The sequence below is a fragment of the Paenibacillus sp. VCA1 genome, assembly GCF_031583795.1.
In the GTDB taxonomy this organism is placed as follows: domain Bacteria; phylum Bacillota; class Bacilli; order Paenibacillales; family Paenibacillaceae; genus Paenibacillus_AQ; species Paenibacillus_AQ albilobatus.
In genome coordinates this window covers 1-56,105 of record NZ_JAVLSX010000018.1, presented here as the reverse complement: position 1 = coordinate 56,105, position 56,105 = coordinate 1, and the positions used below count along the sequence as shown (strand labels likewise).

61 protein-coding genes and 1 other RNA gene (1 of these 62 running past the window's edge) are annotated in these 56,105 nt (G+C 52.9%); 38 read left to right on the top strand and 24 right to left on the bottom strand.

What is annotated here, in order from left to right:
* Positions 1-298, bottom strand: the beginning of a protein-coding gene (locus RJP21_RS28025) for a LysR family transcriptional regulator (RefSeq protein ID WP_310862188.1). Its footprint begins 608 nt before the window's first position; the window shows 298 of its 906 coding nt (coding positions 1-298); the start codon lies at positions 296-298; its stop codon lies off the left edge, out of view.
* Between the two features lie 204 nt (positions 299-502).
* Between RJP21_RS28025 and RJP21_RS28020 the strand changes: the two genes are divergently transcribed.
* The 4 genes from RJP21_RS28020 (at position 503) to pstB (ending at position 4,114) form a co-directional block, all read left to right on the top strand.
* Positions 503-1,426, top strand: a complete 924-nt coding sequence (locus tag RJP21_RS28020; protein WP_310862204.1) for a phosphate ABC transporter substrate-binding protein — start codon at positions 503-505, stop codon at positions 1,424-1,426.
* Between the two features lie 84 nt (positions 1,427-1,510).
* Positions 1,511-2,449 (top strand): phosphate ABC transporter permease subunit PstC, encoded by a 939-nt coding sequence (gene pstC / locus RJP21_RS28015; RefSeq protein ID WP_310862187.1) that lies wholly within the window; start codon positions 1,511-1,513, stop codon positions 2,447-2,449.
* Positions 2,446-3,342 carry a phosphate ABC transporter permease PstA gene (pstA, locus tag RJP21_RS28010; protein WP_160040264.1) on the top strand — a complete coding sequence of 299 codons (897 nt, stop codon included), beginning with the start codon at positions 2,446-2,448 and terminating at the stop codon, positions 3,340-3,342. The genes pstC and pstA overlap by 4 nt, the downstream gene beginning before the upstream one ends.
* Positions 3,343-3,355: 13 nt before the next feature.
* Complete coding sequence (gene pstB, locus RJP21_RS28005; protein WP_310862186.1) at positions 3,356-4,114, top strand: phosphate ABC transporter ATP-binding protein PstB; 759 nt, start codon at positions 3,356-3,358, stop codon at positions 4,112-4,114.
* A gap of 109 nt (positions 4,115-4,223) precedes the next feature.
* On the opposite strand, the gene RJP21_RS28000 is transcribed toward pstB, so the two are convergent.
* From RJP21_RS28000 to RJP21_RS27985, 4 genes are all read right to left on the bottom strand, one after another.
* Positions 4,224-4,646, bottom strand: coding sequence for a universal stress protein (locus RJP21_RS28000; RefSeq protein ID WP_310862185.1), 423 nt, complete (start codon positions 4,644-4,646; stop codon positions 4,224-4,226).
* A gap of 12 nt (positions 4,647-4,658) precedes the next feature.
* Positions 4,659-5,876: an MFS transporter gene (locus RJP21_RS27995; protein ID WP_310862184.1), complete on the bottom strand. Its 1,218-nt coding sequence runs from the start codon at positions 5,874-5,876 to the stop codon at positions 4,659-4,661.
* A gap of 118 nt (positions 5,877-5,994) precedes the next feature.
* Positions 5,995-6,444: a MerR family transcriptional regulator gene (locus RJP21_RS27990; RefSeq protein WP_310862183.1), complete on the bottom strand. Its 450-nt coding sequence runs from the start codon at positions 6,442-6,444 to the stop codon at positions 5,995-5,997.
* A 254-nt stretch (positions 6,445-6,698) separates the two neighbouring features.
* Positions 6,699-7,286, bottom strand: coding sequence for a helix-turn-helix domain-containing protein (locus tag RJP21_RS27985; protein WP_310862182.1), 588 nt, complete (start codon positions 7,284-7,286; stop codon positions 6,699-6,701).
* Between the two features lie 347 nt (positions 7,287-7,633).
* Here RJP21_RS27985 and RJP21_RS27980 point away from each other — a divergent pair, with 347 nt between their 5' ends.
* The 12 genes from RJP21_RS27980 to RJP21_RS27925 all read left to right on the top strand — a co-directional run bounded on the left by RJP21_RS27980 (position 7,634) and on the right by RJP21_RS27925 (position 15,948).
* The gene (locus RJP21_RS27980) at positions 7,634-8,776 is read left to right on the top strand and encodes a polysaccharide deacetylase family protein (RefSeq protein ID WP_310862181.1); all 1,143 of its coding nucleotides are present in this window, start codon (positions 7,634-7,636) and stop codon (positions 8,774-8,776) included.
* Positions 8,777-8,925: 149 nt separating this feature from the next.
* Positions 8,926-9,345, top strand: a complete 420-nt coding sequence (locus RJP21_RS27975; protein WP_310862180.1) for a phage holin family protein — start codon at positions 8,926-8,928, stop codon at positions 9,343-9,345.
* Positions 9,346-9,431: 86 nt separating this feature from the next.
* Complete coding sequence (locus RJP21_RS27970; protein WP_310862179.1) at positions 9,432-9,719, top strand: Dabb family protein; 288 nt, start codon at positions 9,432-9,434, stop codon at positions 9,717-9,719.
* A 155-nt stretch (positions 9,720-9,874) separates the two neighbouring features.
* Positions 9,875-10,300 carry a DUF86 domain-containing protein gene (locus RJP21_RS27965; RefSeq protein WP_160040244.1) on the top strand — a complete coding sequence of 142 codons (426 nt, stop codon included), beginning with the start codon at positions 9,875-9,877 and terminating at the stop codon, positions 10,298-10,300.
* A gap of 187 nt (positions 10,301-10,487) precedes the next feature.
* A complete protein-coding gene (locus tag RJP21_RS27960; RefSeq protein WP_310862178.1) occupies positions 10,488-10,937 on the top strand; it encodes a DUF948 domain-containing protein in 450 nt (149 codons plus the stop codon).
* A gap of 22 nt (positions 10,938-10,959) precedes the next feature.
* Positions 10,960-11,319 carry a YtxH domain-containing protein gene (locus RJP21_RS27955; RefSeq protein WP_310862177.1) on the top strand — a complete coding sequence of 120 codons (360 nt, stop codon included), beginning with the start codon at positions 10,960-10,962 and terminating at the stop codon, positions 11,317-11,319.
* Between the two features lie 197 nt (positions 11,320-11,516).
* Positions 11,517-12,332 (top strand): glutamate racemase, encoded by an 816-nt coding sequence (gene racE / locus RJP21_RS27950; protein ID WP_160040238.1) that lies wholly within the window; start codon positions 11,517-11,519, stop codon positions 12,330-12,332.
* 194 nt (positions 12,333-12,526) lie between these two features.
* A complete protein-coding gene (locus RJP21_RS27945; protein WP_310862176.1) occupies positions 12,527-13,726 on the top strand; it encodes a M14 family zinc carboxypeptidase in 1,200 nt (399 codons plus the stop codon).
* Positions 13,727-13,864: 138 nt separating this feature from the next.
* Positions 13,865-14,131, top strand: coding sequence for a hypothetical protein (locus RJP21_RS27940; RefSeq protein ID WP_310862175.1), 267 nt, complete (start codon positions 13,865-13,867; stop codon positions 14,129-14,131).
* A gap of 137 nt (positions 14,132-14,268) precedes the next feature.
* Positions 14,269-14,571, top strand: coding sequence for an iron-sulfur cluster assembly accessory protein (locus tag RJP21_RS27935; RefSeq protein WP_310862174.1), 303 nt, complete (start codon positions 14,269-14,271; stop codon positions 14,569-14,571).
* Positions 14,572-14,680: 109 nt separating this feature from the next.
* Positions 14,681-14,965: a hypothetical protein gene (locus RJP21_RS27930; RefSeq protein ID WP_160040231.1), complete on the top strand. Its 285-nt coding sequence runs from the start codon at positions 14,681-14,683 to the stop codon at positions 14,963-14,965.
* 203 nt (positions 14,966-15,168) lie between these two features.
* Complete coding sequence (locus tag RJP21_RS27925; protein WP_397386300.1) at positions 15,169-15,948, top strand: aldo/keto reductase; 780 nt, start codon at positions 15,169-15,171, stop codon at positions 15,946-15,948.
* 112 nt (positions 15,949-16,060) lie between these two features.
* Here RJP21_RS27925 and RJP21_RS27920 read toward each other — a convergent pair whose 3' ends face one another.
* Entirely contained in the window at positions 16,061-17,200 is a 1,140-nt protein-coding gene (locus RJP21_RS27920; protein WP_160040229.1) for a THUMP domain-containing class I SAM-dependent RNA methyltransferase, read from the bottom strand.
* Between the two features lie 178 nt (positions 17,201-17,378).
* Here RJP21_RS27920 and RJP21_RS27915 point away from each other — a divergent pair, with 178 nt between their 5' ends.
* The gene (locus RJP21_RS27915; RefSeq protein ID WP_310862172.1) at positions 17,379-18,017 is read left to right on the top strand and encodes an O-methyltransferase; all 639 of its coding nucleotides are present in this window, start codon (positions 17,379-17,381) and stop codon (positions 18,015-18,017) included.
* Between the two features lie 150 nt (positions 18,018-18,167).
* Here RJP21_RS27915 and RJP21_RS27910 read toward each other — a convergent pair whose 3' ends face one another.
* Positions 18,168-19,379 (bottom strand): MFS transporter, encoded by a 1,212-nt coding sequence (locus RJP21_RS27910; protein WP_160040227.1) that lies wholly within the window; start codon positions 19,377-19,379, stop codon positions 18,168-18,170.
* A gap of 203 nt (positions 19,380-19,582) precedes the next feature.
* Here RJP21_RS27910 and hemE point away from each other — a divergent pair, with 203 nt between their 5' ends.
* The 7 genes from hemE to RJP21_RS27875 all read left to right on the top strand — a co-directional run bounded on the left by hemE (position 19,583) and on the right by RJP21_RS27875 (position 27,524).
* On the top strand, positions 19,583-20,632 hold the full coding sequence (gene hemE, locus RJP21_RS27905; protein ID WP_310862171.1) for a uroporphyrinogen decarboxylase: 1,050 nt from the start codon (positions 19,583-19,585) through the stop codon (positions 20,630-20,632).
* Between the two features lie 37 nt (positions 20,633-20,669).
* Positions 20,670-21,620, top strand: a complete 951-nt coding sequence (gene hemH, locus RJP21_RS27900; RefSeq protein ID WP_310862170.1) for a ferrochelatase — start codon at positions 20,670-20,672, stop codon at positions 21,618-21,620.
* Positions 21,621-21,765: 145 nt separating this feature from the next.
* Entirely contained in the window at positions 21,766-23,220 is a 1,455-nt protein-coding gene (locus RJP21_RS27895) for a CapA family protein (RefSeq protein ID WP_310862169.1), read from the top strand.
* A 39-nt stretch (positions 23,221-23,259) separates the two neighbouring features.
* On the top strand, positions 23,260-23,988 hold the full coding sequence (locus tag RJP21_RS27890) for a glycerophosphodiester phosphodiesterase (RefSeq protein ID WP_036706640.1): 729 nt from the start codon (positions 23,260-23,262) through the stop codon (positions 23,986-23,988).
* 43 nt (positions 23,989-24,031) lie between these two features.
* Positions 24,032-24,646: a fumarylacetoacetate hydrolase family protein gene (locus RJP21_RS27885; protein WP_310862168.1), complete on the top strand. Its 615-nt coding sequence runs from the start codon at positions 24,032-24,034 to the stop codon at positions 24,644-24,646.
* Between the two features lies 1 nt (position 24,647).
* Positions 24,648-25,448 carry a DUF92 domain-containing protein gene (locus RJP21_RS27880; protein ID WP_310862167.1) on the top strand — a complete coding sequence of 267 codons (801 nt, stop codon included), beginning with the start codon at positions 24,648-24,650 and terminating at the stop codon, positions 25,446-25,448.
* 153 nt (positions 25,449-25,601) lie between these two features.
* A complete protein-coding gene (locus RJP21_RS27875; RefSeq protein ID WP_310862166.1) occupies positions 25,602-27,524 on the top strand; it encodes an ABC-F family ATP-binding cassette domain-containing protein in 1,923 nt (640 codons plus the stop codon).
* A gap of 86 nt (positions 27,525-27,610) precedes the next feature.
* Here RJP21_RS27875 and RJP21_RS27870 read toward each other — a convergent pair whose 3' ends face one another.
* Both RJP21_RS27870 and RJP21_RS27865 read right to left on the bottom strand, forming a co-directional pair.
* Positions 27,611-27,994, bottom strand: coding sequence for a VOC family protein (locus tag RJP21_RS27870; protein ID WP_310862165.1), 384 nt, complete (start codon positions 27,992-27,994; stop codon positions 27,611-27,613).
* Between the two features lie 30 nt (positions 27,995-28,024).
* The gene (locus RJP21_RS27865; RefSeq protein ID WP_310862164.1) at positions 28,025-28,303 is read right to left on the bottom strand and encodes an ArsR/SmtB family transcription factor; all 279 of its coding nucleotides are present in this window, start codon (positions 28,301-28,303) and stop codon (positions 28,025-28,027) included.
* 190 nt (positions 28,304-28,493) lie between these two features.
* On the opposite strand from RJP21_RS27865, the gene RJP21_RS27860 reads away from it, so the two are divergent.
* Together RJP21_RS27860 and RJP21_RS27855 are read left to right on the top strand one after the other, a co-directional pair.
* Positions 28,494-28,883, top strand: a complete 390-nt coding sequence (locus tag RJP21_RS27860; RefSeq protein ID WP_310862163.1) for a BlaI/MecI/CopY family transcriptional regulator — start codon at positions 28,494-28,496, stop codon at positions 28,881-28,883.
* Between the two features lie 3 nt (positions 28,884-28,886).
* Complete coding sequence (locus RJP21_RS27855) at positions 28,887-30,677, top strand: M56 family metallopeptidase (protein ID WP_310862162.1); 1,791 nt, start codon at positions 28,887-28,889, stop codon at positions 30,675-30,677.
* 172 nt (positions 30,678-30,849) lie between these two features.
* Here RJP21_RS27855 and RJP21_RS27850 read toward each other — a convergent pair whose 3' ends face one another.
* The 5 genes from RJP21_RS27850 to RJP21_RS27830 form a co-directional block, all read right to left on the bottom strand.
* Complete coding sequence (locus tag RJP21_RS27850; RefSeq protein WP_160040214.1) at positions 30,850-31,887, bottom strand: M42 family metallopeptidase; 1,038 nt, start codon at positions 31,885-31,887, stop codon at positions 30,850-30,852.
* A gap of 20 nt (positions 31,888-31,907) precedes the next feature.
* Positions 31,908-32,237, bottom strand: a complete 330-nt coding sequence (locus RJP21_RS27845; RefSeq protein WP_160040212.1) for a LapA family protein — start codon at positions 32,235-32,237, stop codon at positions 31,908-31,910.
* 76 nt (positions 32,238-32,313) lie between these two features.
* Positions 32,314-34,104 carry an oligoendopeptidase F gene (pepF, locus tag RJP21_RS27840; protein WP_310862161.1) on the bottom strand — a complete coding sequence of 597 codons (1,791 nt, stop codon included), beginning with the start codon at positions 34,102-34,104 and terminating at the stop codon, positions 32,314-32,316.
* A 207-nt stretch (positions 34,105-34,311) separates the two neighbouring features.
* Positions 34,312-34,497 (bottom strand): hypothetical protein, encoded by a 186-nt coding sequence (locus tag RJP21_RS27835; RefSeq protein ID WP_160040208.1) that lies wholly within the window; start codon positions 34,495-34,497, stop codon positions 34,312-34,314.
* A 9-nt stretch (positions 34,498-34,506) separates the two neighbouring features.
* On the bottom strand, positions 34,507-34,740 hold the full coding sequence (locus RJP21_RS27830) for a hypothetical protein (protein ID WP_160040206.1): 234 nt from the start codon (positions 34,738-34,740) through the stop codon (positions 34,507-34,509).
* 163 nt (positions 34,741-34,903) lie between these two features.
* Between RJP21_RS27830 and RJP21_RS27825 the strand changes: the two genes are divergently transcribed.
* Complete coding sequence (locus tag RJP21_RS27825) at positions 34,904-35,101, top strand: cold shock domain-containing protein (protein ID WP_127599896.1); 198 nt, start codon at positions 34,904-34,906, stop codon at positions 35,099-35,101.
* A 178-nt stretch (positions 35,102-35,279) separates the two neighbouring features.
* On the opposite strand, the gene RJP21_RS27820 is transcribed toward RJP21_RS27825, so the two are convergent.
* Positions 35,280-35,945: a lysoplasmalogenase gene (locus tag RJP21_RS27820; protein ID WP_310862160.1), complete on the bottom strand. Its 666-nt coding sequence runs from the start codon at positions 35,943-35,945 to the stop codon at positions 35,280-35,282.
* Between the two features lie 221 nt (positions 35,946-36,166).
* On the opposite strand from RJP21_RS27820, the gene RJP21_RS27815 reads away from it, so the two are divergent.
* Together RJP21_RS27815 and pfkA are read left to right on the top strand one after the other, a co-directional pair.
* Positions 36,167-37,198 carry a tetraprenyl-beta-curcumene synthase family protein gene (locus RJP21_RS27815; protein WP_397386299.1) on the top strand — a complete coding sequence of 344 codons (1,032 nt, stop codon included), beginning with the start codon at positions 36,167-36,169 and terminating at the stop codon, positions 37,196-37,198.
* Between the two features lie 19 nt (positions 37,199-37,217).
* Complete coding sequence (pfkA, locus tag RJP21_RS27810; protein ID WP_160040200.1) at positions 37,218-38,186, top strand: 6-phosphofructokinase; 969 nt, start codon at positions 37,218-37,220, stop codon at positions 38,184-38,186.
* Between the two features lie 119 nt (positions 38,187-38,305).
* On the opposite strand, the gene RJP21_RS27805 is transcribed toward pfkA, so the two are convergent.
* Positions 38,306-39,670 (bottom strand): MATE family efflux transporter, encoded by a 1,365-nt coding sequence (locus RJP21_RS27805; RefSeq protein WP_310862158.1) that lies wholly within the window; start codon positions 39,668-39,670, stop codon positions 38,306-38,308.
* Between the two features lie 236 nt (positions 39,671-39,906).
* Entirely contained in the window at positions 39,907-41,082 is a 1,176-nt protein-coding gene (locus tag RJP21_RS27800; RefSeq protein WP_310862157.1) for a putative glycoside hydrolase, read from the bottom strand.
* A gap of 335 nt (positions 41,083-41,417) precedes the next feature.
* On the opposite strand from RJP21_RS27800, the gene RJP21_RS27795 reads away from it, so the two are divergent.
* Positions 41,418-42,527 carry a GntR family transcriptional regulator gene (locus tag RJP21_RS27795; RefSeq protein WP_310862203.1) on the top strand — a complete coding sequence of 370 codons (1,110 nt, stop codon included), beginning with the start codon at positions 41,418-41,420 and terminating at the stop codon, positions 42,525-42,527.
* On the opposite strand, the gene RJP21_RS27790 is transcribed toward RJP21_RS27795, so the two are convergent.
* The gene (locus tag RJP21_RS27790; protein WP_310862156.1) at positions 42,518-43,429 is read right to left on the bottom strand and encodes an SDR family oxidoreductase; all 912 of its coding nucleotides are present in this window, start codon (positions 43,427-43,429) and stop codon (positions 42,518-42,520) included. The genes RJP21_RS27795 and RJP21_RS27790 overlap by 10 nt on opposite strands.
* A 357-nt stretch (positions 43,430-43,786) precedes the next feature.
* Here RJP21_RS27790 and rhaB point away from each other — a divergent pair, with 357 nt between their 5' ends.
* Positions 43,787-45,238, top strand: coding sequence for a rhamnulokinase (rhaB, locus tag RJP21_RS27785; protein ID WP_310862155.1), 1,452 nt, complete (start codon positions 43,787-43,789; stop codon positions 45,236-45,238).
* 50 nt (positions 45,239-45,288) lie between these two features.
* On the top strand, positions 45,289-46,569 hold the full coding sequence (rhaA, locus tag RJP21_RS27780) for an L-rhamnose isomerase (protein ID WP_310862202.1): 1,281 nt from the start codon (positions 45,289-45,291) through the stop codon (positions 46,567-46,569).
* 194 nt (positions 46,570-46,763) lie between these two features.
* Here the strand turns inward: rhaA and RJP21_RS27775 are convergent, their stop codons facing one another.
* Both RJP21_RS27775 and RJP21_RS27770 read right to left on the bottom strand, forming a co-directional pair.
* Complete coding sequence (locus RJP21_RS27775; RefSeq protein ID WP_201452123.1) at positions 46,764-46,952, bottom strand: hypothetical protein; 189 nt, start codon at positions 46,950-46,952, stop codon at positions 46,764-46,766.
* Between the two features lie 185 nt (positions 46,953-47,137).
* On the bottom strand, positions 47,138-47,962 hold the full coding sequence (locus RJP21_RS27770) for a YitT family protein (RefSeq protein ID WP_310862154.1): 825 nt from the start codon (positions 47,960-47,962) through the stop codon (positions 47,138-47,140).
* A 437-nt stretch (positions 47,963-48,399) separates the two neighbouring features.
* Between RJP21_RS27770 and cshA the strand changes: the two genes are divergently transcribed.
* Positions 48,400-49,965, top strand: a complete 1,566-nt coding sequence (gene cshA, locus RJP21_RS27765) for a degradosome RNA helicase CshA (RefSeq protein WP_310862153.1) — start codon at positions 48,400-48,402, stop codon at positions 49,963-49,965.
* Positions 49,966-50,063: 98 nt separating this feature from the next.
* On the opposite strand, the gene RJP21_RS27760 is transcribed toward cshA, so the two are convergent.
* A complete protein-coding gene (locus RJP21_RS27760; protein WP_201452121.1) occupies positions 50,064-50,183 on the bottom strand; it encodes a sporulation protein YjcZ in 120 nt (39 codons plus the stop codon).
* Between the two features lie 181 nt (positions 50,184-50,364).
* On the opposite strand from RJP21_RS27760, the gene RJP21_RS27755 reads away from it, so the two are divergent.
* From RJP21_RS27755 to RJP21_RS27745, 3 genes are all read left to right on the top strand, one after another.
* Positions 50,365-51,189: a YesL family protein gene (locus tag RJP21_RS27755; RefSeq protein ID WP_310862152.1), complete on the top strand. Its 825-nt coding sequence runs from the start codon at positions 50,365-50,367 to the stop codon at positions 51,187-51,189.
* 72 nt (positions 51,190-51,261) lie between these two features.
* Positions 51,262-51,452: non-coding RNA, 6S RNA (gene ssrS / locus RJP21_RS27750), on the top strand.
* A gap of 241 nt (positions 51,453-51,693) precedes the next feature.
* A complete protein-coding gene (locus RJP21_RS27745) occupies positions 51,694-52,083 on the top strand; it encodes a DUF1499 domain-containing protein (protein WP_160040183.1) in 390 nt (129 codons plus the stop codon).
* Positions 52,084-52,276: 193 nt separating this feature from the next.
* Here RJP21_RS27745 and tpx read toward each other — a convergent pair whose 3' ends face one another.
* Positions 52,277-52,795 carry a thiol peroxidase gene (gene tpx, locus RJP21_RS27740; RefSeq protein ID WP_160040182.1) on the bottom strand — a complete coding sequence of 173 codons (519 nt, stop codon included), beginning with the start codon at positions 52,793-52,795 and terminating at the stop codon, positions 52,277-52,279.
* Positions 52,796-52,973: 178 nt separating this feature from the next.
* Here tpx and RJP21_RS27735 point away from each other — a divergent pair, with 178 nt between their 5' ends.
* Together RJP21_RS27735 and gltC are read left to right on the top strand one after the other, a co-directional pair.
* Positions 52,974-53,609: a rhomboid family intramembrane serine protease gene (locus RJP21_RS27735; RefSeq protein WP_310862151.1), complete on the top strand. Its 636-nt coding sequence runs from the start codon at positions 52,974-52,976 to the stop codon at positions 53,607-53,609.
* Between the two features lie 38 nt (positions 53,610-53,647).
* On the top strand, positions 53,648-54,607 hold the full coding sequence (gene gltC, locus RJP21_RS27730; protein WP_310862150.1) for a glutamate biosynthesis transcriptional regulator GltC: 960 nt from the start codon (positions 53,648-53,650) through the stop codon (positions 54,605-54,607).
* A 28-nt stretch (positions 54,608-54,635) separates the two neighbouring features.
* On the opposite strand, the gene RJP21_RS27725 is transcribed toward gltC, so the two are convergent.
* Both RJP21_RS27725 and RJP21_RS27720 read right to left on the bottom strand, forming a co-directional pair.
* Positions 54,636-55,310, bottom strand: a complete 675-nt coding sequence (locus tag RJP21_RS27725; protein WP_160040179.1) for a zinc metallopeptidase — start codon at positions 55,308-55,310, stop codon at positions 54,636-54,638.
* A 52-nt stretch (positions 55,311-55,362) separates the two neighbouring features.
* Entirely contained in the window at positions 55,363-55,794 is a 432-nt protein-coding gene (locus RJP21_RS27720) for a MerR family transcriptional regulator (protein WP_160040178.1), read from the bottom strand.
* Positions 55,795-56,105 lie beyond the last annotated feature (311 nt).

Sequence of the window (56,105 nt, the reverse complement as noted above, 5' to 3'; positions counted from 1 at the left end):
TGCTGTCCGCTCCGATCTTTAAACTCCCTTTATTAAGATCCGCATAATCCTGCACCGCTTTGCGGGCCTCCTGGGCCATCGCCGTCATTTTCACCGCATATGGATAAAGCGCCTTGCCGGCTTCCGTTAACAAAATCCGTCCCCTTTTCGCTTCGAACAAGGAAACGCCCAGATCCTCCTCCAGGCTTTTCATATGAAACGTCACGGTGGGCTGCTTCATGTCCATTTCCCTTGCCACATCCGTCACTTTTTTCAGCTTTTCGATCAGAACGAGGATTTGCAATTTTAACAGATTCATCGATATCCCCCTGATGTCATCAAATTCTTCACTATCATTATAGATTTATTCTATTTAATGATAAATAGATTATACATTTTTTTATCTTTCCGTTTACAAAACGCATCATTTTACAAAATGATAGAAAGCTACAATGAATTTGTCGGCAGCGAAGAATAACTGCCTGGATCATACAAATACAGGGGGAAACAAACGATGATCAAAATGAAAAAACCGTTACTCATGCTGTGCACGCTGGCGCTGGTGATTATGCTGGCCGCATGCGGAAGCAAAAATACCGAAGACACAAGCAGCGCTTCCGGTGCTGCAACTAACGATAAATCCCCGGCTGCTGAACTGAGCGGTTCCGTGCTTGCCGTCGGTTCCACGGCGCTTCAACCGCTTGTTGAACAAGCGGCGCAAAAATTCATGGCCGAATCCCAGTATTCCAAAATTCAAGTGCAAGTGCAAGGCGGCGGAAGCGGTACAGGCTTGACGCAAGTCGCAGGCGGGCAAGCCGATATCGGCAACTCCGACGTATTTGCGGAAGAAAAGCTGAAAGACGAAGCAAAAGACTTGAAAGACCATCAAGTGGCCGTCGTCGCCATGGCTGCGGTAACCAATCCGGATGTCGGCGTAGACAACTTGACGAAACAACAGCTGGTTGATATTTTCACGGGCAAAGTGACCAACTGGAAAGAGGTTGGCGGCAAAGACGAAAAAATCGTCATCGTAAACCGTCCGGCAAGCTCCGGTACCCGCAAAACGTTTGAAAAATATGCACTGGGCACAACGACCGAAGATTTGAAAGGTTCCATCCAGGAAGAATCCTCCGGTACGGTCAAGAAAATCGTGTCCGAAAGCCCTGGAGCCATCGGTTACCTCGCACTCTCTTACCTTGACGACAAAGTGAAAGTGCTCAAATACGAAGGTGTGGAAGCTACGGTCGATAACGTAACATCCGGCAAATATCCGGTGTGGGCTTACGAGCATATGTACACCAAAGGCGATCCTAAGCCAGAAGTCAAAGCATTCCTTGATTACATCGCTTCGGATGCCATTCAAAACGGCGACGTCGTAGAGCTTGGATACATTCCGGTCAGCAAGATGGAAGTGAAGCGCGACGCGGACGGCAACGTAACGAAGTAAGCCCTGAACGAAAGCAAAACCTCATGCAAGAAAGAGGCGAAAGGGAATTTCGCCTCTATTTTCACATTAGAAAGAAGGACAACGATGAAAGCTATCGATGAAAGGCCTGTTCAAATTCAACAGCCAGCACGCCGCGCCCGCTGGAAAAAGCATCACGCCGAAGATTTTGCGGGCCGGAGCTATACGTTTATTTGCGCAGCTTTGCTCATTGTCATCATATTATCCATCGTCTATTTCGTCGCGTCCAAAGGACTTGCGACGTTCTTTCGCGACGGCGTCAGCCTGAGCGATTTTCTGTTTGGCACCACATGGGACCCGGAAGGCAATAACGGCGAGCCCAAGTACGGCGTGCTGCCGTTTATATTCGGTTCATTCGCTACGTCGCTGTTGGCTGCGCTCATCGCCAGTCCCCTCAGCATCTGTGCGTCGCTCTTTATGACGGAAATCGTTCCCGGCTGGGGCAAAAAGCTGCTGCAGCCCGTCATCGAGCTGCTTGCCGGCATTCCTTCCGTCGTTTACGGCTTTATCGGACTGACCGTCGTCGTGCCGTTTTTGCGGAATGTGTTCCCGGGACAAGGGATCGGGATCGCGGCAGGGGCGATCGTCCTGTCCGTCATGATCCTGCCGACGATTACGAGCGTGGCGTCCGATGCGCTGGCGTCGCTGCCGCGCGGTTTGAAGGAATCTTCGTTTGCGCTTGGCGCTACCCGCTGGCAGACGATCTCCAGAGTTATTTTGCCAACCGTGTTGCCTTCTATTCTGACCGGCGTCGTGCTCGGGATGGCGCGCGCCTTCGGCGAGGCGCTGGCCGTGCAGATGGTCATCGGGAACGCGCCGCATATTCCGCGGTCTTTGTTCGAGTCCGCATCCACGCTTACGAGCGTCATCACGCTTGACATGGGCAATACCGTGATGGGATCGGCACACAGCAACGCATTGTGGAGCATGGCGCTTGCGCTTATGTTTATGACCTTCGTATTCGTCATGATCGTCCGGCTTTTGGAAAGGAGACATCGGATTTGAGAGCGAAACTGACCGACAAAATTGCAACCTTCTTTATCGTGGTGTTTTCCTTGTTGATCGTCGCGGTGCTCGTGGGACTGATCGGCTTTATTCTGGTACGGGGGCTCAGCCATATCGACTGGCATTTCCTGACCTCGGTTCCGCAAACGATCCGCGCCGGAGGGGGCATCGGGCCGCAGCTGTTCAACTCCTTGTTTTTGCTTGTTCTGACGTTGATCATTACGATTCCGCTCGGACTCGGGGCGGGGATTTACATGGCCGAATACGCCAAACCGGGCAAAATCACCGGCACGATCCGGCTTGTCGTCGAAGTGTTGTCTTCGTTTCCGTCGATCGTGGTCGGTTTGTTCGGCCTGTTGCTGATCGTCAATACGTTCGGATTCGGCTTCTCCCTGTTTTCTGGCGCCTTGGTGCTGACCATCTTTAACCTGCCCTTGATGGTGCGGATTACGGAGCAGGCGTTCCGGAGCGTGCCGAAAGAGCAGAAGGAAGCCGGGCTTGCGCTCGGGCTGTCCAAATGGAAGATCATTTCCTCCGTCCTGTTTCCGGTGGCTCTTCCCAGCATCGTGACCGGCACGGTTTTGGCCGCAGGCAGAGTATTCGGGGAAGCGGCGGCGCTGCTCTTTACGGCAGGGATGTCCACGCCGCGCCTGGATTTTACCAATTGGAACCCGCTCAGCCCGACGTCGCCGATCAACCCGTTCCGTCCGGCTGAAACGCTGGCGGTGCACATTTGGAAAATCAACAGCGAAGGTTTGGCGCCGGATGCCGCGCAAATCGCCGCGGGCGCATCGGCCGTGCTCGTCATTCTCGTGCTGCTGTTCAATCTGTTCGCCAGATGGCTTGGCGGCGCGCTGTACAAGGCGATGACCGCTTCCAAGCGCATGGGATAGGAGGAACTTATATATGAATACGACATCATTTCGAACAGAGCATCTCAGCGTCTTTTACGGACAATACGAAGCGGTTAAAAATATTAGCCTGGACTTTCCGGAAAAAACCGTCACCGCCTTGATCGGGCCGTCAGGCTGCGGCAAATCGACGTTTCTGCGCTCCCTGAACCGGATGAACGACGAAATTTCGCAGGCGAAAATCAAAGGCCGCATCTGGATCGACGGGGTGGATATCAATGACCCGGATACCGACGTCATTCAGCTCCGCCAAAAAATCGGCATGGTGTGGCAGAAGCCGAACCCGTTTTATAAATCGATCTATGAAAACATCGCCTTCGGACCGAAATACCACGGGATCAAGGATAAAAAACAGCTCGACGAAATCGTGGAGACAAGCTTGCGCAAAGCGGCGCTTTGGGACGAGGTTAAGGACCGCCTGAAGCAGTCCGGCTTATCCTTGTCCGGCGGCCAACAGCAGCGCCTCTGCATCGCCAGGGCATTGTCCGTCAAACCGCGCATCCTGCTGCTGGATGAGCCGGCTTCGGCGCTGGACCCGGTGTCGACCGCCAAGGTCGAAGAGCTCATCACCGAGCTGAAAAAGGAACTGAGCATCGTCATCGTAACGCATAACATGCAGCAGGCGGCGCGCATATCGGATTACACCGCGTATTTTTATTTGGGCAGCCTGATGGAGCATGACAAGACGGAAAAGATATTTACGAATCCCGAGCAGCCGATGACGCAGGAATACATTTCGGGCCGATTCGGTTAACATGCGGTTTCAAATTCCAAGTTCCAACACTGCTTTTGCGGTCAAAAAAAGGGTACCTCTAAGGTTGCAACAACCTTTAGGGGTACCCTGTTTGGCATGCCTTCAAACGTTATCTGACGATCATGACCGGACAGTGGGCATGCTGCACGACGCTGTGGCTGACGCTGCCGATGAGAAGCTCCGACATGAGGCCGATGCCTCGGCTGCCCATAATGATGAGATCGGCGTGCTGCTCTTCGGCCGTCTTGCAAATGACGGAAGCGGGATCGCCGGTTTTCGTGTACGTTTCGAAATCGATCCCCATTTTGGCGAGGGATGCCGTGGCCGGTACCAAAATTTTCTTGCCTTCCTCCCGGATGTGTTCCTCCAGATCGACGCCTACAGGCGGCTCGTTGATGGAGATGGAGGGATTCACGTGAAGCACCGCGAGATCCGGTACGTTTTTCAGGTTTCGGATCAGGTTCGCAGCCGCCTCAAGGGCGCGCCGGGAATGATCGGAGCCGTCTACCGGCACGAGAATTCGGTTATACATACGATGACCTCCTTAATGGCCTTCCGCCTTATCCACATGCTGCAGATGCCGGCGGCTGGCAAGTAATACGATGACACCAATAAATACCATCAAACCGCCGAAATAAAACGGGGTTTCCGCCCGGTACCATTCCGAAAGCTTGCCGGCGAGCCATGGCGACACGGCGCCGCCAAGGAAGCGGACGAAGCTGTACGCCGCAGATGCGACGGAACGCTCTACCGGCGCGGCCTGCATGACGGCCGTCGTGATCAGCGTATTGTTGATGCCGAGGAAAATGCCGGCAACGATCACGCAGACGATGACGGTTTTCGGCGAGTGGTTGTAGGTGCCGACCCCCATAATGATCAAAACGATCGTAAACAAGGTGAGCACGGTACAAATCGATTTGACGACGCTGAACCGCTTCTGCAGCTTCGGCGCGACGAAGACGGACGTGATGGCCAGCAAAATGCCCCAGCCGAAAAAGACGTAGCCGAGACCGTGCTCATCCAGCTCCATGACGTACGGGGAATACGCCATCAGCGTGAAAAAGCCGAAGTTGTAAAGGAACGCCGTAATCCCGAGCGTCAGCAGGGCCGGATAGGTCAGCGCCTTGAACGGGTCGGCCAGCGTGCTGGCTTTTTTCGGTTTCGGAATGGACGGAAGCATGAAGATGATAAAGATGAATCCGACAAGCATGAGTCCCGCCACGCCGAAGAAAGGTCCGCGCCAGCTGATGGAGCCGAGCTCGCCGCCGAGCAAAGGTCCGACCGATATGCCGAGCCCGAGTGCAGCTTCATACAGGATGATCGCTTTGGCCGTTCCGGATGTGGACAACCCGACGATGGCGGACAAGGCGGTGGCGATAAACAGGGCGTTGCCGAGTCCCCAGCCGCCGCGGAAACCGACGATTTGGGAAATCGTGTTCGAGAAACCTCCGAGCGCGGAGAAAACGACGATCAGCAAAATGCCGGTAAGCAACGTTTTTTTGATGCCGATCCGGCTGGAAATGACGCCTGTGATGAGCATCGCCACGCCGGTGACCAGGTTATAGCTGGTGAAGAGAAGGGATACCTGGCTTTTGCTGGCGTGCAGCTGCGCAGCAATGGCCGGCAGGATCGGGTCGACGAGTCCGAGACCCATAAAGGAGATGACGCAGGCAAAGGCGATCGCCCATACCGCTTTGGGTTGGGAAAGAAGTCCGTTTTTCCTCTGTTCAAGTTCCAGAGGTTCCGTTGCATTGGATTTCATGGAAATTCATTACCTCTCTTTGTATTGGTTTACTTATCGATTTGCTTTATGAGTACTTACCGCAAGAAAACGGCGGCTATTGAAGGCGTCGCCGCAGAAAAAAAGGACCCTTTGGCTCCTAGTTCCGCTGCTTGGGGGCGGCATCCCCGTCGAAGGTTTTGATGAAAACGTCCAGACGTTCCTTCGTCCGTTCCAGCTCGGTCAGCATCGCCTTCATTTTTTCGATTTTGGCGCCGATCATGCCGATCTGCTTGTCAAGCGTCTGCTGCATTCGCCCGAGCTTGCTCATTTTCTCCTCCCGGTCATCCGTGTCGAAATAGGATTTGTGGTGGTTTTTGTAAGCATCCGAGACGGACAGATACTGAACAAGCTCCTGCAGGCTGAAGCCGAGGATTTCCTTGACGTTGACGATTTTCTTCAAATAATCGACATGCTCGCGGGTATAGATCCGGATGCCGCCCTCGCTCCGATCAGGGGCAGGAAAGACGCCAAGCTCTTCATAGTAACGTATCGTTCTCTTGGTCAGCCCGCATTCCCGGGCGACATCATCGATTTTGTACTCATTCATGCCTTTCCTCCCTTGCATCATTTGCTTTTTGACATCCATCATTTTAATCCTATTTAACGTTAACGTCAACGTTAACTTTTGTGCACATTTTCATTTTTGCTTTATCAAACCCAAAGAACCAATCGTGCGTTCTCATCTAAAACTCAACCTATTTTGCCCAAAATAAAACAGCTCTATAAGCCGGAATCAATGCCGGATCATAGAGCTGTCTGCCAAGCGCTTGGCTGGATAAAGCGGCCATATTCGTTTTAGGTTTAAGATTCGTTCAGAATGCAATCCGCAAACAGGATGGATTTCGGGATGCGGAAAAACAGCTCGGCCCGATCCTGAAAGCTTGGGGACGGCAGCGTTCCCTGATGAAGCCATTTGCGGAACGTGCCCGGATGAATGTGCATCCATTCGCTTACGTCGCTGACGGAGAGGTCGTGAACCATGCACAGTCCGGTCAAAATTTTGTTGTCCACAGGCGAACGGGTTAGCGTTCTCCGCATAAATCTGGACGAAGAAGGCTGGCAAATAATCGGGCTGTTTGACGTCACGGTGCGATTAAACAAAATATGATGCGGATACCCGAGAAACTCGCACACTTTGTCCAGGTTTTTTTTGCCGGGGATCCGGCCCTCGTACACCCAAGCGCTGACGCTTCGCGAAGATACGCCAAGCTCCTCGGCAAGCTGGGACAGCTTGATATCGTTTGCCATCAAAACCGCAAGCAACACCCGGTTGCGGACTTGGCAGCGGGAAGGCTTGCGAAAGCGTTTGACGCGGATGCCTTTTCCCAAATATTTGCGGTTGATCAGAGACCACGCCTGAATTGAATGCTGTTCTTGTTGTGTAGGCATATTTCCTCCGAATATTTTTCTTCAAATTCTACATTTTTAAACGCTTCTTTTCAATAGTAACTATCGCCCATTTTTATGGCTTTCTTCCTAGTTCGATATGCTTTTTTCATAGTTTGCGGGAAAGTAGTCATAAATTCAATTGCACAAATCTCCTCCAATTCCTGATATTTCCGAAAAGATGACAGAAATGGTTACTGAAATGAAATTGAAACGTCCGGCATAGTCAGGTACAATGCAGAAGAACTAGATTGCTAGATTCGAAGTTTAGATGCGGGGAAATTCGTTTAATAGATTCCTTGAGACGACAAATCTATGCAAAATACGCGTAAAAAGGTTGGTAGAGAGAAGTGAAAAAGGTTTTGCAATGCTCCAAATGGATGTTGTCCCTGATCCTGATCTTCGGCTGTGTGTTTTCCGCCGGCAAAGGAAACGCGATCGCTGCGGGAAGTTCGGCGGGAAGCGCGGCATCTTCCGTATTCGTTGCGGTCAACGACACGCTGGTTACATATCCGATGTCCCCGGTCATACATAGTGGCACTTTATACGTTCCTGTGGTTCAAACCGCGTCAGCCATGAATCTGTCGGTGCAGTACGCGCAAGGAAAAATAACGCTGACCCATCGCGGCGGCGCTTCGGCGACCCTTCCGGCGGACGGCAAAAACACGTTCGTCAAAAACGGAAGAACGATGATCTCGTTTCGGATCCTGAGCGAAAAATTCGGGTTTTCGCTGTCGTATTTGCCGAAGCAAAACCTGTACCGCGCGTTCAACGGCGGAGCGACCTTGACGGATGCGCAGCTGGCGGACAAATATAACGGTTATATCCAGCAGCATAAAACCCAGGCGCAGACGCCGGGTTCGAAACCTGCGGCAAATGCCAGAATGATTTACATTACCTTTGACGACGGTCCATCCCCGTATACGCCGCAGCTGCTCAATGTATTGAGCCAGTACAAGGTAAAAGCGACGTTCTTCATGCTCGGCAACCAAATCGCCAATCATCCGCAATCCGTGGCACGCATCGTCAAGGAAGGCCATGGGGTCGGATTGCACGGCATGACGCATCAGAAAAACAAGTTCTACGCTTCGCCGTATTCGGCGCTGAACGAAATGAACATGGACAATGCCAAGCTGCATGAGGCGGCCAACGTATACACGAAGCTGATCCGTGTTCCTTACGGAAGCAAACCTTATTTTACGAAGGCATACCGCGACCAGACGGCCGCAAACGGCTATCATTTGTGGGATTGGAACATCGATTCGAATGACTGGAGATACCAGAGCAACCCGCAAAAGATTTACGACAACGTCATCCGGGACGTGAAAAACATGAAGAGCAAAGGGATCACCCCGGTTGTCCTGTTCCATGACCAGCATGCGACGGTGACGATTTTGCCGCAGCTGATCAAGGCCATTCAGGCCGAAGGCTATACGTTCAAGCCGCTGACCAGCGACATGAAGCCGCTCAATTTCTGGAACGACGAACGTTAACAATCGAATAGATCGTTTGTGATCAACCACAGCAGATCCGCACGACGACTCCAAATCTATCAAATGGGCCCGCCGACGGGCAATTCGTCTTCGCAGGCTGCGTCCTCCCTTCATAGGATATAGAAGATGATAGAAGGGAGGCGCAGTTTATGAATACATTTGCCGTCAACAGCATCAGCGCGCTCGCCGGCAGCTTGATCGCCTACGCATTCGGGAGTTGGGACACGCTGCTGTGGTTTTTTTTGTTTACCATCGCCGTCGACTACGTCACGGGAATACTCGCCTCGCTCAAGGAAGGAACCGGCCTGAAAAGCGATGTCGGGTTTTGGGGCCTGACCCGGAAGGCTCTCATGCTGGTCGTCATTATTATGGCCCATCAGATGGACATGCTTCTCAGCGGCGGATCCGATGTCATCAAAACGGGAGCCATCTATTTCTATTTGTCGAATGAGCTTATTTCGATCACGGAAAACTATGGACGGCTCGGATTGCCTATGCCGGGCAAACTGCGGAGAATGATTGCGGTGCTTAGAGATAAAGATAACGAAAACGACACGCCGAAACGGTAACCTTTGAAAGAGGCTTCTCTTTTCCAAAGCGGGAGGATATGGTATATTTTCTTTGTAACCTTACGACCCTTGCGAGGAGAATAGAGATGATCAAACATATCGTTTTCATTAAATTGCAAGATAGATCTCCGGAAAGCGTTGACAAGACGGCAGCCATCCTGCGCGACATGGAAGGGAAAATCCCGCAGCTGCGCGCGATCGAGGTCGGCGTGGACATCGTTCATTCGGAACGTTCATTTGATATCGCCCTTGTGACCGAATTTTCTTCCTTGGACGATTTGCAGGCTTATCAGGTGCATCCCGTCCATCAGGAAGTGCTTCGTCATTTGAACGAAACGAAAGAATTGTCCCTTTGCGTCGATTACGAAATCTAGCAGATAGGAAGTACGAATTATGAGCGATTTGGAATATCCGATGGAAACATTGTTTCTGCTATTCGTGTTTGTCGCAGCGATTTTCGTCATGTTTTTCTGGCTGAAGCGCCGCGGCAAAAAAGGCAAATAACATTCGCAGCTTGGAGGTACAAACCGTGTATTATGTAAATGAGGAGCAGATCCAGCTTCGTCTGGACGCGATTCCGGAAATTGCCGAAGCGCTGAACAAAGCGGCCGAATCCTGGGATGGCGGCGTGATGCTCGGCATGGTTCAGGAACGTGCGCTGCATTTGGCGATCGAGGTCGTGACCGATGTCGGAAGTTATCTGATCGACGGCTTTATTATGCGGGATGCCAGCAGCTATGAAGATATTATGGAAATCAACCATGAAGAAAAGGTTTTTGACGACGAAATTTACGGAGCGCTCCGCGAATTGGTCGGTCTCCGCAAGCCTTTGGTACAGGAGTATTACTCCTGGAAACGGGACGAGCTCCATCCGCTGACGCCGGTGCTGCCGGACATCTTGAACGGATTTGCCGTTCAGGTGCGGGAATACGTCCGCCGGGAGCTTGGCCATTGATTCGTTATCTGAAAAGACTGCATTGACTGGTAAGCCCATCCAGAAGACCGGATCGGGCTTGTTGTTTTTCATGGGCCGATTTTTTTTCGAAAACCCGCCTTGTCTTTTGTGTCAGGACAATCTCCCCGCGCTTATAATATCCTAACAAATGGGCATTAGCCCGTAAGGGTGAAGGGAGTGACACACCATGTCGGAATGGGGCGCCGTGTTTTTTGCCTTTGGGTTCGCGTTATTCGCCGTCGTCGCGCTGATCCTTTTGCATGCCATCCGCAGAGTGCTGCTTCGAACAGAGGACGTCCTTGGAAAAGCGGAGCAGGAAATTTCGCAGCTTGCCGCCGAATCCAAGGAGCTGTTGGTGCAGACATCGGCGACGTTAACGCAGCTGCAGTCCAGGGTGGAGGAAGTAAGGCCGTTCTGCGAGTCGCTGAAAATGGCGGGCGAAAGCTTGACGAATACGGTGCAGCGGGCCGATGCCATTGCTCAGCTCGTTACCGACACGGCGATGGAACGCCTGGAAAAGGCGCATCGGGAAAATGAGCTCCGCCTGGCGGAGGCATTCCGGTGGCTGGATGTGGGTCTATCCGTCTGGCAATCCGTCAAACGGCAGTCCGAACCCCTTGCGGATGATCATGCCTGAGCGCAAAGGAGAGATCAGAACGATGAAGGAAAAAAACAAAAGCTTGTTGTGGGGCGCATTGATCGGCAGCGTGGTAGGTTCGGTTACCGCACTTCTGCTCGCGCCGAAATCAGGCAAGGAGCTTCGTCAAGATATCGCTGAAGGCGCCAGAACGATCGGCAGCAAAACGCAGGAGTTTGCGGAAAAGGTAAGCGAGCAGGGCGCCAATCTGCTCGGCAAAGTGAAGGATACGGCCGGCAACGTCATTTCGGATATCCGCGGCTGGCGCAACCCGGAGGTGGAAGAAGAGCCTGAAATGGCCCAAATCTCGTCGGTTCAAGATTACGGCAAGCAGGACAGCGTCTCGGGCAAAAGCTTGGAAGAGGATGCCGGAGATCTGTAAAGAAACGCGTGTTGCGGGCGGGTCCGTGTCCCTAACGGGGGAGAAGCGGGCCTGCTTTTGCTGCGTCTTATCGTGTCGCGAATCAGCCGCCGGACCCTGCAATAATTGGCGTAAAAGACTAAGGTACGTTTAGCGTTCAGCATTCATATGTTAGCAATTGAAAGAGTATAAATCGACAAGAAGGAAGCGGTGTGTTCGTGCAGCAAGCAATCGCAATATTAGACTCGGGCGTAGGGGGGCTAACGGTCGTCAAGGAAATCATGAGACAGCTCCCACGGGAAAAAATCATTTATTTCGGAGACACTGCCCGCACGCCATACGGACCCCGTTCGTCCGAAGAAGTAAGGAAGTTTACGGAACAAATCGTGGATTTCCTATGCCAGTTCAATCCCAAAGCCATCGTCATCGCCTGCAATACGGCAACGGCAGCAGCGCTGGACTATATTTCGGAAAAGGTGTCCATCCCGGTGATCGGAGTGATTCACCCGGGGGCCAGGGCCGCCATCAGCGCCACGAAAACCGGGCTTATCGGGGTCATCGGCACCATCGGTACGATCGGCAGCGGCGCATACACGACAGCCCTGAAGCAGCTTTCTCCATACGTGCATGTGGTGAGCGAAGCTTGTCCCGCGCTCGTTCCGCTTGTGGAACAAGGACAGTTCCGGTCGAAAGAAACAACCTCCGTCGTCGAAGCGTCGCTTCGAAACATGCGGAGCTCTTCGATCGACTGCCTGATTTTGGGCTGCACGCATTATCCGTTTTTGAAAGATACGATCCAAGAGGTTATGGGAGAACAGGTGAAGCTGATCAGCTCGGCGGACGAGACGGCCCGGGAGCTCAGCACGATCCTGTACGACAAAGGGCAGCTTGCCAGCGGCGATGAAAGCCCCGTGCATCAATTTTTTTGCAGCGGGGACCCGGAAATGTTCCAGAAAATCGCCAAAACTTGGCTGGGTGAGCAAATCCGGCGAACGCCCGTCGTATGGCAGGTTTCCAAATTCGTCGAGGTATAAGAAGGGAAAGGGTTCCGGGACGCCGGGCCCTTTTCCGTTTTTTCGGAAGATTTGTAAAGGAACTGAATCGGCCTGAACGCCGGGCTGTATTTTTGAAGGGGGGTTTTTAGCATGGTCCAAGGCATCGCCGTCATAAAATCAGAAAAACACCATAGAAAAGCGGCCGTTTACCGGCTGCAGGAAAGGAAGTCGCCATGGAGCAGTATACCGTATGCAAAGGAGACACCCTGGATCGTATTGCCGCAAGCCGAGGGTTATCCCGCACCCATATCATCAACGCGAACCCTTGGGTAGGGGAACAGCCTTATTTGGTGCCGGGCCAAATTATTTTTTTGCCATCTTCCCCAAGGAGAAGATATGTCATACAACCTGGAGACAGTCCGGAAAGGGTATCGGAGGCTTTTCATGTCCGGGAAGCTGCGCTGCTTGAAATGAATCCGGGACTCTCCCGGGACTTTTTTCCGGAAGGACGCGTGTTGGTGCTGCCGCATGCCGAAATCGGCCGGATCGTGCAACTTGAGGGGGAATACGGCTACAGGCATCTGTGCCGCGATGTCAGCAGGCTGTCCCAATCGTACCCGCATATATCGTCCGGAACGATCGGCGAAAGCGTGCTGGGCAAGCCGATCCCTTACGTAAAAATTGGGGAAGGGCCAAAAAGCATTCATGTGAACGCTTCCATCCATGCAAATGAATGGATAACGACCCCATGCATTATGCATTTTATAGAAGAGTACGCTTTAGCTCTGAAGTCGTGCAGCCGCTGGAACGGTTACGACCCGCGCCAGTGGTTTGAGCAATGCACGTTGTGGGTCGTCCCGATGGTCAATCCGGATGGCGTGGAGCTGGTGCAGGAGGGCGTTCAGCCGAGCAATCCGTATTACGAGCTGCTGACGGCTTGGAACGGGGGGCGAAGCGATTATCGTCATTGGAAAGCCAACATCAACGGGGTGGACTTGGGCGACCAGTTCCCTGCCCATTGGGAAGAAGAGGTCCAGCGGCGCGGGAAAAGATCGCCGGGGCCAAGGGACTACGCGGGAACGTCGCCGCTCAGCGAGCCGGAAGCAGAGGCGCTGGCGGCTTTTACCGTCAAAACGTCGCCGGACGCGGCCGTATCGCTGCACAGCCAGGGACAGGAAATTTATTGGAATTATCGCAACTACGAACCGAAGGAAAGCCGGGAGTGGTCGCGAAGGCTCGGCCAGGCAAGCGGGTACCGCCCCGTCAAACTTGAAGGCAGCGACGCCGGTTACAAGGACTGGTTCATCCAGGAATTCCGGCGCCCGGGATTTACCGTGGAAATCGGCCTCGGCAAAAATCCGCTTCCGCTCGAGGACTTCGACAATGTTGCGCTGGAAACGGGTCTGGTGATCGCCGAATTGATGTCGATATGAAAAGGAGCTTGAAACATTTTCTGTAAAAATACGTATACTACTTGTGAGGGGGCCGGCCGTCGCCGTATCGATGGAGCGGTGGTCTCCTCTTTTGATCGTAAAGGTTACTCGAAGGTCAGTTGAAGGGAGCGGGTGAGCATGAAATGGAGAAAACTGATGTCCCTTAGACGTCTGTCCCACATGCCCGGCCAATGTTGGATGTATCTTTCCTCCCCGCAAGTATCTCTGGTGGACAAGCTTCTTTTTATGGTGCCTGTGGCATTGTATTGGGTTTTGCCGGATGTGATGCCGTTTGTCCCGATCGACGATATCGGCGTGACGCTGATAGTCATGGGATGGTACGTTACCCGAATGGAACGGAAATACCCGTCCATCAAGATGCCGCCTTCGGGAGGCAAGCGCTAACGCGCCCTTGCAGGCGGTTATGGATTCTTTTAAGATATAAGGAAAACGAACATGCACACGCGCGGGAGGTTTGCGCCGATCCACGTGTTCCTTTTCGTCACGCTTTTATCCTCAGAAACGGGAGATGTCGATAAACGATGAATTGCAAAATTACGCGCAATGCGGCCAAAGTGTTGCAAAAAGAACTGGAGAAAGAAGAAAACCGGGATCTGAAGCTTCGCGTGCTCGTGACGCATGCACATGGAGACCATGCCCACTATGGCCTGGATTTGGACAAACCCGGCGAAAACGACGAGATCGTCAGCACCGACAAAAACATCGACGTGCTCTTGGACCGCGGCGAGCCGCTGCTTGACGGGGTCAAAATCGACTATTTGTATTTTCCGCAGGAAGGTTTCGTCATTACCAACCCGTCCAAAGGAAACCACGGAGACCATTAACCGTCAGCCGGCAAAAGGACACGGAGCCGTGTGTCATGCATACTTCTTCACCGGAAGCTCCATCCTATAGGATGGATAGCAACTTTTCGAATGAAGGAGAGAGCAGCCCATGGCATCCCGATACGATTCCAGCCTGCAATCGCAAAATCCGATTTCCCAAGCGCAGAATTCCGTGGAGAAGCTGCATTACGCGGTTTCCCAGGCGATGTCCCATCCGAACGACCGGATGATCGAGCAGGCCCAAAACCGTCTCGTCCATACCGAACAGGCGGTGCGCCAAGCCGGCAACAGCTTGAACGGACAAGCCGTGGAGATGGCCGAGGAAATGCTGGCCGAGGAAAAAAGCCGTCTGGCTTCCATCGCTTCCCGCCAGCAAGGAGAACAAACGAAATAAGTTGCCTGTCTAAAGTCCCGCAAAGATGAAGCTTTGCGGGACTTTTTTTGGACATCGACCATGTCGCGAAGGGCGTTTTGGGGGAAGCCGTGGAGGCATGGTATAATGAAACTGATATTTGATGCACATTATCATTCTAAGGGAAGGAGCGAAGCAGCTTGAAACATATAACGGATAACACGACGCTGAACAATGGAATCGCCATGCCGTGGTTTGGGTTCGGTACATATCAGGCAAAAGGCAATGAGGTGTATGAGGCCGTCAAGGTTGCTCTGGAAACGGGATATCGGAGCATAGATACCGCCGCCGTCTACGGGAACGAAGAGGAGGTCGGCAAAGCGATCGCCGACAGCGGCGTCGAGAGAGACGAGATTTTCGTAACGACGAAGGTCTGGAACGACGACCAGGGTTACGACTCCACGCTCCGTGCTTTCGAAGCAAGCCGGAAACGGCTGGGTCTAAACGTTGTCGATCTGTATTTGATCCATTGGCCGGGCAAGGACAAGTTTAAGGATACTTGGAAAGCGATGGAGCGCCTTTATGAGGAAGGGGCCGTCCGCGCCATCGGCGTCAGCAATTTCCACGTTCACCATTTGGAAGAGCTTCTGAAAGACAGCCGCGTCGTTCCGGCCGTGAACCAGGTTGAGCTCCACCCGCGCCTGAGCCAGCGGCCGCTCCGGGATTTTTGCAGCGCGCACGGCATCCAGATCGAAGCCTGGAGCCCGCTTATGAAAGGAAGGCTCGGGGATAACGAGACGCTGCTGGAGATTGCCCGGAAATACGGCAAAACCCCGGCGCAGGTCATTTTGCGCTGGAACCTTCAAAGCCGGATCGTGACGATCCCGAAATCCGTTACGCCGGAGCGCATTCGGGAAAACGCGGCCATTTTCGATTTCGAGCTGACGCCATCCGAATTGGAACGGATCGATGCGCTGAATGAAGATCAGCGGGTCGGAACGAACCCGGACCAGCTTTTTTTCTAAGCTTTTGCGCAGGAAGGTTTCATGCGGACTGGCTGCTTGAACGCGTCTTTCATTAAAAAACCGGACTCCCCATCTGGGGAATCCGGTTTTCTTTGTTACCGCCTTGCGATTATCAATGTTTCCGCGGCGGAAGCGGACCGAAATACTGGTAGTACTGGCATTCGATCCGTCCGTTGTACAGCTTGCGTCTTTTATCGGCTTTCCGTCCGAAATAATGCTCAAACTGCTTGGTCGGGCTGATGGCGAAAAAGGACCAGGTCGGCAGCTGGGCGGAGGTAAAACCGAGCTGGCGGATCAGCTTCTCGACTTCGGCTTTTTCGCTCAGCCGTTCGCCGTATGGCGGGTTGGTGATCAGGCAGCCGTATTCGCCTTCGGGTTTGATTTTCGAAGCAGGCAGGACATGGAATGCGATGTCGCGCGCAAAGCCGGCGCTTTTTGCGGCCGCCTTGGCGATTTCGATCGCCTTCGGGTCGTTGTCGCTGCCGGTAAGCTGCAGCGGCTCGTCGTCCCGAACGGCGTCAAACGCTTCCTCCCGGGCTTCGCTCCAAAGCTGCTCGGGGATGATGCGCCAATGCTCGGAAGGAAACGAGCGGCGCAGCCCCGGCGCGATGTTCCAGCCCATCATCGCCGCTTCGATCAGGATGGTGCCGGAGCCGCAGAACGGGTCGTACAGCGGACGGGAGACGTTCCAACGGCTCAGCTGCAGCATGGCAGCGGCCATCGTTTCCTTGATCGGCGCTTCGGTGACGAGTTTCCGGTACCCGCGTTTATGGAGCGCGGGCCCCGTCGTGTCCAGCGTCAGAAGCGCGACGTCTTTGTGCAGGTTCACTTCGATGACGTAACGGGCGCCGTTTTCCTGGAACCAATCGGTACGATAGCTTTGCTTCAGCTTTTCGACGATCGCCTTTTTGACGATTCCTTGGCAGGCGGGAACGCTGCTCAGCTGGGAATGATGCGAGCGTCCTTCGACGGGGAATTCCCCGTCGGCCGGAATCCATTGCTCCCAAGGGAGCGCTTTGGTTCCTTCGAACAGCTCGTCAAACGTTTTGGCCGGGAACTCTCCCATTTTCACGAGAATCCGGTCCGACGTGCGCAGCCACAAGTTGCAGCGGCAGATGTCTTTCAGGTCGCCGGTAAAGGTGACGCGGCCGTTTTCGACCTCCATGTCGGCATAACCCAATTCTTTAAGTTCACGCGCGACGATCGACTCGAGGCCCATCGGCGCGGTAGCAATCAATTGCAAGCGGGGCATAAGCGATGTTCAACTCCATTTTCTCAGATGCGATTCGTATGTATTCCAATGTCAGCCTCGGCTGACGGAACGGATTGAATCCCTCTAATTTCATTCTATAATAGTATAGGGTAATGCAGAGGGAGAAACAAACCTTTCCCATGCGATTTTTGAATGAAAATGCGAGGAGAGACAATCCATGAATCCTGAAGAATACGCGGACCATTTTCTGGAACATGACGGGCTGCTGGCCCGCGTAAAACAAAATATCGCCGACAAAGGCATGCCGGCCATTTCCATTGCGCCGGGATACGGACGGCTTTTGACGATGCTGGTAGCGGCGACAAAAGCCGAGCAGGTGCTGGAAATCGGGGCTTTGGGCGGCTACAGCGGGATCTGCCTGGCCAGAGGCCTGGCGCCCCAGGGACGGTTGACGTCGCTTGAGCTCAAGCAGGAATATGCCGATCTGGCTTTGGCGCACCTGACGGAAGCCGGTTTCGGCGACCAGGTGGAATTTAAGGTCGGACTGGCTGTGGACAGCCTCGAAACCTTAAAGCAGGAAGGCCGGAAATTCGATTTCTTTTTTATCGATGCCGATAAGGAGAATTACCCGGTATACCTCGAATATGCCATTGAACTGGCGAATCCCGGGGCAATCATTGCCGGGGACAACACGTTTTTGCGCGGAAGAACGCTGAACCCCGACAAAAACGGACCTTCGGTGCAGGCGATCCGCCGTTTCAACGAGTCGATGGCGACCGATGAACGCCTGATCGGCACGATTTTGCCGGCATACGACGGATTGGCCGTGGCGATGGTGAAACCGCAGCAGCGATAAGTCCAGGGCAGCAAAAAAGGTGGGCAGGATCAATCCTGCGCCACCTTTTTTCATTATAGGGTTTATAATTCGGGGCTCCCCGCAAAGTTTCTGCACCAGCTGCGAAGCCAAGGCGCGCGTTCCCCACATCCTTGACCATACATCCGTACGCTACCGGAATTGCGGAGCATTGCCCTTTTTATAAAGCTTGAGCCGCACCCATACCATATTGAGCAGCAGCAGGCATCCGGAGATGATAAACAATCCTTCGATGCCGATAAAGCCGGACAAAAATCCTCCGACCAAAGCGCCCAGCATGTTCCCGAGCGCCAGCGTGCTCGTATTGAAGCCGAAGGCCCGGCTTTCCATGCCGTCCGGCGTATAAGAGCGGATCAGCGCATTGACGCTCGGCAGCAGGCCGCCCATGAAGACGCCCATCAGGAACCGGACGATAATGAGCTGCCATACCGATTGGACGAAAGCCTGCGGAATGAGCATCACCCCGGCGCCGATCAAGGCGAAGGTCAAAATCCGGTGCGCACCGACTTTGTCGCTCAGCTTGCCGAGAATCGGCGAGGTGATCATGTTGGACAACCCGGTAACGGCGCTCACCATGCCGGCCCAGAACGCCAGGTTGACCTCGGACGCATGCAGCTTTTCAACATACAGCGGCAGCAGCGACATCGGACTCATCATCGCGAACTGCAGCAAAAAAGTTACGGCGAACAATGCCGGAAGCTGCGGGATTTTCGTCAGCTCCTTGAATCCGGCAAGCACGGAAGCTTGCGGCTGTTTTGCGGCTTCTTCGCGGTTGAAGTTTTCTTTGACGAGAAAAAGCGCCAGCAGCGACGCCACGAAAATAAGAATCCCGATAATATAGAAAATAGGGCGGAACCCGAACAAATCGGCGAGTCCTCCTCCGATCAGCGGTCCGAGAATCGTTCCGGCCACGGAGCCGGACTGCATGATCCCCATCGCAAAGCCCATCCGTTCTTTCGGGGTCGTGCCGGACACGAGCGAAATCGAAGCAGGGTTGAAGCCGGAGATCGTGCCGTTCAGCAGACGCAGCAGCAGCAGCTCCCAAGGATTGCGGGCAAAGCCCATCAGCGTAATGACGATCGCCATGCCGAAGCCGGAGCGAAGCAGCATGATTTTGCGTCCGTACCGGTCGGCCAGTTTGCCCCAAAGGGGCTGGAAAATGAACGAAGTCATGAAGTTGGCCGCAAAAATCAAACCTGCCCACAAGCCGATTTCATGCTCGCCCCGCACTCCCAGATCTTTCGCCAGATACAGGGACAGGAACGGGGTGATCATCGTCATTCCGGAGTTGACCAGAAACTGGCCGATCCAAAGCACAATCAAATTAACTTTCCACGGTTTCAATGTGCTTTTCACTTCCTTTCTTTGTGACTGAAATCGCGGGATGAAAAACACAGGTTATTCCAGTATAGCATATTTACGCAAGGGCCCCATGTCACAGTTGTCATACTATTGTCACCCGAATTTGCGGACATCCGGTTGTTACTTACTTTTAAAAAGGGCATAATATAGATTAGAGAAATTCTAAAAAACATTGGAGGCCCTTCATGACCTATAACGACACGCTCATACGCGCCAGCTACAAACAGGACATCGGCCATGTACCTGTCTGGTATATGAGACAAGCGGGCAGATACGACCCTGAATACCGCAAAATAAAAGAAAAATATACGCTGCTTGAAATATGCCGGCAGCCGGAGCTTGCGGCCGAAATCACGATGATGCCCGTACGGAAACTGGGCGTAGACGCGGCCATTTTGTATTCGGACATCATGAACCCGGTCGCTTCCCTCGGCGTCGATTTCGATATTGTTAAAAATATCGGACCGGTGATCGACAACCCGATCCGAAGCAAAGCGGACGTGGAAAAGCTGCGCCCGATCGACGTGGATAAGGACTTATCCCATATTATGGAGACCATTCGCATCCTCGACCGCGAGCTTCAGGTTCCGCTGATCACGTTTGCCGGAGCGCCGTTTACGATTGCGAGCTATTTGATCGAAGGCCGTCCGTCCAAAAGCTATATTTTAACGAAAACGCTGATGTACAGCGAGCCGGAAGTATGGCAATTGCTGATGGACAAGCTTGGAGACATGGTCATTACCTATGTGCGGTCCCATATCCAAAACGGAGGCAAGGCGTTCCAGCTGTTCGACAGCTGGGTGGGGGCGCTTGCGCCGAAAGATTTTCAAACCTATGTGCTGCCTACCATTACCCGTATCTTTGCCGAACTTTCGGATTTGAATGTACCAAAAATTTATTTCCCGGGCGTAAGTTCCGGCGAGCTGCTGCCGACGCTGAACAAGCTTCAGGCGGACGTTATCGGGCTGGATTGGCGGGTGTCGATCGCTGAAGGCCGGAAACGGACGGGAGGCAAATTCGCGGTGCAGGGCAACCTCGATCCTTATGTGTTGACCGCGCCTATGGAGACGATCAAACGGTATGCCAAAGAAATCATCGATGAAGGGATCGCGGAGCCCGGGTTTATTTTTAATTTGGGACACGGCCTGTTCCCGGAAGCGTCGCTGGATAAACTCAAGGAATTGACGGAATATATTCATGAGTACTCGGCATCGGCTTTGAAACAAGGCAAATGATAAATCAAGTTCAATATTTAGTAGAGGTGATTGCTTCGTGAAAACCAAAATCGGCGTTTTAGTCATGTCCTACGGCACCCCGGAAAGCATGGAAGGCATTGAAGCGTATTACACGCACATCCGCCGCGGACATGCGCCTTCCCCCGAGCAGCTCGAAGAGCTGTCGGACCGTTATAAAGCGATCGTGGGCGGCGTGTTCCCGCTTCGCGAAAATACGAACCATCAAGTAGAAAACCTGCAGGAGGCGCTCGACACCGAGAGCCGGTTGCTGGACGTCGAATACGTCTGCTATCAGGGGCTTAAGCATGCCAGCCCGTTCATTGAAGACGGCATCGAGCAAATGGCGAAGGACGGCATCAAAAAAGCGGTTGGGATCGTTCTTGCCCCGCATTATTCCACGATGAGCGTGGAGAGCTATGTCAAACGCGCCCAAGCCAAAGCGGACGAAGTCGGGGTGGAATTCACGTTCGTCAAAAGCTATCATCTGCATCCGCAGCTGATCGAAGCGTTCAGCCGCCGCGTCAAAGCGAAGCTGGACCTCTTCAAGGAAGCGGGAGCGGAGCCAAGCGAAGTCCGCGTGCTGTTCAGCGCGCACAGCCTGCCGGAAAGAATCTTGAAGGCCGGCGATCCGTATCCGGAGCAGCTGCTTGAGACTTCGCGCGCGATTGCCGAAAAAACCGGCATCACGTCTTGGCAGTTTGCTTGGCAAAGCGCGGGACGCACCGCGGAACCATGGCTCGGACCGGACATTCTCGACACGCTCCGCAACCTGAGCAAAGAGCAGGTCAAAAACGTGCTGGTCGCTCCGATCGGCTTCGTGTCCGATCATCTCGAAGTGCTGTACGACTTGGATATCGAAGCCCAGGAAGTCGCCAAAGAGCTGGACATGCGCCTCATGCGCATCGACATGCTGAACAGCGACCCGCTGTATATGGAGACGCTGCGCGACGCAATCGTCGAACAGCTTCAAAAATCGAAATTGGCTTAAAACGGGACATCGTTAAAGGAACCCTCCGCTTGCGGGGGGTTCTATTTGCTTCTGCGGGCCTGATATAATAGTATGGATTCTGGAGGAAATCTACTAAAAATTAGGATTTTCAAAGATTCCAAACTGTTTATTTTAAGGAGGAGCGATGTATCCGCCAAGGTCACAAAAAAAACGAACCGGTTCCAAGAACCGGAAAAAGAAGCAGAGGCGGCTGTGGCTCACCCTCAACGCTTGTTTGCTTCTGATGATTGTCATTTTGCTTGCTACTTATTTTCTTACCGAAAATCGGGGCGCGGCAGGAGTTCCGCCGCAGCAGCCGTCATCCGCGAATACGGAACGGAACGAAACCGCGGCGAAGAATAACGGCACGGCGCCGGATTCCGATACGGGCTCCAAGAAAGATGAGCCTGAAGCCGAGGCTTCCGATCCGGCCAAGGAGCAGCCTGCAGAAAAGCCGGATAAGCCGGGAACGGCACAATCGCAAACGCAGCAGACGGGAGAAACACAGGAGAACGATGGGCAAAAACAGCCGCCGCAGCAGACCAAGGACAATCCGCCGGCAGATGCCGCCGATCAAGGAGACGCCGGGAAAGACGCCGGTGCTGAGGACTCTGAAGCGACAAAGGAACATAGTATAATGAAGGATGACGGGAAATCCGTCACGATCCAATTTGTCGGGGACATGATTTTTTCGGGCAAAGTGGAGACGCTGCTTGAAAAAAACGGTTACTCATACCCGTTTCATTATTTGGGAGACATGTTCAAAAAAGACGATCTTACGCTCGGCAATCTGGAGACGCCCGTCACGACGGGCGGAGTAAGCGCCCAAAACAAACAATTCGTGTTCAAGTCCTCGCCGCAAGCGCTGGAAGCGCTGCGGGCCGCGGGGATGGATGTGGTCAATCTCGGCAACAACCATATTCTCGACCAAGGCGAGGTCGGTTTGCTGGATACGATCAACTATTTGGATCAAAGCGGCATCCAGTACGTCGGCGCAGGGAAAGACGCAGATCGTGCTTATAAACCGGTGTATTTCGAGCGAGGAGGCATGAAGATCGCCGTCATCGGCGCGAGCCGGGTTTACCCGGAGACGAACTGGGCGGCCGGAACGAACAAGCCCGGCGTGGCCAGTGCTTACGATAAAGCATCGCGGGTCATCGCCACGATCGGCGAAGCCCGCAAAAAAGCCGATCTCGTCATCGTCATGGTGCACTGGGGGATCGAACGCGCCCTTACGCCGAACGATATTCAAAAAAAGCTGGGGCATGATTTTATCGATGCGGGGGCCGACCTGATCATTGGCGGGCATCCCCATGTTCTGCAAGGCTTGGAGCAGTATAAGGGGAAATGGATTGCTTACAGTACAGGCAACTTTATCTTCACGAAATCGGGCACGCCGTCGACGTGGAAAACGGCCGTATTTCAAGCGACATGCAAAAAGTCGGGCTGCAGCATGAAACTGGTGCCGTTCCATGCGGAGCTTGGCCAGCCCGTCCCGATGAATGCGCAGGAGGGAAGCCAGCTCATGAAAGAGCTGCAAAATCTATCGATCGGCGGCGTCAAAATTTCCGGGGACGGCGTCGTAACGCCGGGATCTTAAGCAGGCTAACTTTGAAACCTTACGTTTGGGGGGAGAAGGATGAACAATCTGTGCGTGGCTCATCGCGGTTTTTCGGGTATAGCGCCGGAGAACACGATGGCTGCTTTTCGAATGGCTATAGCCGAACCCTTTGTTCAGTGGATCGAAATCGATACCCAGCTTACGATCGACGGGATTCCCGTGGTCATCCATGATTTTACCCTGGACCGGACGACGACCGGCACGGGCAAAGTAAAGGATTATACGTGGCAGCAGCTTCTCCGGTTCGACGCAGGAAGCTGGAAAAGCAGGGATTACCACGGAGAGCGGATTCCTTCTCTCACCGAGGTGCTTCATCTTTGCTGCGGCCGGGTCCGGCTTAACATCGAGCTTAAAACGTCGGGAAACATGTACCCTGGATTGGAGCAGGCGGTGATCGACCGGGTCGCTTCGTATCATATGGAGCAGGACGTCGTGCTGACTTCCTTTGACGCCGGGGCGCTCCGTAAAGTGAAGGAAATCAATCCGGATATTCAAACCGGTCTGATCATCGATGCCAAACCAAAGGACCTTGTCGAGCGGCTTCAGGCGTTGGGATGCTCCTTCCTGTCGATCGGCCATCCGAATTTGGACCCGGAGCTGTTTCAAAGACTGAAAGCGGCAGGCATCGAGGTAATGGCCTGGACCGTCGACGACGCCAGAAGGATGAGACGGATCGCGGATATTTCCCCGGAAATCTTGATCTGCACCAACCGGCCGGATGTGTGGAAAAAAACGTTTATGGGCTAGACGGGAACATCTACATTTTTTACTAGCAAAGGATGGGAATAGGATGATTCAAAACGTGTATTGTGTCGGACGCAACTACAGGCTGCATGCCGCCGAGCTTGGAAACGACGTGCCGGATGAGCCGATGATTTTTTTGAAGCCGTCCCATGCGGTCGCCCGTTTGGCGGGTCAGACGCTCGAGCTGCCGCAAAACAAAGGGGAGGTTCATTACGAGGGAGAACTTGTTCTTCGCGTGCGCCGCTCCTATGAGCCGGGCATCAAGGTGGATGACCTGGTAGGCCAAATGGCGCTCGGGATCGATTTTACGCTGCGGGACGTGCAGACGGGCATCAAGAAAAAAGGACATCCATGGACGGCCGCCAAAGGCTTTAAAAACGCCGCGCCGATTTCCGAATTCATCGATTTTCCCGGAGTAGAGGCGGCAGAGGGCGAAGACTTCACGGTACGCCAAAACGGCAAGGAAGTGCAGCGCGGAAATATTAAGGAAATGATTTTCCCTTTGCAGGAGATTGTCGATTATATCGGCGCGAATTACGGACTTGGCGAAGGGGATGTCATTTTTACGGGCACGCCCGCCGGGGTGGGTCCTTGCGCTGCCGGCGATACGTTTGAGCTGTATTGGGGAGACCGTCTTCTCGGAAGCTGCGTGATCGGCTGACATGTTCTGGCTGATCGGCGCGCTTTGCGCCTTCGTCGTCGCCGGAGGTGCTTACTGGAAAAGGTCGCTCACCCTCTCAGGGGCGGTTGCCGCGTTTGTCATGGGCACGGTCTATTTTGGCGCGGGCAATTTGTTATGGTTCGGCACGCTGCTTGTGTTTTTTGTCAGCTCTTCGCTGCTGTCGAAATTCAAACAAGCAAATAAAGAAGAACTCGAAAAATCCTATGCCAAAACCGGCAAGCGGGACGCGGGCCAGGTATTTGCCAACGGCGGCGCGGGCATGCTGCTGTGCATATTTCATGCCGTATGGCCTCACCCGGGTTGGATTTACGCTTTTATCGGCGTCATGGCGGCCGTGACGGCCGACACCTGGGCGACCGAATGGGGAGGGCTCAGCCGCAGGCCGCCGCGTTCCGTGCTGACGGGAAAGATCGTTCCTCCCGGCACGTCGGGGGGCGTCACGTTGATGGGCAGCGCAGCGGCCGCGGTCGGCGGGCTTGCCATTGCGTTGTTCGCCTGGTTATTCACCTTGTGGACCCGGACGGACGCAGCCTGGTTGGGCTTATGGCTTGCAGGGCTTGCCGGCGGGCTCGCCGGCGCGTTTGCCGATTCCTTTCTGGGGGCGACCGTGCAGGTCATGTACCGATGCCCCGTATGCGGCAAAGACGTGGAAGTGCTTGAGCATTGCGGACGGCCGACCCGCCGGATTCGCGGATGGCGCTGGATGAACAACGACGCGGTCAATTTTATTTCTTCCTGCATTGGCGGTCTGGCGGCGTGGCTGCTGGCCTTGGCGCTCTGATCGGATCGAAATTTCATAAAACCGTCCGGATTCGGACGGTTTTATTGCTTCCATGGGCGGGCGACGGACGGCTCACCTGTTCCTATCGGACCTAACCGTATGCTAAAATAGCATTATGCTTTTTAATTCAAGAGATAAGTAGGGAAAAACGATATGAACATCATGACCGTTGAACATATATCAAAAAGCTACGGCGAAAAGATCCTGTTTCAGGATGCTTCCTTCGGCATGGAGGATCAGGACAAAATCGGCATCGTCGGCGTGAACGGAACGGGCAAGTCGACGTTTTTGCGCGTCATTGCCGGGCTGGAACAGCCGGATGACGGGAGCATTTCCATCGGAAACCAGGTCAGGGTGCGTTACCTGGCGCAAAATCCGGATTTTAATCCGGACAATACGGTGCTGCAGCAGGTGTTTGAGGGGAATGATCCGAAGCTCAAGGTCGTTCGGGATTACACCGAAACGATGGAACGGCTGGAACGGAATCCCGCGGATTCGGCGCTGCAGGAAAAGCTGCTGAAGCTGAACCAGCAGATGGACGCGCTTCAGGCATGGCAAATGGAAAGCGAAGCGAAAACCATTTTGTCCAAGCTTGGCATCGTTCGGTTCGATGCGCCTATGGGCACGTTGTCGGGGGGACAGCGCAAGCGGGTCGCCTTGGCGCAGGCGCTGATCGAACCGTGCGAGCTGCTCATTTTGGACGAACCGACGAACCATATCGACAACGATTCCGTTATATGGCTTGAGCAGTATTTGCAGAAGCGCCGCGGCGCGCTGTTGATGATTACGCATGACCGCTATTTTTTGGATCGGGTCGCGAACGTGATGCTGGAGCTGGACCAAGGCAGATTGTTCCGGTACGAAGCCAATTACTCCAAGTTTCTTGAGCTGAAAGCGGAGAGGGAGGAACGGGAGGAAGCTTCCGAACAAAAAAGGCAGAACCTGCTGCGGAATGAGCTGGCCTGGATCCGGCGCGGAGCCAAAGCAAGATCGACCAAGCAAAAGGCCCGGATCGATCGCTTCGAAGCGCTCAAGGAGCAGCAGGGGCCGACGCGGAGCGGCACGGTGGAAATGTCGGCGGCCTCGACGCGATTGGGGCGCAAAATCATCGAGCTCGAGCATGTGGGCAAAAAAGCCGGCGGCAAGCTATTGATCCATGATCTGAATTATATTTGCGTGCCCGGCGACCGGATCGGCATCGTGGGGCCGAACGGAAGCGGGAAATCGACGCTGCTGAACATGATTGCCGGAAGACTGCAGCCGGATGAGGGAGAGATCGTCGCCGGTCCGACCGTTAAAGTCGGCTATTTCACCCAGGAGCATCAGGATATGGACGGCAGCATGCGCGTCATTGAATATATTAAGGAAGAAGCGGAAGTCATCCGGTCCGAGGACGGCGGCAGCATTACCGCTTCCCAGATGCTGGAGCGCTTTTTGTTCCCGCCTGCCATGCAGTGGACTCCGATTTCCCGGCTGTCGGGCGGCGAGAAAAGGCGCCTGTATTTGCTGCGGGTACTGATGTCCGCGCCGAACGTGCTGCTTCTTGACGAGCCGACCAACGACCTGGACATCCAAACGCTTGCCGTGCTCGAGGATTATTTGGACGATTTTCCGGGCGTCGTGTTTGTCGTATCCCATGACCGGTACTTTCTGGACCGGACCGTGGATAAAATGCTGGCCTTCGAGGGTGAGGGACGGGTACGGGTCCATGTGGGCAATTTTACCGAATACAGCGAATGGATGGCTAAAAACGCCGAACCTGCCGCCGCGGAACGCAAGGCGGAAAAGACGGCTTCTGCATCGAAAAACGACCCGGCGGCCGCTCCGCGCGAAAAGCTGAAATTCAGCTACAAGGAGCAGCGCGAATACGAGCAAATCGATGGCCTGATCGAGGCTTGCGAAAACAAACTGGCCGGCATCCGGAAAAAGATGGAGGAAGCGTACAGCGACTCCGCCCTTCTGCAGGAGCTGCTGCAGCAGCAGGAGGAAACCGAGCAGGAGCTGGAGCATCTCATGGAACGCTGGACGTACCTGAACGAGCTGGCGGAGAAAATCGAAGCAAGCAAAAACAGTTAACCTACCCATCGGAACAAAAAATGAGCCACCTTGATAGGGTGGCTTCATTACCTTTGATTAACTGTAATTTCCAGTTAGTTTAAGTGTTACTTCTGCATAATCTGAATCAGATTGCCGCATGTATCGTCGAAGACAGCTATTGTGACATCGCCCATTGTTGTCGGCTCCATCGTAAACTTCACGCCGTTTTCCAATAACCGTTTATACTCTTTATGAACATCCGCAACGCCAAACATTGTTGCTGGGATGCCATCGGCAAATATCTTCTCTTGATACTCTTTGGCGGCAGGATGGTCATTCGGTTCGAGTAATAGCTCGGTACCGTCTTGTTCCTCAGGGGAAACAAGCGTTATCCACCGGAATTCTCCGACGGGAACGTCCTCTTTTTTTACAAACCCCAGCTTTTCTGAATAAAACTGCAGCGCCTTGTCCTGATCTTGTACAAATATACTGGTAACAACGATTTTCATACTTTTTTTCCTCCTTTGATATTTGAGATGTTACTCTACCCATCCTTTCAGCAAATCTTTGAGTGGTTCGTTGTTGAATATCACGACTCGATATTTTCCTTTCTTTTCTGATTTCACGAGCCCTGCCTCTTCCAATGCAGAAATATGTTTAGCTATAGCCTGCCGCGAAATGGAAAGGTCATGCTTCATAATGAGACGTGCCGTAAGTTCATACAACGTCATTTCGTTGCGTTCGGATAATTCGTCTAATATGAGCCGCCGAGTCGAGTCGCCAAGAGCTTTGAATATTGCGTCTTTGTTCCAATTCATATATCGATCATACGCAACTTATAGGTTGCTTGTCAATACGAGCAACTCTAAGGTTGCATATTTTTTTTCAATGGCGGTGTTTTCCTTTAGCGTATTTAAGATTAGGCCAACGCAGGATTGACAATCCGGATTACATATGTAATATTATAAAGCGAGATTACAAACGTAATCTTGAAAGGGGGAAATCCATTTGAATACATTACCCGTCATTTCGGAGGCGGAATGGGAAGTTATGAAAGTGCTTTGGCAGAGTTCGCCAATGGCGGCGAATGAGGTCATTGATGCGCTTGCTTCCCATATGGACTGGAGCCCGAAAACCGTCCGGACCCTGTTGAACCGGCTGGTGGCCAAAGGAGCCGTCGCCTATCACCCGGACAGCAGACCGTATTCCTATTATCCGCTCATTACCGAAGAGGAATGCCAGAAGGCGGAAACCAAAAGCTTTTTGAAACGGATTTACAGCGGGTCGTTGAAGCCGCTTTTGGTGAACTTTTTGAAAGAGGAACAGCTTACTTCCGCCGATATTGAGGAACTGCGGCGGCTGCTGGACGAAAAGTCGGATTCGGGGAGGAGGGGGTAAGCGATGGAATGGCTGACCGGCCCCTCAATGAGCACTTTTTTGGATTGGGTCATAAAAACGACGCTTCTGGCAAGTGTGATGACCCTACTTATTTTTGTTATCAAAGCCGTTTTGAACAATAGGGTGAAGCCCGGGTGGCATTATGCTTTATGGCTGCTTTTGATGTTGAGGCTTCTGATTCCTTCGGGTCCGCATAGCGAGTTCAGCATCGATAATCTTTTTTCATGGACCCATGCTACGCCCGCAAGCGAAGCGAATACGCCCGATCTTACATCCGGGAACGAACCGATGCCGTCTTCGCCTTCGCCTGAGGTTCCGGGAATCGTTCATCCTGAAACCTTAGGGAATGTTACGGGGGCTGATCTGAACCATACAGGCAGGGCGTGGGACGTGAAGCAGGTGCTTACAGGGATATGGCTCCTTGTATCCATCGCTTTGCTGCTGCGATTGCTGCTCGTCAACGTTCATTTTTCCATGAGGCTGCGAAAGGTTGCGGAACCGGCTGTTCGGGCGGATATGCAGGTGCTGATGCGAGCTAAACAAACCATGGGAATCAAACGCCGTATCCGTCTCAGCTTTTCGACGGCCGTGGCTACGCCGACGCTCTTCGGACTGTTTTGGCCCCATTTGATCATGCCCGTCAGCAGCAGGGAACTGAATGAGGAGCAGCTGAATCATATTTATTTACATGAGCTTGCGCATGTAAAACATGCCGATATTTTGGTGAATTGGCTGATGCACGTACTGTTGGCTCTCCACTGGTTCAACCCTCTTCTGTGGTACGCCCTATACAAAATGAGGGAGGATCAGGAGCTTGCGGCGGATGCCTTGGCGCTTTCAAGGATCGATCCGAAGCGGGTATCCGAATACGGACATACGATTATTGCATTACTCGAGAAATACAAACAGCGCGGAGCGCAAATTCCCGGGACCGCGGGATTGTCGGGTTCCAAGCAGCAGCTTAGAAGGAGGATATTCATGATTAAAAACTTTAAACGAAAATCGCTCGGCTGGACGATTGCCGGGCTTGCACTTATCGTGGCTTTAAGCGGATGCGCGCTGACCAATGGAAAAACAACCAGCGATGAAACAGCCGCTAAACCACCGGCGGATGCGACTACACCGGCGGAAACCACCACGAATACGCCTGGCGATAATAATTCAGGCGATGCACAATCCGGAAACACGGCAACGGAAAACGATGCCCAAAACGGCTCGGCCGGTTCCGGCGGCGTCTCGACGTCCACAAAGGGCGGCTCTAACCAGGGCAGCACCGGTTCAACGGGTTCCAAACAAACGGGAACGCAGTCGTCCGATACGAAGGGGCACGAACAGCAGCTTAAAGACATCGTTGCACTCGCGAAAAAAGGGAAAGTAAAAGGAGCCGATTTTGTCGCCGGGAAAACGACGATTGACGTTGTGCATGAGGCTTGGGGGGAACCTGACCGTCCTTGGCAGCCAACCGACCGCTACGCTTACGACAGCTACTCGCCCGGAGCGGGCCGGGGGACGTATGCCTTCGGCATCGGACGCGGCGAAGTGGTATACGATATCCGCTATTTCGGTTCACCGATGGATGAAAGCCAGGCTTTCAATGGGATCAGCTTTGCGGAAATTAAGCGAACGCTGGGCAAACCAAGCTCAATCAAAACAAACAGCGGTGATGACATCCTGATGTACAAACTCGGGGAGTACGAACTGAAATTTGTAGGTCCGCATAAAACGCAGCGGCTGGATCACATCTCCGTATATTCCCCAAGAGCTGCGGCGCCTATGGGCGGTTCCGCAAAATAAGGGGAATGAAGGAACAGCGCCTTCGCGCATTGCAAAGGGGATTTTCGATCAAAAAAGCTATTCGATCAGAGGGATCGAATAGCTTTTTTTTTGCGGTATGATAGAGCACCGTGAAAATGCATGGAAACCGGTCCGTCGGTCCGGTGCTTGTCCGGAAAACATTTGCTTTACATCAAGCTTTCACATAAGCCGCAAGCAGCTTGGACGTATTAAACACGGCCGTTTTATGCGTCCGTTCCATCGCGTGGGAAGCGTGCACGCCCGGTCCGATCAACGCGGCGCGGATATTGTTGCCGGCCGACAACGCGGCGGAAGCGTCGGAGCCGTAATGCGGGTACACGTCGACCGCAAACGGGATGCCTTCGGCTTTGGCCAGCTCGATCAGCTTGCTTGTCATGTCATAATCGTACGGGCCGGAAGAATCCTTGGCGCAAATGGAAACGTCGGTCTCCTTGCAGCTGAGATCATCGCCGATGCAGCCCATGTCGACGGCGATCAGTTCGTCGATATCGGAAGGGATGAAGGCGGCGCCGTGCCCCACTTCCTCGTAATTGGAAATGAGCAGCTTCAAATGATGTTTCGGCTTCCAGTTTTCGCGTTTCATCGATTCGAGCAGGCCGAACAGCGCGGCGACGCTGGCTTTGTCGTCGATATGGCGGGATTTGACGAAACCGCTGTCCGTAATGACCGCGCGGGAATCAAAGGATACGAAGTCGCCGACCCCGATGCCGAGCTTAAGCACGTCTTCCTTGGATTCGACGAGCTCGTCGATGCGGACTTCCATGTTTTCTTCCTCGCGTTTGAATTCGCGGGCATCGCTGTATACATGCACGGAAGGATGCGTGCTCAAAATCGTGCCCGTATACGTTTTGCCGCTGCGCGTATGGATGACGCAGTATTCGTTTTCGATGCTTTGCAGCATAAAACCCCCGACGCGGGTCAAGCGGAGTCTGCCGTCGGATTTGACGGCACGCACCATGGCCCCCAGCGTGTCCACATGCGCGCTGAGCCCGATCGTGCGGGAGCCGTCCTCGCCCTCGACTTCGAGAATCGCGCCTCCCTTTTGGTTCCAGGACAGCTTGACGCCGAGGGAGGACGCTTCCTGCTCGACAAGCTTCAAGGCGTGGGCGGTAAAACCGGTGGGGCTTGGCGTGTCCAGCAGTTTTTTCAAAAACGTAAGTATGTATTCTTCATTCGGTTGGATAGACATGGGGAGTTCCTCCTCTTTCATTAAGTTGTAGGCAATTCCTCTTGTTCTTTGGAAACGCCGTTTTTCAGTTCTTCCGGTGAAGGAGGCGTATAACCCGTCTCGTTTTGGATAAACGCGAGCTGGGCGTTCAACAGCTTGATTTCCTTCTGCAGCTTGTACTGCCTGAAGATTCCGTAAGAACCGACGATGATGCCGCCGATCAGCGTGCAGCCGACGATGAGCAGGATCAGCGGGATGTCGACTTTGCTGAACATGAAATTAACCCGAACCGGATCCACGTTAATGACGGCGAATACGGCCGTAATCAGCGCAAAAACCAATCCGGCGATAAGCGACCACTGGATTTTCATGCGGACACCTCCTTCTTAAGGACAGTATAAAATCCCTTGGCCTGCAAGGACAAGGGATTTTCGTGCCTAGAATGCATTATTTCGTCATTTGCTCCAACTGCTCGATCACATTTTCAAAAACGCTCATCGCTTCGCGGATCGGCTGCGGCGAGGACATGTCGACGCCGGCTTTTTTCAGGATGTTGATCGAGAAGTCGCTGCCGCCGCTTTTCAGGAAGCCGAGGTAGCGGTCCACGGCAGGCTGGCCTTCCTCCAAAATTTGCTTGGAGAAGCTGGTCGCCGCGGAGAAGCCGGTCGCGTACTTGTACACGTAGAAGCTGTTATAGAAATGAGGGATGCGGGCCCATTCCATTTCGATGTCCTTGTCGACGGCCATGCCTTTGCCGTGGTATTTCACGTTCAAATCGTAATAAATTTCCGACAGCGCCTGCGGCGTCAACGCCTCGCCCGATTCGGCGCGCTCATGGATGAGCTTTTCGAATTCGGCGAACATCGTTTGGCGGAACACCGTCGTGCGGAACTGGTCCGCATAATAGGTCAGCAGGTACATTTTTTCCTTCGGATCCGTCGATTTTTTGAGCAGGTAATCCATCAGGAGCGCTTCGTTGGTCGTGGAAGCGACTTCGGCCAGGAAGATCGTGTACTGCGCGTCGCGGTAAGGCAGCGTGTTGTCCGAATAATAGGAATGCAGCGCATGGCCCATTTCGTGCGCGAGCGTAAACATGCTGTTCAAATTGTCTTTATGGTTCAGCAGCACGTAAGGGTGGGTGCCGTAGGCTCCCCAGCTGTAAGCGCCGGTGCGTTTGTTTTCATTTTCGTAAACGTCGATCCATTTGTTGTCGTAGCCTTCCTGCAGCGATTTCAAATAGTCTTCGCCCAGCGGCTTGAGGCCTTCCTTGACGGTCTTTTTCGCTTCATCGTAGGTGATGTCCATTTTGTATTCTTCCACGAGCGGCGCAAACAGGTCGTACATATGAAGCTCATCGACGCCCAGCAGCTTTTTGCGCAGGTTCATGTATCTGTGCAGCAGCGGCAGGCTTTCATGGATCGTGTCGATCAGGTTGGTATACACTTCCTTCGGAATATTGTCGCCGTACAACGACATTTCCAGAACGGAAGGATATTTGCGCACGTTCGCGTAAAACATGTTTTTGTTGACGTTGGCGTTCAGCGCGGCGGCGATGGTGTTTTTATTTTTCGCATACGTATCGTATACGGCTTTAAACGCGCGCTCGCGCACCTCGCGGTTCGGGTTCTCCAGGAACTGGATGTAGTTGCCGTGCGTCAGCTCGACTTCCTTGCCGTCTTCGTTTTTGATTTTCGGAAACTTCAAATCCGCGTTGTTCAGCATGCCGAAAATCGTCTGCGGCGCCTGGGACAGGTTGCCGACCTGCGCGAGCAGCGCTTCCTCCGTCTTGGAAAGCACATGCGCTTTTTCGCGCTTCATTTCGGTCAGGGTGAACTTGTATGGAGCGAGAACGGGATCCGCGATAAACGCGTCCAGCGTTTCGTCCGGCAGCGACAAAATTTCCGGCGTAATGAAGGAAAGCGCCTCGCCGACCTGCACGTTCAATTTTTTCGCTTTTTGGGACAATGCCTGGTATGTAGGGTTTGCTGTATCTTCGTCATGGTGCAGATGGGCATATACGTAAAGGCGTTCGGTTTTAAGGGAAATATCGTCTTCAAGCGCGAAGCAGTCTTTCACCGATTTGGCGTTGTCGAGCTTGCCTTGGAATTCGGCGACCTTTTTCAGCTCCTGCTGAAGTTCGGCGTAGGTTTGATCCCAGGCTTTTTGGCCGTCAAACAAATCCTCCACATTCCATTTATGCTCTTCGGGTACTTCTGAACGCTTCAATAGCTTTTCCATGGGAATCCTCCTTAATTGTTGGGATGAATGAGTATGGGTTCCACTTGACGAAACCGCAGGAGGAAAAAGGGGAACAGCGCCCGCGGCAACCGCAAGCAGCACCGCGATCCTGATCGTCTTGCTGAAGTTCACAAGCAGGGAGCCTCCTTGTTTAGGAAATATACCCCTTAGTATGAACCTTTCCCCTCAATAATATGAAACTTTCCTTCAAGGGCTGGAACCCATGGTGAACAGACTGTATACAATAAGTATAAAGGCAATGAGGATCATGACGGCCGCCGTGCCCGCCAGACCCCGTTTCAGCTTCTGCGGGACCGAGTTTTTCATCATGATCAGCACGGCCCCGAGGCAGAAAGCGGAAATGATGAAGATAAGGGTGCTGTTATACTCCATTTTGTAGGGCTAGACTCCTTTGAAGGCGGCCATGATCGAACGCCATTCTTCCATATTGTCTTCGTATTCCTCTTTGGGAAAACGGGCTTCGGCCCATTGCATGAGAGCCGGGCGGCTCATGAAGGTGTGGGTTTCCTCGCCCCATTGATCGGAGATCTCCCGAAGAATGATATAACGGCCCTGCACTTCGACGGTCATCATGTTCCATTTGTCTTTTTTGTATATTTCGTGTTTTTTGATCATATGCATTCTCCGTTTGGTCTTTTGGTAAAATGATACCTTAGAGGAAGCTCCAAAAGCAAATGAAAAAGTTCAAATTCGCAAAAGATCGATTGCATTGTCAAGATGCATGAAGTATAATGTACTTATTCGCCACATATGGCGGTATTTTTAGGAGGTTGTTCATTTGAAAGGTACAGTTAAATGGTTTAACGCAGAAAAAGGCTATGGCTTTATCCAAGTTGAAGGCGGCGAAGACGTATTCGTGCATTTCTCCGCAATTCAAGGCGATGGCTTCAAAACTTTGGACGAAGGTCAAGAAGTTGAATTCGAAATTACTGAAGGCAACCGTGGCCCTCAAGCTGCAAACGTAACTAAATTATAAGAATCAACTCCGTTTTATGGATTTCTGAAGATTATAAATTTCCGGCATTGCCGACAAGTTTATAATTGAGCGGAAAACTTCGGAAGTAGCGTCGACAGACGTTTTCTTATAGCTTTGGTTAAAAAAAGCCTATAAAGCACAGTTCCCTGAAAAGGGAGCTGTGCTTTTTTTGGTTGCGTCAGGTAAGAAATCGAACCGGAGTATCGCTGCCGTTCTGTATGCCGCCCGATGCCCGGAGTCTGTGCCGCATGCTGCCGGCGATCAAAAATTGCGCGGTGTAATACGTTCCCATCACCAGAACGCCGGGATACGCGATGTCCGAAACGAACATGTTCCAGGAGAGGATGGAGTCGCTCGCGATAAACAGCAGCGCTCCGGCGGCGCATCTCGAGTTTCCCGTCATGACGGCAAAGAATCCCATCAGGGTAATGACGGCCACGTATAAAAATACCGGAACGATCAGGTTATCATGCCCTCCGGCGGTCAAACCGCCATGCAGCTTCCAGCCCATAAATGCGGCGAAGCCGGCAAGGGGGAGCGCCGCGCAAAGCCGAAGGGGCGAAAATCTCCACCGCATCAAAAAAGCGGACAAGTAGAACAGGTGGCCGATGAGAAAAGCCGACAATCCCACGACGAAAAAACGGAGCAAGCCGTCGCCCAGCATGCAGAAAAAGAGTCCTGCGAGCGTAAGAAAAGCGTGCTTTTTGTTGGCGGAAGAGCATTGAAGATAAGCGTAAACGAGGATCAGCGCCATAGGAATCAGCTTGAACAGTAAATGGTGCAGCAAAAAAATGTGGAGCAGCCCCATCGTCAGGATGAGGTAAGGCAGCAGCTTTTTTACCATGTTTTGGGCCTCCTTGATGGAAATGATCGATAAGCGTCTTTTTAAGCGTTTTCATTGGAAATGAGCGCAAAGAACGTGATCTAGTTTATTTGTACTATTCCAAGGTCCATATTATAATAAGAAACATTAGGATAGATACAAGTAGACAACAATGTGGAGGCACCGTCTTGAATGAACAAAGGCAAAGTCAATATCAAGTTCCCCGGAACCCTATAAGCTTGATGGGACGAGTGTATAAGCATGTTCTGCCTGAAGTGCGGAAGGAACTGGACGGATGGCGGAGCCTGGCGAACCGAATTCCCGATCCGGAGCTGCGGAAACAAGCGCTTGCCAGCATCGAGACCAAGCAATTCCATTGCGAGGGAGGCGGCGTTTATGCCGCGGTTCCGCTGCCCGACAGGCTGATCCTGACGAAGCTTATCGTCGCCTATCAGACGATCAGCGATTATCTGGATAATTTATGCGACCGCAGCACCTCCATGGATCCGGAGGATTTCAGGCTGCTCCATCAGTCCATGCTGGACGCGACCGATCCGGAGGCGGAGCCGGTGAATTATTACGCGCTGCGACTGGAGCAAAACGACGGCGGTTATCTGCGCAGCCTGGTAACGACCTGCCAGGCTTGCATCCGCCAGCTTCCCGGTTATGCGTCTGCCATGCCTTACATCCGGGACTTAGCCGGCTTGTACACCGACCTGCAGGTTTATAAGCATATCAAGCCCGAATTAAGGGAGCAGGCCTTGCTGGAGTGGTGGGAGCTTCACCGTGAACGGACCCCCCATCTGCAGTGGAACGAATTCGCCGCAGCTACGGGTTCAACGCTGGGCGTATTTATGCTTTTTCTTGCCGCGAGTGACCGGCACTTGAGCGATGCGGCTGCGGCCTCCATTCATGCGTCATACTTTCCACATGTTTGCTGTCTGCACATTATGCTGGATTACCTGATTGATCAGGAAGAGGATCGGCTTGGCGGGGATCTGAACTTTTGCAATTACTATGATTCTCCCGATATCATGCTGGACCGGATCGCCCTGATTGTCGGATCGGCCCGCAAGGATGTATTGTCCATTCCCGTTCCGCCGTTTCACCGGATGATCATCGAGGGATTGCTGGCCATTTATTTGTCCGATCCGAAAGTCAGCGAGCAGCAGGATGTTCGCTCCGTGTCCAAGCGCTTGATGAAAGGCAGCCCGCTGATCAGGCTCTTCTTCTTTGTCAACAGCCGCTGGATCCGCAAACATTTGTATGAGTGATTACGAGGAGGAATTTTTCATGACAGTGAAAAAGATTGCAGTTCTAACCAGTGGCGGGGACTCCCAAGGGATGAACGCGGCCGTTCGCGCGGTGGTACGCAGCGGACTTTATTTCGGGCTTGAAGTGTACGGCATTCAACGCGGTTATCAGGGATTGCTGAACGACGACATTTTTTCGATGGATCTGCGCAGCGTCGGGGACATCATCCACCGCGGCGGGACCATCCTGCAATCTGCGCGCTGCAAGGAATTCATGACGCCCGAAGGACAGCAAAAGGGTGCCGACATCCTGAGAAAACGGGGAATCGACGGCCTTGTCGTTATCGGCGGGGACGGTTCTTACCACGGAGCCAACAAGCTGAGCAAACTGGGCATCAAAACGATGGCCCTGCCAGGCACGATCGATAACGACATTTCGTTTACGGACTTTACGATCGGCTTTGACACCGCGGTAAGCATCGTCGTGGACGCCGTCAACAAACTTCGCGACACGATGTCCTCCCATGAGCGTTCCTCGATCGTCGAGGTTATGGGCAGACATTGCGGGGACATCGCCTTGTACGCGGGCCTTGCTTCCGGCGCCGAAACGATTCTCGTGCCGGAGGTACCGCATGACATGGACGAAATTTCTGCACGGATGGAGCAAAGCTTTGCCCTCGGCAAACGCCACAGCATCGTGATCGTGGCGGAAGGGGTCGGAAGCGGCGAAGACGTGGCGAAGGCGCTCACCGACCGCTGCCCTACGCTCGAACCTCGCGTCACATGCCTTGGCCATATCCAGCGCGGCGGCACGCCTACGCCGGCCGACCGCAACCTGGCCAGCCGCCTGGGCGACTTTGCCGTACGCAAGCTGATCGAAGGCGAATCCGGCAAAGCCTGCGGCATTATCAAAGGCGAGCTTGTTCTCACTGACATCGACAAGGTGGTCAACACGAAAAAAGAATTCAACATGGAGTTGTACGAGCTGGCTTCCCGTCTTTCGCAGTAACGAATGCGTTTCGGCAGACGAACGAAAGGAGCCTTCCCGGCAGGTCGATCGACCCGGGGAGGCTCCTTTTTTCGTGGGAATTTCAATTTTTCAGACTCGAACTCGTCTTACGGTCGCCGTCAAGCGGCGATAGCCGCGCTCTTCCGGGTGGCGCGCTGTACTTTCACCAGACGCCACAGCAGCAGGGTTGCGCCAACGGCAAGTCCCGTTATAAGCCCGATCCAGAAGCCGAAAGCGCCAAGCGACGTGAAGGAAGCGAGCAGGTAGCCGACGGGGAGCCCGATCACCCAATACGAAACAAAAGTAATGATAAAGGCGGGGTTCACATCCTTGTAACCGCGCAGCGCGCCTTGCACCGGCGTCGCGATCGCATCGGAAATTTGGAAGAAAATCGCGTAGATCAGAAAATGCTGCGTCAACGCGATGACTTTGCTTTCCTCCGAATATAAACCGGCGACGTATTGGCCTGCGACAAGCAGCACGACGGCCGTCACAAGCGACAGGGCCACCGCCGAGCCGATGCCGAGAATGCTGTACTGCCTTGCGTCTTTCAATCGTCCGGCTCCTTTCTCGAAGCCGACAAGAATCGTTAGCGCCATGCTGATGCTGAGCGGGATCATGTATAACGTCGTCGCGAAATTCATGGCCGCCTGATGCGCCGCAATCGTGATGGTGTTAAAGCGGCTCATCAGCAGCGTAACGGCTGCAAATACCGCGGTTTCGAAAAAAATCGAAAAGCCGATCGGCACCCCGATTTTCAGCAGCTCCTTCCACACGCGGAAAGACACGCCGTGAAATTGGCGGAACATGCCGTAGGAAACGAAAGGCTTCAGCCGGATCACGAACAGGATGGCCACCGCAAAAACGCACCAGTACGTAATCGCGGAGGCGATGCCTGCTCCGGCGCCGCCAAGACGCGGAAACCCCCAGTTGCCGAAGATGAGCAGGTAATTCAGAAAAATGTTGATCGGCAGGGAAATCAGCGTAATCGTCATCGAAATCCTCGTCTGACCCAGCGCATCGATGAAACTGCGAAGCACCGTATATCCGAACATCGGAATGATGCCGATCGACAGGAAACTCAAGAAGCGGAAGGCGACGGATCGAACTTCGTTTTCAAGGTTCATGCCGTCCAAAATGACCGGGAGCAGCATGCTTCCGACGGCCAAAACCGCGACGGCAAGCAAAATGGCGAGCCATAATCCCTGCATCACATGGTACGAGACCTTTTTCGCCTGGCCTCCGCCGATAAGATGGGATACGATCGGGGTCATCCCCATCAGGATCCCGCTCAGGCCCGTTTGCAGCGGCACCCACAGGCTCGAGCCGATGGCCACGCCGGCCAAATCGGTGGAACCGGCGTGGCCGGACATGTTCGTATCAAAAAACGTAATGGCGGATAAGGCGATTTGCGTCACCAGAATCGGCAGCAAAATGACTATAAATTGTTTAAACTTTTGGCTCATCGTTACCGTTGTTTTCATGTTAAGCCTCACAGTACAGTAAATTCGCGTATGTTAACCGACAGAAATCCATTTTAAAGCATTCGCTTTCCTTTGAACAGGGAAATCCGGCATAAATACGTCGAAGCCGCTGAAAAAGACTGTACCTAAGCAGCCTTTCTACGTCCGCCATCATCTGCGGTGCCGGTCCTTGAAACAACGAACCCGGCCATGGCGGCCGGGTTCGGGCAACGGATCATATAACCGCAGGTTGCGTTTTATTTGTACTGCACGCCTTGGGAGTAGCGGTTGGTTGCATTCCAAAGCAAATATTCGTCGATATGCATGTCCTTCAATGCCCGAATTTGCTCTTCAACCTGCGTTTTGCCGTATTTGATATAATGCCCGCTGCCGAGCCAGCTGGCGGTAAAATCCTGTATCCATGGCCGGACGATCGGCTTTTGGTCTGCGAGCGGAGCGAGTTTTTTGAAGGTATCGGTCATCGAACCTTTGATCGTGCGGTACGGCTCCTTATCCGGGTCCTTGGCGCCGAACCAGCCCTGGGTGTAATGGCTTGGGTATACCATCGGGCTGATCACGTCGACGTTCGCGGAAATTTTGTTGAAGTCTTGCCCGATGCCTTCGGCGGCAGGAACGGAAGCGGCATAACCGAAAATGTCGACCGATACGCGGACGCCCATCGGTGCCAGCTGTTTCCGGGCATACTGCACGAAATCGGCGACCGTTTCGACGCGGGTTTTGCCGTTTTTGACGTATTTCAGCGAATCGGCCCGTTTTTCGAATCCCTCGGGAAAGCGGACGTAATCGAATTGGATTTCCTTAAATCCGAGCTTGGCCGCTTCTTTGGCGATTTCGACGTTGTAATCCCACACTTCCTTGCTGAAGGGATTGACAAAGCTGTCGCCTTTGCCGTTTTTCCATACGGTTCCATCTTGATTGACAAAAGAAAGATCAGGACGTTTTTTGGCGAGAACCGTATCTTTGAACACGACGACGCGGGCGATCGGGTACACATCATGCTGCTTCAGACGGTCCATCAGCCCGTGGATGTCGCGGATAAACGGCTGGGGATTTCCCTTTTTGATCAGTTCGGGGTTGTCCGTCTTGTAAGTTATGTACCCGGCGTCATCCTTAATGTCGATCACCATGGCGTTCAGGTCCGTTTGATCCACGAGATCGAGCAGCTGGTTCATCCGGGAACCTCCGGCGCTGTAGGCCGTCACATAGACGCCTTTGACTTTGGGAGCATCCGTTTGGGGATCGCTTTTGGCGATTTGACCGTTCGCGCTCGCGGCGACGTCTTTGTGCTGGGAGTTGGCGATGGCCGAATGAATGGCGGAATTCAATAAATTGGCGGCTTGATCGCTGCCGTTTTGCGGATGATGAGCTGCGCTGCCGCCCAAAAACAGCAGCAGTGCCAAGATGATGTTCATAATATTCTCTCCCTTGTTCGCGTTCACAATACGATTATATTAGAACGGCTGTGCTCAAAAACAACAGGTTTGTAACAATTTGACGATTATTTTGGGGTGAAAGTTTCGCGGTTTCGGCTGCAAATTCGTCCAAGGGCGAATCATGTATATGGAGTAGCTTTGCCTGCAGGCATCATAAATACATACGGAGCAGGGGATTGGCAGCATTTTAGCAATGATGGAAATAAACGAAACCGGGCGGCGTGCATTCATGCATAAACCGACATCTTCTTGCGAAATCAATACCCTTAAAGTATACTTAACTCAATTTGTAGGGAGTGATAACAGTGACGGGCATGGAAAAATCGGATAAAATGCCGATGTATCAATATATTATGAAGGACATTAAACGCCGGATCGAAGCCGGGGAGTTCAAGGCGCATGATCCGCTTCCGACGCAAATCGAACTCGCCAGGCAATACAACACCAGCGAGATTACGTCGCGGAGAGCGCTGTCCGATCTGGTGCAGGAAGGGTACGTCTACAGGATTCGTGGAAAAGGCAGCTTCGTGAACGAAGCCGGCGCCCCGCAGCGGAAATCGATGCGGACCGTTTATTTGGCCTATAAAAACGAGGTGGTCGCGGCGTTCAACCATCCGTTTTTTACGGAAATGTTCCAGGGGATTCGCGACGTTTGCGAAGAAAACGGCATTCGTTTTTTTCTGTGGGGATTAAACGAGGAGTACAAGCTGCCGGACGATCCGGATGCGGGCATCATTTTGCTTACGACCAACCATGTGTTCGACATTCAGCATTTGACGGGGTGGAAAGAGGAAAAACGCCGGATGGTGACCGTTCATTTTTTTTATCCCCATCTGGGCATTCCGTACGTGATCGTCGACAATTTGACGGGGGGGTATTTGGCGACGCAGCATTTGATCTCTTTGGGGCACCGGGATATCGGACTGATTTTGCCCGGGGAGTCGATGGTGGACGTAAACCAGGAGTTTTCCCTCCGCCTGCAAGGCTACCGGCTCGCCTTGTCCCAGCACCAGATTCCTTTCAACCAGGAGTGGATCACCGTTTTACCGGGCGAAGATTTCGCGGAAACGGGCTATCGGGGGTTTAAGTCGCTGATGTCCATGGAACATCCCCCAACCGCCGTTTTTGCCTCGAGCGACTTAAAGGCGATCGGGGCGATGGACGCGGCCAGGGAAATGGGGATCCGGATCCCGGAGGATGTCAGCTTGATGGGGTATGACGATTTGGCGATGAGCGCATTCGCAAATCCGGCGTTGTCGACCGTAAATCAAAATACGCGCAAGTTAGGCGAACGGGCCGCCGAAATCCTCCTCTTCGAGCTCAGGGAAGAAGAAAACGGCCAAATCCGGGAGGAAATCGTCCCGACGGTGATCGTACGGGACTCGACGGCGCCGCTCGCCACGGATGCGGATGCTCAGCGGTAACCGGTAGCATCGGCCGGTTTGCCCTGATCCTGCACCTCTTCGATATATCTCCAGGCGTCCGGCTGCGAACCGTCCAGATCATAAAAATGGTATACTTTAGCCAGTTCGCCGCTTGATACAGAGCAGCCGTTCCAGCGGGCTACCTCCGGATCCCCGGCAAGTGCCGCAACCGCGCGCCCGACGAACCGGGGCGTCTCCGAAATGATGAAATGCGGCTCTTTTTCGAGCGCATCCCGCCAGTTTTCTTCCCGGACGCCGAAGTGTTCAAGCATGATTTCGGAGCGCATCCAGCCTGGCGTTACCGCAACGGCTGTGCATCGATGAGGCTGCAGTTCGTGGGCGAGCGATTTGGCCATCCGGATGACGGAATTTTTCGCCAAATCGTAAAACAGCGACAACCTGTAATTCCGGTCGTTATACGCCGCCGTGCCGTCGGTCATTTCCACGACCAGCCCATTTCCGGTCCGGATCAGCAGCGGCAGCGCAAAATGGTTTGTTATGATATGGGTATCGATCGCCAGCCTCAGCATGCGGAATCCCGCCTCCAGCGAATGCTCCCATACGGGCACGTTCCACTGTATCAGGTTTTCTCCTCCCCAAATGTCATTGACGAGTATGTCCAACCGCCCTTGCTCCTTCTCAATGCGGTCCACCAAAGCTTGAACCTGCAGCGGATCCAGATGGTCAACCTGTACGGGGATGCCTTTCCCTCCGGCAGAAGAAACAAGTTCCGCCGTCTCTTCGATCGTTTCGGGACGACGATACTCGGAAGGCATCGTTCGCGTCGTCCGCCCGGTTACATAAACGGTCGCTCCGGCCGCTCCCAGTTCAACGGCGATTCCTCTGCCCGCTCCACGCGTAGCGCCTGCGACCAATGCCACTTTTCCTTTTAAAGAATGCAATTCCATCCACCTCTTTCAAATATTTTACGAATCGATCATAACGTTTAATTATGACAATACATGTCGCAGATAAGATAAAACGATTTTGTTTCTGCAAAGTATACGTCATTGACGAATTAAAAGGTTATTATCGTTTAGTATTTTCAATATCATCCAAAAAATGATTGATTCGCTGCGATTCATACAATATACTAATTCGTAAAAAGTATACAAAATATATGTCGGCGGGTATATTCAGCATACGGCTTGGCGTTTTCAGGGGGAGGTATCCGCATATAACAGGTCGTCAAACGACAGCCGATGAGCTTGGCAATCGATGTTCCGTCCGGCAAAAAATCCTTTGCGGGAGTCATGCGTATGAACAATTATTTGGCCGTCGATATCGGCGCTTCCAGCGGAAGAGTGATATGGGGGACGCTCCGGGATGGAGCGCTCCGCTTGCGGGAAATCCACCGGTTCAGCAATGGATTTCATGAAAAAGACGGGAAGTTTTGCTGGGATATCGAGTATTTGTTTGAACAGATTCTTCTGGGGCTGCGGAAGGCAAAAGCGCTCGGCATCGAAACCTGCACGCTCGGCATCGATACCTGGGCGGTGGATTACGTTCTGATGGACCGGGAGGGGGAGCGGATCGGAGAAGTTTACGCGTACCGCGATCCCCGGACGAATGGCGCTCCGGAGCGTCTGCATCGGCATGTTCCTTTTCAGGAAATCTACGCGAAAACGGGGATTCAGCAGTTATCCTTCAACACGTTATACCAGCTGTACGTGCACGACCGGGAAGAACTGAAAGCGGCGGAGCATATATTGCTTGTTCCCGATTACCTGCACTACCGGCTGTGCGGGGTTTTGAAAAGCGAAGCGACCAATGCCTCGACGACGCAGCTGCTGAACCTGCATACGCAGGATTACGATGCCGAACTGCTCGCGCTGCTGGGGCTTCAAAGAAGCCGGTTTCCCGAACTTGTCCGGCCTGGCGCGCGGCTGGGTTTTATCCGGGAGGAGCTTGTCCGGGCGCATGGCCTTCCCCGGTGTGAGGTTATCTGTGCGGCAACCCACGATACGGCTTCGGCCGTGCTTGGGGTTCCGGCGCAGGGGACGTCATGGGGTTATCTCAGCAGCGGCACCTGGTCGCTTATCGGAGTGGAACGGGAGCGGCCGCTGACAAGCCGATTGGCGATGGAATGCAATTATACGAACGAATGGGGTGCCTTCGGCACATACCGTTTCCTGAAAAATATGATGGGGATGTGGCTGATCCAGCAGGTCCGCAAAGAACTTGACAACGCTTATTCGTTTGCGGAGCTTGCTGAACTGGCCGCTGCCGCCGAGCCTTTCCGCTCGCTTATTCCGTGCAGCGACGACCGGTTCATGAACCCGCCGAACATGACGGAAGCGATCCGGAGCTTCTGCAGACAGTCCGGCCAGCCGGTGCCGGCGTCCCCCGGGGAACTGGCCCGGTGCATTTTTGACAGCATGGCGCTTTCCTATGACGTTTATGTCCGCGAGCTTGAGCATGTGACCGGAGAGCCGCTCAAGCAGCTTCACATCGTCGGCGGGGGCTCGAACAACGCATTTTTATGCCAACTCAGCGCCGACTTGCTTGGCATGGAGATTTATGCCGGACCGACCGAAGCCACGGTGCTCGGCAACCTTGCCGTGCAGATGATCGCGGATGGGGCCATTCGGGATCTTGGGGAGGCGAGGGGAATGATCCGTCACTCTTTCGAAATCCGGAAGTACGAGCCGCGTCCAGAAGACCCTGCACGGCTGAAGGAGCTTCGGGACCGGTATCGGTCGCTTGGCTGAACCGAAGATGAGGCGCGAACACAATGACGAACATTCCGGAGGGGAAACAGATGGAGGCTGCGATTCAAAACAGCTTTAACGAAGCCAAAAAATTGTACGAAAAGCACGGCATCGACGTGGACGATGTCCTCGAACAGCTTTCCCGCATCAAAATTTCGCTTCATTGCTGGCAGGGGGACGACGTGAGGGGATTTCTGAACGAAGGGCGGGAGCTGGGCGGCGGCATCGCCGTCACTGGCAGTTATCCCGGGCGCGCGAGCACGCCGGAACAGCTTCGGGACGATATCGACAAAGCGTTCGAGCTCATTCCGGGGCGCCATAAGGTTAATCTGCACGCCATTTACACGGATACGGACGAGCGGGTTGACCTGGACGCACTGGCGCCAAAGCATTTTGAAAATTGGGTGAAGTGGGCTAAACAAAAGGGTTACGGTTTGGATTTTAATCCGACCTGCTTTTCGCATGAAAAAGCAAGCGACGGTTTTACGCTCAGCCATCCCGACGCAGAAGTCCGGCAATTTTGGATCGATCACTGCAAAGCCTCGCGCAAAATCGGCGAATATTTCGGTCGGGAGCTGGGCCAGCCTTGCGTCACAAACATTTGGATTCCGGACGGGTACAAGGACGCCCCGATCGACCGCCTGTCGCCGCGCGTCCGGCTGATGGAAGCACTGGACGAAATCTTCAGCGATCCGATCGACGAAGCCTTCAATATCGATGCCGTGGAAAGCAAGCTTTTTGGCATCGGTTCCGAAAGCTATGTGGTCGGCTCCCATGAATTTTATATGGGCTACGCCCTCAGCCGCAGGAAAACGGTTTGCTTTGATTCGGGGCACTTCCATCCGACGGAAACGATCTCGAATAAGCTGTCCTCCTGGCTGCTGTTCGGAGAACGCCTTCTGCTTCACGTCAGCCGTCCGGTCCGCTGGGACAGCGATCACGTGGTCACGATGGACGACGAGCTGCTCGACATCGCCCGCGAGCTTGTCCGCGGCAAGCTGCTGGAGAAAACCCATATCGGCCTGGATTTCTTCGACGGCAGCATCAACCATGTGGCCGCATGGGTGATCGGTACAAGAAACACGCTGAAGGCTCTGCTGCGGGCGATGCTTGAGCCGGTGGACCGGCTGAAGGAAATCGAGCTGCAGGGGGATTATACGTCCAGACTGGCGCTTGTGGAGGAATTCAAATCTTACCCGTTCGGGGCGATCTGGGATTACTACTGCCGGAATGCGGGCACCCCGGTGAGAGAGGAATGGCTGGCCGAGGTGAAACGGCATGAACGGGAGGTTTTGTGCAAAAGATCCCAAGGGGAAGGATCGGTAGTGTAGTTGAAACCCAAAAAACCGGAGCCCAGATGTTCCATGAGCTTCCGGTTTTTGCGTGTTTCGGGGTGCCGTCGCCCGAGAAACCGGGCATTTGGGCCGTTATAATATCATCAGAATAAAATGCCGCCTGTTTCCAGTATGGTTCAGGGACTGATCACGGGCGGCACGGATCTTTCTATACGTTTTCCACATCTTCATTATTGAAGAGGCGCAGAGCTTTGGTGCTCACAGATGCTGTACTGGATGATTTCCATTGCATCTTCCTGTTCCAGGATTCCAAGTCCGTCCCGCAGCACAATGAGCGAATTCAGTTCATTTTGCTTCAAGAATGGCATCATATCGGGGAACCATTTCATGACGATTTGGGACAATTTCACCGTTTCCATTTCCACAAAAATCACCCTTTCCTCTCGGATTCTTTACAGCCCTAATTCTTTAAAGCCAAGGAATCGGAAAAGCGTTTAAGTGCCTGGAAAACCCTTGTCAAACCTAATCTCATGGAACTTATGCAGGAACCGCGCACCATTAATATACCACAAATCGCACCCTTTTTACACAAGGACCGCCAAATTCAGCTTCTGCGGAAGGAACCCATTACCCCGACGGTCTCGACGATATTGACGAAGGCCTTCGGATCGGTCTGCTTGATGATGCGTTTCAGCTCTTGAAGCTCGTAGCGGGTCGTTACAGTCATCAGCATGTCTTTGGACTCGTGGGAAAACGCCCCTTCGGTTTTGATTTTGGTCACGCCGCGCGGACGTTCGAGCAGCTTCTGCAGCAGCGCTTCCGTCTCGTTGGTGATGATATAAACGGTGACTTTGAAATGGCTGACATGGATGAAGTCCACCATTTTGCCGGTCACGAAGATCGAAATCATCGAGGCAAGGGCGAGGTTCCAGTCGTTTTGAAAATATCCGGCGGCAAGAATGACCAGGCCGTTCATTGCGACGAGCACGTTGCCCACGGGAAAATCGCGGTAACGCGTCACGATGGAGCCGATAATGTCAAATCCGCCCGAGGAGCCGCCGGCCCGAAAAGATATGCCCGCCCCTACGCCGACCAGAACCCCTCCGAACACCGACGCCAACAGCGTATCCGACGCAAGCAGGTTGACCGGAACAACGGCGATGAAAAACGTCGTGGCCACGACCGACAAAATGCTGAGCACGATGAACCGTTTCCCGAGCTGAAACCAGCCCGCGACGAGGATCGGTACGTTAAAGACGAAATACAAAACGCTGAGATTTACCGGCGTAAAATAATTGACGAGCATCGATAGACCCGATACGCCGCCGCTGAGCAGCTTGTGCGGGACCAAAAACAGGTTGAATCCGCAAGCGATAAGCGCCGCGCCGATGATCACGACGACGTATTTCCAGACATTGCTGAGTTTCACAGGTTCACCCCCGTTTCCATAAGTACATAAATTTTCATAAAAATTTTCAGTCATTGTTTCAAGGCGCTGGTGTTTGCAATTTGGTTTGTGATATAATGGATTGGATATTCTTGAGTAGGCTTGTACAATAGTATTATTTTGACATTGTTTCAGGAGAAAAATTACCGTTTTTCATAAAAAGGGATTATGCGATGAACGGCGTACGTTCGAACGAAGAGGGGCTCTGCAGGTGCCGTTCCCTATATTGTGCCCGAAGCGGCACGAATTTGATGTTCGCAAATGCCTTTTAGGGGTGTTTTTACCCTGAATAAACGCTATAGAGAATATAAGCCATGCAAAAAATGATGTAGGAATGGCTAACCTATATATGTTTACCGCTACTTAAGAATACAGACAAGATTGTGGAATGTCCACTTTATAGAAGGAGTATGAATATTTTGAAAAATTTTGCAGACTTAGGCCTTGAACCGAAGGTTCTTCGCGCTATTACTGAGCTTGGATTCGAGGAAGCGACACCTATTCAGGCACAATCCATCCCGATCGCGATGACAGGACGCGACTTGATCGGGCAGGCACAGACCGGTACGGGTAAAACCGCGGCATTCGGCATCCCCCTGATCAACAAAATTTCCAAGGACACGGACAAAATCGTGGCTCTCGTTATGACTCCGACCCGCGAGCTTGCGATCCAGGTCGCGGAAGAAATCGGAAAACTGACCCGTTTCAAAGGCATCGGCTCCCTGCCGATCTACGGCGGCCAAGACATCGGACGCCAAATCCGCGCCTTGAAGAAAAAACCGCAAATCATTATCGGTACTCCAGGCCGTTTGCTCGACCACATTAACCGTAAAACGATTCGTCTCGACGACGTCGAAACCGTCATTTTGGACGAAGCCGACGAAATGCTGGACATGGGCTTTATGGATGACATCCAATCGATCCTGAAGCTGGTTCCGGAAAATCGCCAAACGATGCTTTTCTCCGCAACAATGCCGCCGAACATCCAAAGACTTGCCCAGCAATTTTTGAAAGACCCTGAACATGTATCGGTCGTTCCGAAACAGGTTAGCGCGCCGCTGATCGACCAGGCTTACATCGAAGTTCCTGAACGTCAGAAATTCGAAGCGCTTTGCCGCTTGATCGACATGGAATCCCCTGAGCTTGCCATCGTGTTCGGACGCACCAAGCGCCGCGTCGACGAGCTTTCGGAAGCTTTGCAAAAACGCGGATATTCCGCCGACGGGCTTCATGGCGACCTGTCCCAGAACCAGCGCGATACCGTTATGCGCAAGTTCCGCGACGGAAGCATCGACGTGCTCGTGGCGACGGACGTTGCGGCCCGCGGCCTTGACGTGTCCGGCGTAACCCATGTCGTGAACTTTGACCTGCCGCAGGATCCGGAAAGTTACGTTCACCGTATCGGCCGTACGGGCCGCGCGGGCAAAGAAGGCACTGCCTGGTCCTTCGTAACGCCTCGCGAAATCGACCACCTGCACCTGATCGAACGCGTAACGCGCCACCGCATTGCCCGCAAGCCGCTGCCTACGCTGGCCGAAGCGATCGAAGGCAAACAGCGCATCATTGCGGAGCGCCTGCTGGAGACGATCGACAAAGGCGAGCTGAACGAATACAAAGGTTTGGCGATCCAGCTGCTTGAGCAGTACGATTCCGTGCAGCTTTTGTCCGCGGCGATGAAAATGCTGACCGGCGAAAAACGCGATTCCGATATCCAGCTTACGCCGGAAGAGCCGATCCGCGTGAAACGCCGTTACAACAGCGGCAAGCCGGATCTTCGCAACGGACGCAGACCGTCCGGCAACTACGGCGGCTTCCGCAGCAACAGCGGAGGCAGAGGCGGAAATAACCGCGACCGCGACAACCGCGGCGGCTACAACCGCAGCGGAGGACGCAGCGACTCCTATCGCGACGGAGACCGCAAGCCTCGCACGAGCAGCAGCGACGGCAGACGCTCGTCCAAACGCGACGAATCTTACAACAGCTAATCCGGGGAACGTTAACGTCCTCCGGTTCCAAACGCAAAGAGACGAAGAGCAGCAGCTGCCCTTCGTCTCTTTTTTTGATTGCAAATCGTTCGCCCAAATTAATAAATGAATGCGCGAGTGATGATAACAAGCAGAATGAAGAGAACAAGAATCGCACCTGTGGAACCCCACAAACCACCAAATCCAGGGCCATAACCGTATCCAGCTACATGGGACATGAAGAATTACCTCCTTAATTGTTTGATTCCTTTGGGTTACTGTGTATCTTATGTGGGTTAACGGCTCAAGGTATAGACCATGACCCATTTCCCCGAAAAATTAGGCTCTGGCAATATAGGGCCAAAATGCGGTAAAATATGAGTATGTACAAGCATAGATAGTGGGGGAGGAGACTTTTTCTTGGAATTTAAAGGCGCAATGGGCGGTATTTACCGAATTACGGAATGGATCACCCGCTTTGCATACAGCAACATCCTGTGGCTGATCTGTTCGTCTCCGTTTTTCTTTTTCCTGGTGACCAGGCTTTTGGTGACCGGCGCAAACGAATCGCTTCAAATGAACTGGGCCATGGGTATTGTGGCACCGTTTACATTGTTTCCGGCTACGGCTGCGCTGTTTGCGGTCGTGCGCAAATGGGTTATGGGCGACCCCGATGTAAAAATATTCAGCCTGTTTTTCAGATCGTACAAGGAAAACTACAAGCAAAGCATGATCGGGGGCATTTTTTACGTTTTGCTGCTTGTCATCATGATGGTGGACTACACCGTGTACATGACGCAGTTCAAAAACATGCAGATCATCGGCATCGTTATGCTGATCCTGCTGATCGTACTTTTCATTTCCTTGTTCAATTTCTTTTCCATGATCGTCCATTACCATATGAGCATCCGGCAAATTTTGAAAAATGCGGTGCTGATTACGATTATCCGCCCGTTCCGCGTGATTGCGACGGTTCTCGGAAGCGCGGTCGTACTGTTCATTGGCTCCAAATATCCGGCGCTCATCTTCTTCTTCGGCGGAAGCTTGATCGCGTACTGGGCATTTTTCAACTTTTATGCCACGTTCACGAAAATGCAGGAACAGGCCGAGCGGATTAAGCAAAAGGAACTGGAGGAACAAGAAGCGGCCGAATCCGAAAACGGGGAAGAGGCATCTGCAGGCGCTGCGGATTTCGAACCTGGCGACGGGGATGCACGCGAAAAGGAACCGGCAAAAAAAGACTGACAAATACCCGCTTCTTTCCGTAATATTCGGCGGCAACATTTACTTTTTGATAAAAAAGGTCTATAATATAAGTACATCCTGCGATGTTCGCCACGGTTAATCGTTGTTTTGAACCAATGATGATGTCTAGGGAGATTTTTACGATGTGCGGCTGAAAAGCCCTGTCTATACGACAAGGGGACTTCAAAAACGCATCCGCGATCACCCACCTGCCAAAGCAGGTTCAGAAGACAATTTAACCGGACGGCATAGGCGGGTTTTCCTTTGAAGAAATGGCAGACACTTCGTGCTGCGGAAACGTTCCGCATGCCGGAGTGTCTTTTTGCTTTTTCGGACAACATTTGCATGTCTCGCAAGGGTGCGCCAAAATCAGCTGCAAACGCTTCATGCCCTGATGCCTAATGCCTTTTCGGCGATTTTTTACCCTACTTTCTCTTTTGTTCTGTCCTGAACAATGGTACACTGTAAAGTATTGATGATGCTTACTACAAAGGGGGAAAGGTCTTGTCGCTGAAAAGGGTTCTAGTGGGAGTCTTTCGCAGTCAGGAAGGTACGAGCGACCGCGCGAAGGATCCGAAGATGAAGACGCGCTACTACAATTTATCGAAAGACAAGGCATGGGAGGAAATATCCTCGACATTAAAGAAGATCCCGGGGTATAAGGTCTTGCATGAGGTTCCTTCCGTCGGAGAAATCACGCTGGAAAAAAGGACGTCATTCGGAAGAACGGTGGACATCACGGTATCGGTGCTTTCGGTAGGCCCGGTACGCAGCGCGGTGGACATGTATTCCGCTTCCAGAGGGTCCTTGGGGGATTTGGGGGCCAACTACCGCATTATTCTCAATTTGTTTTCGGCACTCGACAAAAAACTAAGCAAATATAAGGTCTCCTAACGATAGGCATGAAAAAGCGAGAGAAAGACGCAAGCTTTCTCCCGCTTTTTTTCAGGTGCCGGCATACGCGAAAACAAGTGCGCAAACCGGCTTGATGGATTATGGGGCATGAAAAAACGGTCTGTCCTCATCGAAAGAACGACGATAGGCTTTTTCTTGTGCCCTGATAAGCATATACTTAAGGTAGCGCTTTTTACAGCAGCTCTTTTACGGCGGCTACCGCTTGTTCGTAATTCGGATGCTCGGCCATTTCCTTCAAGTATTCCACGTACGTGATTTTGTCGTTTTGATCGACGACGAAAATGGAGCGCATGTCCAGACGGAATTCTTTGATATGAACCCCGTAGGCTTCGCCGAAGGACATGTCTTTGTGATCGGAAAGCGTCACGACGCGGTCAACGCCGGCTGCTCCGCACCAGCGCTCTTGGGCGAACGGAAGGTCCGCGCTGATGGTCAAGACGACTACGTTGTCGCCAAGGGCGGATGCCTCTTCGTTGAAGCGGCGGGTCTGGGCGTCGCATACGCCGGTATCGAGGGAAGGAACCACGCTGATCAACTTGATTTTTCCTGCGAAATCTTTGAGGGTAGCTTGTTCAAGCAGATTTTTGCTGACCGTAAAATCCGGAGCCTGATCGCCCGCTTTCAGTTCGGGACCGATAAGCGTAATCGGATTGCCTTTAAAAGTTGCAGCACCTGTGCGTTCTTGTGCCATGGTTCATTCTCCTTTCGGATATGGAAATTGGTGATTCGTGCCAAGTTTCATTATAATCTTTTTAAAAAGGCATTGTCCAATGGGATGGATGGATACGGCTTAAAGTTGCCGTCGAATAATGGGTGATTGCCCGGAGTCAGGCCTTGTCCCGGTACAGTTATAGCAAAGGATGTGCGGCATGTTATTTGTTCGTTATGAAAATTGGAAAAGTTATTTAAAATATTATCCGATTACGACGATATTATTTGTGGCGAATATCATTATGTATTTGATCGTCGTGTTTAACGGAGGCGCCTCGGACAACAATACGATCCTGAAATTCGGCGCCCTGACCAATGTGGAGGGATATAACGAATGGTGGAGATACCTGACGTCCCTGTTTCTGCATGGAGGTTTTTCGCATCTGTTGTTCAACGATTTTGCGATTCTCGTCTTTTGTCCGCCGCTTGAGCGGCTGCTCGGGGCTTGGCGGTATGCGCTGTTATATCTGCTCAGCGGCGTGATCGGCAATATTTTGTCGGTTGCGCATTATAACCGCCTGGGCGATGTCCTCATTACGCTCGGCGCCTCAGGCGCGGTGTACGGCGTGTACGGGGCGTATCTCTACATCGCCCTGCTGCAGCGGAACCTGATGGACGATTCCTCGCGCAAAACGATTTACGCCCTGCTGTTCATTGGTATCTTTTTCTCCTTTGCAATGGGGACGGATCAAATTAAAATCAATTGGATGGCCCATTTGGGCGGACTGGTCGGCGGATTTTTCATTTACGGCTTAATGGCAAGGATATTGAAGAAACGGTATAGAAGGTCATAAGAGGACCCGCGTAAAAAGCAGAATGGAGCGAGTAACAGGTGGAATTAAGACAGTTGCAGTATTTTTTGAAGGTAGCGCAGAAAGAGCATGTCACCCAGGCTTCGGAGGAGCTTCACGTGGCCCAGTCTGCGGTCAGCCGTCAGATTCATCAGCTGGAGGAAGAGCTGGGCGTTCAATTGTTTATGCAAAAGGGAAGAAACCTGCAGCTGACGCCGGTAGGCCAGCTGTTTTGCAAACGGGTGGACAGCATCCTCAAAGATCTCGACAGAGCGGTAGCCGAGGTTCATGAATTTTTGGACCCGGAGCAAGGCGAAATCCGGATCGGTTTTCCGCATAGTCTGGGGATCCATCTTATTCCGTCTGTCGTGGCCGAATTCAAGCGCCGGTATCCGAATGTGAAGTTCAGATTCAAGCAGGGCATGTTCCCGTCCTTGATCCGCGACGTCATTTCGGCCGAGGTGGATCTGGCCTTCATTTCGCCTTTTCCGGAAAAGCATGAACAGGTCGAAGGGGAAGTCATGCTGACGGAGGAGCTGTTTGCGATTTTGCCTCCGAACCATCCGCTGGCCAAGGAAGAAAACATCAAGCTCAGCCAGCTCAAGGACGATAAATTCGTCCTGTTCAGCAAAGGTTATTCCCTTAGGCCGATCGTATGGCATGCCTGCCTGGAAGCGGGATTTACGCCAAAGATCGCGTTTGAAGGCGAGGAAACGGATACGATTCGCGGACTGGTCGCCGCCGGCATGGGGGTCAGCATCCTGCCGGAAATGGCGCTTTTTCAGACCAATCCGCTGCAGCCCGCCCGGGTACGGATATCGGAGCCGAAGGTGACGCGCACCATCGGGCTCATCCATCGCTCGGACGACAAGCTGCCGCGGGTAGCGCAGGCCTTCCGCTCCTTTCTGATCAGCTACTTTGGACTGCAGCAGCAAACCGGGACTTCAAAAAACGGAAAACATCATAACGGCAACAATAAAAACACCCCGGTCGGTTCGTAACCGACCAGGGTGTTTTTTGCGTTTCGCGTTAGTCGCGGTTGTTATTAACGAAAATCAAAATGTAGCGGAGAAGCTCCAGCACGGAAATCAGCGCGGCAGCCACATAGGTCAGGGCTGCGGCATTCAGCACTTTGGCGACGCCTCTTTCTTCCTCGTTCGTAATATAACCTTCGGCTACCATAATGTCGCGTGCGCGGTTGCTTGCGTTAAATTCGACCGGCAGCGTAATCAGCTGGAAGGCGACGGCAACGGAGAAGAAAATGATCCCGATCCCGAGGAGTCCCATCCACTGGAACAAAAAGCCGGCGATAATGAGCAGCGGAGCGATCCCCGAAGCGAAATTGACGATAGGGAAAATCCGGTGTCTAAGCACCAGCATCGGGTAATGCTGCTTGTGCTGAATGGCGTGTCCGACCTCGTGGCAGGCGACGGAAATCGCCGAAATCGAATTCTCATAATAGACCGGTTCGGATAAGCGGACAACGCGATGAATCGGGTCATAGTGATCGGATAAAGCGCCTCGGACCGGCTCGATCGGAATATCGTGCAGCCCGTTGCTGTCGAGCATGTGACGGGCTGCATCATAGCCGGTCATGCCGCTATATGCCGGTACGTCGGACCATTTTCTGAACGTTCCCTGGACTCTGAACTGCGCCCATAGGGAAAATCCGAAAGCGATGATAATAAGGATATACATTCCCATTTTACAACCTCCTGCATGTGTCGATACCTGTGGGAAAACGTTGGTGCCCGCCTTAAAGGGTAGGCCCCTGCTCAAGGAAGAGCCGGATCGCTTCGATGCATGCCGCTCCCTGGGGCAGCAAATTCAGCAGCAGGCGCCGAGCCTGCCCGGGTTTCATCTTTTCCAGAATCGGGCTGAGCTCCTTGACCTCGCGTTCAAGCTGCTGCATGTGCAGCTCCAAATAAGAAAGCCTGTCGGAAACGTGATCGAGCTCCGGGGCAGCTTCCCATTTGGCAAGCGTCTGGCGGATCTCTTCCAGAGTATATTTCTCTTGTTTCAATTCATTAATACGTTTGAGCCGGAGCAAGGTTTCATGGCTGTACAAACGATAATTTTTAAGGGTGCGCTTCTCGGGAGAGATCAGTCCCAGCTTGGTATAATAATCGATCGTGCGCTCGCTGACGCCCCCGGCTTTTGCCAATTCACCGATCCGGTAAAGTTTCATATCCCCATCTAAAACCACCTCACCGAAATATAATTTATGGACTTTGCGGCAGATCCGTTAGGGATCCTAGTAGCACATTCAGGTCAGGCACCCCAGGCGCATATGCTGAACTTCCCGTCCGGACTCCGCAGCCTCCTGAGCTCAATAGAATGAACCAGGCCTTTCGCCTTATTTACAAATGAATGAATCATTATAAAACGTTCAATCTATGTAACTCATTTTAATAACTTATTGATGAAAATATGATACATGATAATGAACCATACAGTCAAACGTTACGCTTTTATAATATTACAACGAATGTTATATAT

Excerpts from the sequence above, each read along its gene's own strand:
- pepF (WP_310862161.1), bottom strand. The coding sequence starts at position 34,104 with ATGGAAAAGCTATTGAAGCGTTCAGAAGTACCCGAAGAGCATAAATGG.
- RJP21_RS27945 (WP_310862176.1), top strand. The coding sequence starts at position 12,527 with ATGGAGCAGTATACCGTATGCAAAGGAGACACCCTGGATCGTATTGCC.
- RJP21_RS27795 (WP_310862203.1), top strand. The coding sequence starts at position 41,418 with ATGGAAAAATCGGATAAAATGCCGATGTATCAATATATTATGAAGGAC.
- RJP21_RS27960 (WP_310862178.1), top strand. The coding sequence starts at position 10,488 with ATGTCGGAATGGGGCGCCGTGTTTTTTGCCTTTGGGTTCGCGTTATTC.
- RJP21_RS27935 (WP_310862174.1), top strand. The coding sequence starts at position 14,269 with ATGAATTGCAAAATTACGCGCAATGCGGCCAAAGTGTTGCAAAAAGAA.
- RJP21_RS27955 (WP_310862177.1), top strand. The coding sequence starts at position 10,960 with ATGAAGGAAAAAAACAAAAGCTTGTTGTGGGGCGCATTGATCGGCAGC.
- RJP21_RS27815 (WP_397386299.1), top strand. The coding sequence starts at position 36,167 with ATGGGACGAGTGTATAAGCATGTTCTGCCTGAAGTGCGGAAGGAACTG.
- RJP21_RS27870 (WP_310862165.1), bottom strand. The coding sequence starts at position 27,994 with ATGAAAATCGTTGTTACCAGTATATTTGTACAAGATCAGGACAAGGCG.
- RJP21_RS28000 (WP_310862185.1), bottom strand. The coding sequence starts at position 4,646 with ATGTATAACCGAATTCTCGTGCCGGTAGACGGCTCCGATCATTCCCGG.
- rhaB (WP_310862155.1), top strand. The coding sequence starts at position 43,787 with ATGAACAATTATTTGGCCGTCGATATCGGCGCTTCCAGCGGAAGAGTG.
- RJP21_RS27855 (WP_310862162.1), top strand. The coding sequence starts at position 28,887 with ATGGAATGGCTGACCGGCCCCTCAATGAGCACTTTTTTGGATTGGGTC.
- RJP21_RS27865 (WP_310862164.1), bottom strand. The coding sequence starts at position 28,303 with ATGAATTGGAACAAAGACGCAATATTCAAAGCTCTTGGCGACTCGACT.
- RJP21_RS27775 (WP_201452123.1), bottom strand. The coding sequence starts at position 46,952 with ATGGAAACGGTGAAATTGTCCCAAATCGTCATGAAATGGTTCCCCGAT.
- RJP21_RS27930 (WP_160040231.1), top strand. The coding sequence starts at position 14,681 with ATGGCATCCCGATACGATTCCAGCCTGCAATCGCAAAATCCGATTTCC.
- RJP21_RS27890 (WP_036706640.1), top strand. The coding sequence starts at position 23,260 with ATGAACAATCTGTGCGTGGCTCATCGCGGTTTTTCGGGTATAGCGCCG.
- RJP21_RS27995 (WP_310862184.1), bottom strand. The coding sequence starts at position 5,876 with ATGAAATCCAATGCAACGGAACCTCTGGAACTTGAACAGAGGAAAAAC.
- RJP21_RS27830 (WP_160040206.1), bottom strand. The coding sequence starts at position 34,740 with ATGATCAAAAAACACGAAATATACAAAAAAGACAAATGGAACATGATG.
- pstB (WP_310862186.1), top strand. The coding sequence starts at position 3,356 with ATGAATACGACATCATTTCGAACAGAGCATCTCAGCGTCTTTTACGGA.
- RJP21_RS27875 (WP_310862166.1), top strand. The coding sequence starts at position 25,602 with ATGAACATCATGACCGTTGAACATATATCAAAAAGCTACGGCGAAAAG.
- RJP21_RS27925 (WP_397386300.1), top strand. The coding sequence starts at position 15,169 with ATGCCGTGGTTTGGGTTCGGTACATATCAGGCAAAAGGCAATGAGGTG.
- RJP21_RS27820 (WP_310862160.1), bottom strand. The coding sequence starts at position 35,945 with ATGGTAAAAAAGCTGCTGCCTTACCTCATCCTGACGATGGGGCTGCTC.
- RJP21_RS27835 (WP_160040208.1), bottom strand. The coding sequence starts at position 34,497 with ATGGAGTATAACAGCACCCTTATCTTCATCATTTCCGCTTTCTGCCTC.
- RJP21_RS27885 (WP_310862168.1), top strand. The coding sequence starts at position 24,032 with ATGATTCAAAACGTGTATTGTGTCGGACGCAACTACAGGCTGCATGCC.
- RJP21_RS27805 (WP_310862158.1), bottom strand. The coding sequence starts at position 39,670 with ATGAAAACAACGGTAACGATGAGCCAAAAGTTTAAACAATTTATAGTC.
- RJP21_RS27940 (WP_310862175.1), top strand. The coding sequence starts at position 13,865 with ATGAAATGGAGAAAACTGATGTCCCTTAGACGTCTGTCCCACATGCCC.
- RJP21_RS27720 (WP_160040178.1), bottom strand. The coding sequence starts at position 55,794 with ATGAAACTTTACCGGATCGGTGAATTGGCAAAAGCCGGGGGCGTCAGC.
- tpx (WP_160040182.1), bottom strand. The coding sequence starts at position 52,795 with ATGGCACAAGAACGCACAGGTGCTGCAACTTTTAAAGGCAATCCGATT.
- RJP21_RS27920 (WP_160040229.1), bottom strand. The coding sequence starts at position 17,200 with ATGCCCCGCTTGCAATTGATTGCTACCGCGCCGATGGGCCTCGAGTCG.
- RJP21_RS27800 (WP_310862157.1), bottom strand. The coding sequence starts at position 41,082 with ATGAACATCATCTTGGCACTGCTGCTGTTTTTGGGCGGCAGCGCAGCT.
- RJP21_RS27880 (WP_310862167.1), top strand. The coding sequence starts at position 24,648 with ATGTTCTGGCTGATCGGCGCGCTTTGCGCCTTCGTCGTCGCCGGAGGT.
- RJP21_RS28020 (WP_310862204.1), top strand. The coding sequence starts at position 503 with ATGAAAAAACCGTTACTCATGCTGTGCACGCTGGCGCTGGTGATTATG.
- RJP21_RS27990 (WP_310862183.1), bottom strand. The coding sequence starts at position 6,444 with ATGAATGAGTACAAAATCGATGATGTCGCCCGGGAATGCGGGCTGACC.
- hemE (WP_310862171.1), top strand. The coding sequence starts at position 19,583 with ATGACCTATAACGACACGCTCATACGCGCCAGCTACAAACAGGACATC.
- RJP21_RS27915 (WP_310862172.1), top strand. The coding sequence starts at position 17,379 with ATGAATCCTGAAGAATACGCGGACCATTTTCTGGAACATGACGGGCTG.
- RJP21_RS27845 (WP_160040212.1), bottom strand. The coding sequence starts at position 32,237 with ATGAAAATCCAGTGGTCGCTTATCGCCGGATTGGTTTTTGCGCTGATT.
- RJP21_RS27985 (WP_310862182.1), bottom strand. The coding sequence starts at position 7,286 with ATGCCTACACAACAAGAACAGCATTCAATTCAGGCGTGGTCTCTGATC.
- pstC (WP_310862187.1), top strand. The coding sequence starts at position 1,511 with ATGAAAGCTATCGATGAAAGGCCTGTTCAAATTCAACAGCCAGCACGC.
- pfkA (WP_160040200.1), top strand. The coding sequence starts at position 37,218 with ATGACAGTGAAAAAGATTGCAGTTCTAACCAGTGGCGGGGACTCCCAA.
- RJP21_RS27975 (WP_310862180.1), top strand. The coding sequence starts at position 8,926 with ATGAATACATTTGCCGTCAACAGCATCAGCGCGCTCGCCGGCAGCTTG.
- rhaA (WP_310862202.1), top strand. The coding sequence starts at position 45,289 with ATGGAGGCTGCGATTCAAAACAGCTTTAACGAAGCCAAAAAATTGTAC.
- RJP21_RS27970 (WP_310862179.1), top strand. The coding sequence starts at position 9,432 with ATGATCAAACATATCGTTTTCATTAAATTGCAAGATAGATCTCCGGAA.
- RJP21_RS27895 (WP_310862169.1), top strand. The coding sequence starts at position 21,766 with ATGTATCCGCCAAGGTCACAAAAAAAACGAACCGGTTCCAAGAACCGG.
- RJP21_RS27725 (WP_160040179.1), bottom strand. The coding sequence starts at position 55,310 with ATGGGAATGTATATCCTTATTATCATCGCTTTCGGATTTTCCCTATGG.
- RJP21_RS27760 (WP_201452121.1), bottom strand. The coding sequence starts at position 50,183 with ATGTCCCATGTAGCTGGATACGGTTATGGCCCTGGATTTGGTGGTTTG.
- RJP21_RS27735 (WP_310862151.1), top strand. The coding sequence starts at position 52,974 with ATGTTATTTGTTCGTTATGAAAATTGGAAAAGTTATTTAAAATATTAT.
- RJP21_RS27850 (WP_160040214.1), bottom strand. The coding sequence starts at position 31,887 with ATGTCTATCCAACCGAATGAAGAATACATACTTACGTTTTTGAAAAAA.